The organism is Microcoleus sp. Pol8_D6, from assembly GCF_036700965.1.
Classification (GTDB): domain Bacteria; phylum Cyanobacteriota; class Cyanobacteriia; order Cyanobacteriales; family Microcoleaceae; genus Microcoleus.
In genome coordinates, this window is sequence record NZ_JAUBPW010000062.1 from 1 (window position 1) to 43,527 (window position 43,527).

41 protein-coding genes and 4 tRNA genes are annotated in these 43,527 nt (G+C 46.2%); 16 read left to right on the plus strand and 29 right to left on the minus strand.

Annotated elements, in window-relative coordinates:
- Positions 1-126: 126 nt before the first annotated feature.
- The 14 genes from QUA10_RS21860 to QUA10_RS21925 all read right to left on the minus strand — a co-directional run bounded on the left by QUA10_RS21860 (position 127) and on the right by QUA10_RS21925 (position 10,971).
- Positions 127-203 (minus strand) — tRNA-Met (locus QUA10_RS21860).
- Positions 204-323: 120 nt separating this feature from the next.
- Complete coding sequence (locus tag QUA10_RS21865; RefSeq protein WP_333084640.1) at positions 324-1,277, minus strand: asparaginase; 954 nt, start codon at positions 1,275-1,277, stop codon at positions 324-326.
- Between the two features lie 181 nt (positions 1,278-1,458).
- A complete protein-coding gene (locus QUA10_RS21870) occupies positions 1,459-1,968 on the minus strand; it encodes a CGLD27 family protein (protein WP_333084641.1) in 510 nt (169 codons plus the stop codon).
- 2 nt (positions 1,969-1,970) lie between these two features.
- Entirely contained in the window at positions 1,971-2,390 is a 420-nt protein-coding gene (gene rsfS, locus QUA10_RS21875) for a ribosome silencing factor (protein WP_333084643.1), read from the minus strand.
- Between the two features lie 138 nt (positions 2,391-2,528).
- Positions 2,529-3,164, minus strand: coding sequence for a bis(5'-nucleosyl)-tetraphosphatase (symmetrical) YqeK (yqeK, locus tag QUA10_RS21880; protein WP_333084645.1), 636 nt, complete (start codon positions 3,162-3,164; stop codon positions 2,529-2,531).
- A 32-nt stretch (positions 3,165-3,196) separates the two neighbouring features.
- On the minus strand, positions 3,197-3,433 hold the full coding sequence (locus tag QUA10_RS21885; RefSeq protein WP_333084647.1) for a hypothetical protein: 237 nt from the start codon (positions 3,431-3,433) through the stop codon (positions 3,197-3,199).
- A 337-nt stretch (positions 3,434-3,770) separates the two neighbouring features.
- Positions 3,771-5,039 (minus strand): WcaI family glycosyltransferase, encoded by a 1,269-nt coding sequence (locus QUA10_RS21890; RefSeq protein WP_333084649.1) that lies wholly within the window; start codon positions 5,037-5,039, stop codon positions 3,771-3,773.
- 162 nt (positions 5,040-5,201) lie between these two features.
- Positions 5,202-5,639 carry an ATP-binding protein gene (locus QUA10_RS21895; RefSeq protein ID WP_015178537.1) on the minus strand — a complete coding sequence of 146 codons (438 nt, stop codon included), beginning with the start codon at positions 5,637-5,639 and terminating at the stop codon, positions 5,202-5,204.
- A gap of 548 nt (positions 5,640-6,187) precedes the next feature.
- Positions 6,188-7,189, minus strand: a complete 1,002-nt coding sequence (locus tag QUA10_RS21900; protein ID WP_333084651.1) for a sugar transferase — start codon at positions 7,187-7,189, stop codon at positions 6,188-6,190.
- Between the two features lie 396 nt (positions 7,190-7,585).
- Complete coding sequence (locus tag QUA10_RS21905) at positions 7,586-8,254, minus strand: DUF3318 domain-containing protein (RefSeq protein WP_015178535.1); 669 nt, start codon at positions 8,252-8,254, stop codon at positions 7,586-7,588.
- 173 nt (positions 8,255-8,427) lie between these two features.
- Positions 8,428-8,637, minus strand: coding sequence for a hypothetical protein (locus QUA10_RS21910; RefSeq protein ID WP_333084652.1), 210 nt, complete (start codon positions 8,635-8,637; stop codon positions 8,428-8,430).
- A gap of 372 nt (positions 8,638-9,009) precedes the next feature.
- On the minus strand, positions 9,010-10,065 hold the full coding sequence (locus QUA10_RS21915; RefSeq protein WP_333084654.1) for a hypothetical protein: 1,056 nt from the start codon (positions 10,063-10,065) through the stop codon (positions 9,010-9,012).
- Positions 10,066-10,364: 299 nt separating this feature from the next.
- Positions 10,365-10,730 carry a type II toxin-antitoxin system HicB family antitoxin gene (locus QUA10_RS21920; protein ID WP_333086369.1) on the minus strand — a complete coding sequence of 122 codons (366 nt, stop codon included), beginning with the start codon at positions 10,728-10,730 and terminating at the stop codon, positions 10,365-10,367.
- Positions 10,702-10,971: a type II toxin-antitoxin system HicA family toxin gene (locus QUA10_RS21925; protein WP_333084657.1), complete on the minus strand. Its 270-nt coding sequence runs from the start codon at positions 10,969-10,971 to the stop codon at positions 10,702-10,704. Before QUA10_RS21925 ends, QUA10_RS21920 begins: the two co-directional genes overlap by 29 nt.
- Here QUA10_RS21925 and QUA10_RS21930 point away from each other — a divergent pair.
- Both QUA10_RS21930 and QUA10_RS29175 read left to right on the plus strand, forming a co-directional pair.
- On the plus strand, positions 10,970-11,254 hold the full coding sequence (locus tag QUA10_RS21930) for a hypothetical protein (protein WP_333084658.1): 285 nt from the start codon (positions 10,970-10,972) through the stop codon (positions 11,252-11,254). The genes QUA10_RS21925 and QUA10_RS21930 overlap by 2 nt on opposite strands.
- Positions 11,166-11,453 (plus strand): transposase, encoded by a 288-nt coding sequence (locus QUA10_RS29175; protein WP_445243601.1) that lies wholly within the window; start codon positions 11,166-11,168, stop codon positions 11,451-11,453. The genes QUA10_RS21930 and QUA10_RS29175 overlap by 89 nt, the downstream gene beginning before the upstream one ends.
- Positions 11,454-11,649: 196 nt before the next feature.
- Here the strand turns inward: QUA10_RS29175 and QUA10_RS21935 are convergent, their stop codons facing one another.
- Both QUA10_RS21935 and QUA10_RS21940 read right to left on the minus strand, forming a co-directional pair.
- Positions 11,650-13,086 carry a GUN4 domain-containing protein gene (locus QUA10_RS21935; protein WP_333084659.1) on the minus strand — a complete coding sequence of 479 codons (1,437 nt, stop codon included), beginning with the start codon at positions 13,084-13,086 and terminating at the stop codon, positions 11,650-11,652.
- 360 nt (positions 13,087-13,446) lie between these two features.
- Positions 13,447-14,856, minus strand: coding sequence for a ferredoxin:protochlorophyllide reductase (ATP-dependent) subunit N (locus tag QUA10_RS21940; protein ID WP_199297522.1), 1,410 nt, complete (start codon positions 14,854-14,856; stop codon positions 13,447-13,449).
- A gap of 239 nt (positions 14,857-15,095) precedes the next feature.
- Between QUA10_RS21940 and QUA10_RS21945 the strand changes: the two genes are divergently transcribed.
- Positions 15,096-15,248 (plus strand): hypothetical protein, encoded by a 153-nt coding sequence (locus tag QUA10_RS21945; RefSeq protein ID WP_333084660.1) that lies wholly within the window; start codon positions 15,096-15,098, stop codon positions 15,246-15,248.
- An 86-nt stretch (positions 15,249-15,334) separates the two neighbouring features.
- Here QUA10_RS21945 and QUA10_RS21950 read toward each other — a convergent pair whose 3' ends face one another.
- From QUA10_RS21950 to QUA10_RS21960, 3 genes are all read right to left on the minus strand, one after another.
- Entirely contained in the window at positions 15,335-16,669 is a 1,335-nt protein-coding gene (locus QUA10_RS21950) for a DUF5331 domain-containing protein (protein WP_333084662.1), read from the minus strand.
- 34 nt (positions 16,670-16,703) lie between these two features.
- Positions 16,704-17,570, minus strand: a complete 867-nt coding sequence (bchL, locus tag QUA10_RS21955; RefSeq protein WP_006634709.1) for a ferredoxin:protochlorophyllide reductase (ATP-dependent) iron-sulfur ATP-binding protein — start codon at positions 17,568-17,570, stop codon at positions 16,704-16,706.
- Between the two features lie 1,101 nt (positions 17,571-18,671).
- The gene (locus tag QUA10_RS21960; RefSeq protein WP_333084663.1) at positions 18,672-20,834 is read right to left on the minus strand and encodes a CBS domain-containing protein; all 2,163 of its coding nucleotides are present in this window, start codon (positions 20,832-20,834) and stop codon (positions 18,672-18,674) included.
- A 145-nt stretch (positions 20,835-20,979) separates the two neighbouring features.
- Here QUA10_RS21960 and QUA10_RS21965 point away from each other — a divergent pair, with 145 nt between their 5' ends.
- Positions 20,980-23,538, plus strand: coding sequence for a PhoD-like phosphatase (locus tag QUA10_RS21965; protein ID WP_333084664.1), 2,559 nt, complete (start codon positions 20,980-20,982; stop codon positions 23,536-23,538).
- 290 nt (positions 23,539-23,828) lie between these two features.
- Here the strand turns inward: QUA10_RS21965 and QUA10_RS21970 are convergent.
- From QUA10_RS21970 to QUA10_RS21980, 3 genes are all read right to left on the minus strand, one after another.
- Positions 23,829-23,900 (minus strand) — tRNA-Thr (locus tag QUA10_RS21970).
- Between the two features lie 73 nt (positions 23,901-23,973).
- Positions 23,974-24,055 (minus strand) — tRNA-Tyr (locus QUA10_RS21975).
- Between the two features lie 197 nt (positions 24,056-24,252).
- The gene (locus QUA10_RS21980; protein WP_333084665.1) at positions 24,253-26,070 is read right to left on the minus strand and encodes an ABC transporter ATP-binding protein; all 1,818 of its coding nucleotides are present in this window, start codon (positions 26,068-26,070) and stop codon (positions 24,253-24,255) included.
- A 23-nt stretch (positions 26,071-26,093) separates the two neighbouring features.
- Between QUA10_RS21980 and QUA10_RS21985 the strand changes: the two genes are divergently transcribed.
- Positions 26,094-26,324, plus strand: a complete 231-nt coding sequence (locus QUA10_RS21985; RefSeq protein ID WP_333086370.1) for a hypothetical protein — start codon at positions 26,094-26,096, stop codon at positions 26,322-26,324.
- A gap of 35 nt (positions 26,325-26,359) precedes the next feature.
- Here QUA10_RS21985 and QUA10_RS21990 read toward each other — a convergent pair whose 3' ends face one another.
- The gene (locus tag QUA10_RS21990) at positions 26,360-26,500 is read right to left on the minus strand and encodes a hypothetical protein (protein WP_172188980.1); all 141 of its coding nucleotides are present in this window, start codon (positions 26,498-26,500) and stop codon (positions 26,360-26,362) included.
- A gap of 219 nt (positions 26,501-26,719) precedes the next feature.
- Between QUA10_RS21990 and QUA10_RS21995 the strand changes: the two genes are divergently transcribed.
- From QUA10_RS21995 to QUA10_RS22010, 4 genes are all read left to right on the plus strand, one after another.
- A tRNA-Gly gene (locus QUA10_RS21995) sits at positions 26,720-26,791 on the plus strand.
- 248 nt (positions 26,792-27,039) lie between these two features.
- Entirely contained in the window at positions 27,040-27,444 is a 405-nt protein-coding gene (locus tag QUA10_RS22000) for a hypothetical protein (protein ID WP_333084666.1), read from the plus strand.
- Positions 27,445-27,448: 4 nt separating this feature from the next.
- Entirely contained in the window at positions 27,449-28,714 is a 1,266-nt protein-coding gene (locus QUA10_RS22005; RefSeq protein WP_333084667.1) for a glutamate-5-semialdehyde dehydrogenase, read from the plus strand.
- Between the two features lie 319 nt (positions 28,715-29,033).
- Positions 29,034-30,173, plus strand: coding sequence for a fatty acid desaturase (locus tag QUA10_RS22010; RefSeq protein WP_333084668.1), 1,140 nt, complete (start codon positions 29,034-29,036; stop codon positions 30,171-30,173).
- Between the two features lie 135 nt (positions 30,174-30,308).
- Here the strand turns inward: QUA10_RS22010 and QUA10_RS22015 are convergent, their stop codons facing one another.
- Both QUA10_RS22015 and QUA10_RS22020 read right to left on the minus strand, forming a co-directional pair.
- Positions 30,309-32,012: a lipoxygenase family protein gene (locus QUA10_RS22015; RefSeq protein ID WP_333084669.1), complete on the minus strand. Its 1,704-nt coding sequence runs from the start codon at positions 32,010-32,012 to the stop codon at positions 30,309-30,311.
- A gap of 321 nt (positions 32,013-32,333) precedes the next feature.
- On the minus strand, positions 32,334-33,467 hold the full coding sequence (locus QUA10_RS22020; protein ID WP_333084670.1) for a class I SAM-dependent methyltransferase: 1,134 nt from the start codon (positions 33,465-33,467) through the stop codon (positions 32,334-32,336).
- Positions 33,468-34,020: 553 nt separating this feature from the next.
- Here QUA10_RS22020 and QUA10_RS22025 point away from each other — a divergent pair.
- The 3 genes from QUA10_RS22025 to QUA10_RS22035 are packed head-to-tail and all read left to right on the plus strand — an operon-like array spanning position 34,021 to position 36,059.
- The gene (locus QUA10_RS22025) at positions 34,021-35,076 is read left to right on the plus strand and encodes an adenylate/guanylate cyclase domain-containing protein (protein WP_333084671.1); all 1,056 of its coding nucleotides are present in this window, start codon (positions 34,021-34,023) and stop codon (positions 35,074-35,076) included.
- Positions 35,077-35,112: 36 nt separating this feature from the next.
- On the plus strand, positions 35,113-35,586 hold the full coding sequence (locus QUA10_RS22030) for an NUDIX domain-containing protein (protein ID WP_333084672.1): 474 nt from the start codon (positions 35,113-35,115) through the stop codon (positions 35,584-35,586).
- A gap of 17 nt (positions 35,587-35,603) precedes the next feature.
- Positions 35,604-36,059 carry an HD domain-containing protein gene (locus QUA10_RS22035; protein WP_333084674.1) on the plus strand — a complete coding sequence of 152 codons (456 nt, stop codon included), beginning with the start codon at positions 35,604-35,606 and terminating at the stop codon, positions 36,057-36,059.
- Between the two features lie 62 nt (positions 36,060-36,121).
- Here QUA10_RS22035 and fabG read toward each other — a convergent pair whose 3' ends face one another.
- The gene (gene fabG / locus QUA10_RS22040) at positions 36,122-36,886 is read right to left on the minus strand and encodes a 3-oxoacyl-[acyl-carrier-protein] reductase (RefSeq protein ID WP_333084676.1); all 765 of its coding nucleotides are present in this window, start codon (positions 36,884-36,886) and stop codon (positions 36,122-36,124) included.
- Between the two features lie 73 nt (positions 36,887-36,959).
- Here fabG and trxA point away from each other — a divergent pair, with 73 nt between their 5' ends.
- Both trxA and QUA10_RS22050 read left to right on the plus strand, forming a co-directional pair.
- Positions 36,960-37,277, plus strand: coding sequence for a thioredoxin (trxA, locus tag QUA10_RS22045; RefSeq protein ID WP_333084678.1), 318 nt, complete (start codon positions 36,960-36,962; stop codon positions 37,275-37,277).
- An 87-nt stretch (positions 37,278-37,364) separates the two neighbouring features.
- Entirely contained in the window at positions 37,365-37,958 is a 594-nt protein-coding gene (locus QUA10_RS22050; RefSeq protein ID WP_333084680.1) for a hypothetical protein, read from the plus strand.
- A gap of 47 nt (positions 37,959-38,005) precedes the next feature.
- Here QUA10_RS22050 and prmA read toward each other — a convergent pair whose 3' ends face one another.
- Both prmA and serA read right to left on the minus strand, forming a co-directional pair.
- Positions 38,006-38,896, minus strand: a complete 891-nt coding sequence (gene prmA, locus QUA10_RS22055) for a 50S ribosomal protein L11 methyltransferase (RefSeq protein ID WP_333084681.1) — start codon at positions 38,894-38,896, stop codon at positions 38,006-38,008.
- A 183-nt stretch (positions 38,897-39,079) separates the two neighbouring features.
- Entirely contained in the window at positions 39,080-40,663 is a 1,584-nt protein-coding gene (gene serA, locus QUA10_RS22060; RefSeq protein WP_333084682.1) for a phosphoglycerate dehydrogenase, read from the minus strand.
- A 288-nt stretch (positions 40,664-40,951) separates the two neighbouring features.
- Here serA and QUA10_RS22065 point away from each other — a divergent pair, with 288 nt between their 5' ends.
- The gene (locus QUA10_RS22065; protein WP_333084683.1) at positions 40,952-41,458 is read left to right on the plus strand and encodes a hypothetical protein; all 507 of its coding nucleotides are present in this window, start codon (positions 40,952-40,954) and stop codon (positions 41,456-41,458) included.
- Between the two features lie 74 nt (positions 41,459-41,532).
- Positions 41,533-42,123, plus strand: coding sequence for a Uma2 family endonuclease (locus QUA10_RS22070; RefSeq protein WP_333084684.1), 591 nt, complete (start codon positions 41,533-41,535; stop codon positions 42,121-42,123).
- Between the two features lie 42 nt (positions 42,124-42,165).
- Here the strand turns inward: QUA10_RS22070 and QUA10_RS22075 are convergent, their stop codons facing one another.
- Entirely contained in the window at positions 42,166-43,359 is a 1,194-nt protein-coding gene (locus QUA10_RS22075; RefSeq protein ID WP_333084685.1) for a transposase, read from the minus strand.
- Between the last annotated feature and the right edge of the window lie 168 nt (positions 43,360-43,527).

A 43,527-nucleotide genomic window follows, 5' to 3' on the forward strand; every position in this document is an offset into this window, starting at 1 on the left:
TTCTGCCACATCTCTTGATGAGATTATTCGCGCTTATTGTGCAACTTAGTGTCTCATTTTTATTTGAAATAACTATAAAACAAACCCCAGCAACTTTTAGGCTGCCGGGGCTTGTCTTGTTTAATTTGGTGGCGGGAAGTGGATTTGAACCACTGACCTTCGGGTTATGAGCCCGACGAGCTACCAGGCTGCTCTATCCCGCGTCGTTTTTTGTCTCTTTACTAATATAAACATATCTTTCTGAAAATTGCAACCCCTAAATCAAAAAAACTTTTTAGATTATGGGAGGGGTTGCTGAAATCGGCGAGCGAGTCTCGATCGCCCTAAAGCATCGAAACTTCCCCAATTACCTCCAAGCGCTTGAACTCGCTGAGAGTTAGGTAAGTCTCCGCCAGAGTTTCGGCGATCGTCGGAGTAATCCACCCCAACTGCTTGAGCAAGTGAATCGCCACAGCAAATTGAGCGCGCTTTCCTCCATCCGTCACCTTAATTGCCAAGCCCATGCCTTCGCCAACGCGGCCAATGCACTGCACCCCTTCGGCGCCGGACTTGCTCACCAATTCCCCTTGAGTCAAGCGCATCAGTTCCGTGTCAAATTTGCCCTCACCGGCAACCATCATCGGGTGATGAGTCATAGCGCGGACAATCCGCTCCATCTCCACATTGTCGCCGGAAGCCAACTTAGCGTACAAAGAGGCCATTTGCCCCAACTGCAACAAATAGGTAGGAGCGCCGCAGTCGTCACGAGCGCTGATAAACTCTTCGGCAGGCATTGCCAGCAACTCAGCCACTTTGCCCAAAATAAGCTGCTGGACAGGATGTTTGCGGCGTAAATAAGTGTCCAAGGGCCAGTGCAGTTGCTGGCAGACAGCCAGCATTCCGGCGTGTTTCCCGGAGCAGTTGTATTGCAGGGCGCTCTTTTTGCCTTCGGGAATGGGGCATTGAAGTTTAGAGGGGTCAATGTCGCAGCGCCACAGGACGTTAAATACCTGGCGCGATTGCTCGATCGTACCTTGATGGGAACTGCAAATAATCGCTAAATCTCGATCGGTCAATTCGTAGCGTTCTAAAGTGCCAGTCGCCGTCACCGCCAAAGCTTGAAAAGGCTTGAGTGAAGAACGGACAAATGTAGCCGTTTCCGAGTTACCGGCAACAGACAGAACGCGCCCGCGCTTGTCGCAGACAGCGGCCTGGGCGCGGTGCCTCGATTCCACAATACCTTCGCGCAGCAGTGTGACTTCCAGTTCGGGAGCTTGGGTTCGTTTTCCCCTTGTCATATCAATTTTAGATTTTAGATTTTAGATTTTAGATTGGGGCCGATGGAAGTTATGAGTTGCGAGCTGCCAGTTAAGAGTTATAAAGTTAATCTTTCTGCGATCGTTTCTCACTCATGCACTCCGTGTGCGTTGTTGGCTGTGGGCGGCAATCTCAAAACTCAAAACTCCCTTCCATTCCCGATTACAAACAACTCCAAGTTAGTCCCCCGGCAACCAGCAACACTGTCAAACCATAAAATGTTTGCCGCAGACGCCTGAGAATTGGTTCTAGTTGGTAGTTGACAATCAACTGATCTTGAAGCAAAACTTCGGGAGTTTTAGGCCAAGATTGACAATCGTACCAGCCAGACTCTTCGTAGACGACCGTGGGATTTGAAAGGCGCGATCGCACGTAGAACCAACCCAAGTAGAGTCGCAGCAAAGCTAATCCTAGAATAAAACCGGCACCTGCGGCACCGCACAGGACAAACTGAGCTGGATACTTGACAGGAGCAAAGCTAGAAGCAGCTATCGGCCCCGATACCAAGCAACTCCAAGCCCACACCCAAGCTAGTTTGGCCAGGTATCCGGGCCAATTGAGTGTTACCCAGCTAAAAAACCAGGATTCTTTAAGTTCTTGGTATTCATTGATCGGTCGCTGTTCTTGCGGAACGGGACAAATAGAAGCAGAAACGTTTTTCACATTAGCCATCCTCACGGCGTGGGGGAAAAGTCAATGCGTTCGGCGTGTCCCCAGAACGCTTCTAAATTGTAGAACTCCCGCTCTTGAGGCTTCAAAATGTGAATGATTGCGTCGCCGTAGTCCATGACGACCCAACTAGCGTCTGATAGGCCTTGTGTACGTAGTGGCAAGCGTTGCCACTCTTCTTCAACTTGGTCTGCTATCGCTTGGGAGATGGCTCGTACCTGCACGTTGGAAAATCCGGTGATGATCGCAAAGTAGTCTGCCAAATAGCATACTTCTGCCACCCGGAGCAATACAATATCTACTGCTTTGCGGTCATCGGCTGCTTGAGCAACGGTCATGATCATGCCACGGGCTTCGTCGGGGGAGGTGCCTTCCGTTGCTGTAGACTGGGCCCTGGAGTATTCGAGTTGAGTTAGATCTGACATTAAGTGTTTAATTTCCTAATTGATAGGGTAAGGGGGAATCGGTGAGCTATTCGCTTTCGATTGTTGGCAGTTTGAGACGGGAAATAGGAGTTAGGTTGAAGCCAAAAGTAAGGACAGAATTTCTGGTAAATTTTACTTTTAACTTGTGATTTGTTCGATCGACTTTTCTGTCGAATTTCCTGTTTCCGGCGATTCGCGGGCCATAAGCAGCGCCCAATTCCGCGTAAGTACGGTGCGGGGGTGGATGTAGCAGCGAGTTTCTAGCAAATATTTAAGAGAATAATCGCTAGTTTGCCACACGGCTGCATAAAGATTTTGCAAGCTTGCCTCGCGCAGTGCTTTTAGTTCGGCTGTGTTGCCGCGGCTTGGCTCTATGGTATCTGCTACAAATACGGTACAACTAAGCTGACTCATGTTTGGTCTGCCGAGGGTGTGATTGGCGATTGCGTCCAAAATTTCTCGATCGACTACCCCGAATTCGTCTCTGGCGACGATCGCGCTCGCGTCTGCGTGCAGCAAATGCGGGTGTGCTTCCAACACTGAGTCTAACTCTAAACCTTCCTTCTGGGCCATTTGCAGCAGCAGTTGAGGTTTGAAGTATTTTGCCAAATCGTGCAACAAACCGGCCGATCGGGCTTTTGCTTCGTCGAGGCCGTAATGGCGAGCCAAGTCACCTGCTGTCTGTTCGACTCCGAGGATGTGTTTGATACGGGCAGCAGGAACTCTGTCTGACAGCCAAGCTAGGACGTTTTCGCGCGCGGGTAAAAGTGTCAAATATTAACTCCTCCATTGTAGGATCTACTATTTTAGCGTTTTGTTTTGATCGGCTGCTGTGTCGGGCACACAGCGGTGTGGTGATATCTGGGATGGGGAGGGGTGAAGGGGGCGAAGGGGGTGAAGGGGGCGATCGGCTGTTTGGCAGATACGTTATCTTTTCTGGTAACTCCTGGAATCTTCAAAACAGTCCCTACCTGAACAATTAGTCTAATGGGCTTGCTATTTTTGGTAATTATCTCATTTTTTCTATTTTTAGTCCGTGCCATCCAAGGTTATTTTGTCGTTTAGCCGCTGCTTGCTTCTCTGGGAATTTTTATGATTATTTTGTTAATTCAACATAAAAAATTCCCTAAAAACTTTAATCAACATGGTTGTAACGGGAAGTCAAAAGTCTTTTTCAGTAATCTGTATTTTACTTTTAATCGGGGTAGTCAGGGCTTTCTGGATGGCGAAGGAGACAGTTCCCCTTCTCGTAGATAGGGGACTTAAATCGCTCAAATATCAGTCTTTAATTTTTTTGGTATTTACGTTAACGAACGTTATTTTTGTACTGCTAGGAACATCTTGTGACACTCTAACTAGGCACGGTTTCAATCGCTTATATTATTTGGGCAAAGGCGCCAATATTTTCTCAGCATGACTCGCTGCCACCGCCGCAAATAAAGCTTCATAATGATTCAAAGCTTCCTCAAATCCATAATTCTCCACAGCATAATTTCTGCCTTGCACGCCCAACGCATCCACCTTAGCAGGGTGCAGGTACAAATCCTCAACCGCCTCAGCCAAAGCCTGCGGATCTTCCGGCGCTACCACCACCCCGCCACCGCTCTGCTGCACTGCTTTCTGGGCCGTACCAGTTTCAGGAACCGAAGCCAAAATTGCCCGACCGCTGGCGAGAATTACTTGAATTTTTGAAGGCATATTGAAGTTAGTAACGCGGCGCTTTTGTACGACTAAACTAACATCAGCAGCAGCTAACAATTCGGGCAATTTTTCTCGCGGTTCAAATGGTAGCAGCATTACATTATTAGCTTTGTAAGTTTCGCAATCTTGTTGCAAGCGCGCCAAGGCTGTTGATTCCCCCACAATGACAAAAGCGATTTCGGTTAGGTGTTTCAAACGAGCGGCTGCTTGGACAACTGTTTGCAAGCCTTGAGTGAGGGCAATATTGCCCGCGTAGAGAACGACAAATTTGCCATTGAGTTTGTGAGTTTCTCGAAATGAGTTACTTTCCTTGGGTAAGGGCCGAATGAAATTGACATCAACCCAATTGGGAACGCAAACTATTTTTTCGGGGGGTACTCCCTGAGAGTGCAATTTTTTGACAAAACCGCTATCGATGACGCTGACTTGGCTGGCTGTGCTGTAGGCCAATTTTTCCAAAGCGTCAGCAATGCGAACTAGCAGTCCGTTTTTTTTGACCAAGCCGACGCGCACGGCTGCTTCTGAGACGATATCCTGAACGTTGAGGACGATCGGGCAAGCGCGAATCCAGCCGTAAAAGGCGACTGGGACGCAAATCGGTAAAGGGGGCATTGTCGAGAAAATCACGTCGGGACGCCAGCCTCTGAAAGCTTGGACGGCGCTGGAGACAACAAAACTGCCGTCTAGCACAAGTCGGTCTAGAAGGCTGGGGTGGGGGCCGTTGACGCGCAGATAGCTGCGCTGAATTGTGACACCGTTGTGTTCTTCTGTAAGGTAAAATTTGCCCTCATATTGCGGATAAATCCGGCGCTGCGGATAGTTGGGCATTCCTGTGACGACTCGGACTTGGTGGCCGCGCTTGACTAAGCCTTGCGCTAGTTCTGTCATCAGGGGGGCAATGCCGATCGGCTCTGGATAGTAGTTATATGAATAAATTAGAATACGCATAATATTTATTTTGAAGCAAATTGTCCTCCAGCCGCGTGCATCGAGCCTGTACCCGCAGAATTGCCGAGGATGTGGTTGGGTTCCGGGTAGGACAATAGGGGAGCGAGGGGATCTTCCACTCTTTGCGAAAGAAGCCGCCCTGACCGGGCGGGTATCACGCCCTCAGGTAATGTTTTTTCGCATTACCAGGCAGTTTCGGCGATCGTCGGTACGGATATACCGAAGGTCGTCTGTGAGCTTGTACATGAACACCAGTCCCCTTTCTCCCTCTCTGTCCAAAGGATCGCGCTGCTCTTGCATGATTGAGTGCAGCTTTGCTTCTAAGTTGAAGGGTTGACCCCTGTCCCAAATCCTAATTTCTAAGTAATCGGCAAACACTTTTACCTCAATGTCGATGGGTGTCGTGGGGGGCAAGTTCTGGTGAGCGTGGCGGACAGCGTTTGTAAAGCCTTCGTTGATTATCAGCCGGCACTGCCACCAGAAATCCGCTGGTATCATGGGCAAAACGATATTCTCCAACCATTCCAAAACGGATGTTAAAGCATTCAGGTCTGTTTCAACCTGCAGGTGCCACTCGGCCTTTGGTTGCTTGTCTTTCATCTTTCTTCCCCCTGGTCGGCCCCCACCACCGCTGTACTCAGCGCCGGAGGGAGAGAAAAAGGAGGGCAAGGTCTTGGCAACATATTAGTTAAGTCAAGCTTGAGTTGAAGAAGCCCGTTTTGCCTCAAGGTGAGCATTCCTTTCGCACCATTTACTCGCACAGCAAATGAGAGACTTCCGATACTGTAATCCGCCTCGGTAGGGCGTTTAAATAGGAAAAATTCCCGAGTCAGCTTGCGAGGAAGTGATTTCAGCTTCGACCGTGTTAGCAGTCGCTACTTTTCTAAACACAGGTGAGTTCTTCTCCTCCTCGAAAATCATGCTGGGATCATTTGAGTATGACCTCGAACTCGCCAATTGCTAATTATTAATGCTCTGATTGCAGAGCTGGCAACTAGCTGTGCATTTTCTGGGCGTGTGAATTTTAACACTTAATGCTAACGTAGGTATCGCTAGCGATCGTCTGCTTGACTAAGTATCAAGTTCGAGTTCCCGCCCCCCCGTTGGCAACCGCACCTCAAAGTTAAGTGGTGGGTTGTTGAGGGTTCCTAAACAGCGCCACTATTTTTGTTAAAAAGGACTGTTACAGTTTTGACAATTAGTTTGAGGTCATACACCAGGCTCCAGTTTTGTTGGTATTTTAAATCTAAACGGATGACATCTTCAAAATCGCGGACTTGAGAGCGACCGTTGACTTGCCATTCCCCTGTCATCCCGGGTTTGACATCCAAACGCTGCCACTGAGGGACTTCGTAGCGCTCAACTTCGTCTGGGGTAGGCGGTCTAGTGCCGACTAGACTCATTTCGCCTTTGAGCACGTTCCAAAACTGCGGCAGTTCATCGAGGCTGGTTTTGCGTAAGATGCGCCCGACCTTGGTAATCCGCGGGTCGTTGTCATTTTTGAAAAATGCGCCAGAAGCCTGATTTTTGATTTGGGCTTTCATGGCTTCGGCGTTGGTACACATCGATCGAAATTTCCAAATCCGAAATTGTCTGCCCATCCAGCCACAGCGGGTTTGACCGAAAAATATCGGGCCTGGATCGTTGATAGTGATGGCTGCAGCTATGGGTACGAGCAAAATTCCTGTAATTATCAAACCGACTATTGCCCCAACAATGTCTATCAGCCGCTTCACCCACGATTGCACTGAGGGGTGGGTCATCGGTAGCTGATTGTCCGAGGGCTTGGTCTCTGTGGGAGTTGAGGTTGCAGAGGGCTGCTCGATCGTCAGCACTTGATCTAGGCTGGTGAGAGCAAATACTGCCATCACCTGCGGCTTGAGGCTTCGGAGCACCAAGTCGCTACCACGCTGTTTGGCAAATTTCAGATTGCTGACTAAAGCACCGATCCCGCTACTGTCGATGAATGTCGTCTGACTGAAGTCTAGGACAATCTTGCTGGGAACGGTGGTGCTTTCCGAAAAAAGTTGCTGGCAGGTTGTCTTGAAGTTTACAGCTTCAAGTACGCTCAAGCGCACGGGTATGTGAACTGAGGGAATCTCGTCCGAGTACGTTACCCGAAAATCTGCCTCTGGGGTTTGACTGACCATGAAGTCCTGGTTTCAAATTTCAAGCTTATGTCTTTAGCCTATTCTGTCCTAGCAGCTCCACCTTTACCAAATATTATGGTTAACAAAAGGCTAGCTTTATACAAACTTTACAAAAACACCTGCAAACTCGCCCGCCGAGAATGATATCAAAGGCAAAAATAGACTTAAGTCTACCAGTGCCAGTTTTGGCCCAAAGATTTTTGAACGCAGTCGCGGCCAAACTTTAACATCGGAATCAAGATTTTTGTGGATTCAGGCCGATTAATGTTGTCGTTAATAATTTTCGTGCCTGTCTTGCACCGGATAGCCATCGCAGTTAACAGTTAACAGCTAACACAGAAGTCAACAGTTAACGGTTAACTGGAAAACCCCCGTAACCAGCGTCGGGGGATGAGGTTAAGAATTGTAGACGTTTTCTGACTGGGAGGTTTCGCGGGTGATGGGTTTGACTTTGGCTTTGGCTTTGGCTGCGTTGCGTTTGAGGGCCTGGAGACGAGCTTCGTATTTAGCCCGCTGCTGTTTTTTGGAGGTTTGCTCGATTAAGGTTTTTAAGGCGCTGCCGAGGCTTTTGTAGGCGTTTGGGAGAGTGTAGCCGAAGCGGGTTGCCAGGGCGAGGGCTTTTTCGTCGGCGTCTACTGCTTCTTTTAAACTTTTCTCTCCGTTGTTTTTTTGGTAAAGTCTCCAGCCGGAGACACCGCATAAGGATAGGGCTAGTAACAGCAGCAAGCCGTCTTGCACCCAAAGTTCGCCGACAGCGCCGCCTAAACCAATGGCGAGGGCTGCCATTTCCCAACCGTCTCTGGGGATGGTGTCGTTTTGGATTCTGGCGACTTCGTGCCAAAATAGGAGGTTCCGCTGATCCATTGCTAGCTGTTCCCAGCGGATCAGGTCTATTTGGATTTCTACCTGGTCTTTGCCTATTTCTTCGCTGCGGATCAGGGTAGGATTAACTTCTATTGTTTTTTCTACTGTTACCCAACTTTGGAGTTCTGGGGGCAGTATGTTTTTCAAGCGCCGGATCTCACTCATCTCGGCTCTTGCTGTAGAGGTTGCATAGGATGTCATAGCTCCGGCCTATTAATTTTCCAAAGGTTAATATGTGTCTATTTCTGGAGTATAGCAAACCTTTAATGCAAATATAGTCTAGCAACGGGGGTCGATCGACCAATACTTGGAAATTTACTTGATGTGAGTCTCAGGGGGCGATCGCAACTGCCGACTCGATCCTTGACTTTCGACTATTTCATCAACGGTTCGATTTCTTTCCACAATTTCGACCAAGCCGACAACACTTCCGCCTTAGAAGTTATGCCTTTTTGAACTAAAACAACTCCGTCAAATACTTCAGGAATTCCGTACAAACCTCGCCCTAGAGCTTCATCTGTAAAACGCACTACCGCCAGAAATCTAACTCGGTCAACGGGAACTTTTAAATTGTTTGGCTGCAACTGCCACAAGTCCCGAAACTCATAATCGATAGCTAATTTTTTTAAATTGGCAAAAACTAAATCCGTGTAATATGAGTCTAACAGCTTGTTTTGTCTTCGATTACGGGATATCTTTGTTTATGGCAAATAAAGTCATGTAACTCTTCTTTTTGTCCCCACATCCTCTCTTTTTTTGCCTCGTTTAACATTCATTTTTTTCTCTTTTTTTGCTACATGAGCGCGATCGCCCACAGTCGGGTGTTCGATCGCGCACAGTAGCGAGTCGGATAGCGCGCTGCTGGCACTAACTGCTGGTCTCCCCCCTTTCCTTCTTGCAGTGGACTTACCACTTTCCGGGAATTTACACACATCATTCAGACGCGATTTAAATGATTAAAGTGACTTCAAAATACCGCTTTCCAACTGATAAATTGCTGCCATAATCCCGCTTTCAGGATTGGTAAGCAGGGACTTTTTGACATCTTTCAAGTATTCTAAAATGTGTTCCCGCAAAATCGGCCTTTCTACTTTTACTGTATGATTATAATCCCACAAATCCCAAATGATAATTCCGATGCCGACAATCGGATCGATTAAACTTACTCCCAACTGACTAGCCACTGTACCGCCTGTTTTTGTGGCTACCTTGGCGGCGGCTTTGCTGGCCACTTTTGCCGTAACTTTACTACCAACTTTAGCTGCTACTCCCAAAATCAAGGGTTTAGCAACCAAGTACCCACTGCCGCCAACTAATACTTTTAATGATAAATTCGAGACGTTTCCTTTGTCGCTAATTGTGGTAGCAATATCGTTCAGATATTTGTCCCACTGTACTTGCGGTATATTATAATTGTTTTGAACTACTTTCACATTCTTGCTAACTTCTGATATGTACAAATTAGCAGTATCTTGAGTGATTAATTGAAATCGCAGTTGAGCGTTTTTAGGTACCAGCACGCGGTTAGCAAATTCTCTTTGAAAGTCTTCGGTTAATTTTTCGGAAACAGCTTGAGACGCTGCTGTCATATCAAATCTGTTGAGTACGGCAGATTTCACAAAATTAAAAGGTACGGTAAACTCCATCTTTTTTTGAGTGAAGTAATCGAAGTACCAATCGAGAAAGCTATTGTCAACTCTGGCAATTACTTCGGTTTCCCATTTGTCCAATTCTTTAGAGGCGAAAGTTTCGGCTGTTGTATGGGATTGTTGGATAGCGTTTTTAATGTCTTGGTTGACTTTGCTAAAATCGTGCGGCGGGGAGACGACAACTGCTGTGGTTCCGGTATTGGTTAGGGACTGGGAAATTAAAAAGTTACCTAATAGGGGAATGATGACTACTAAAATTACGATCGTCCAAATCATCGGCGTCACAGTTTTGATAAACTGACCGATAACTCTGAGACGTTCTGTTTTCTCTGAATAGCTAATTTTTTCGTTGTCTTGACTCATGGCGGTTTCTCAAATGATGAGAGTTGGGCTAGTTTCGATTATAGGCGGCGCTTCCTGAATTGTGTTACGGGCGCGTGGCCTGAAATTCTGGAAAAGTTGGGTAAAAGTCCGCGCGAGTGAAGCTACCCCAAAGCGAATTGATTCAAAAGTACGATCGCACTCTTCATCCGCGTTAATCTGCGTTAATCTGCCTGCATCAGCGGTTCATAAAAAAATAAAAGAGCGTGAAGCGAAGCTATCCCGCAGGGAATCGCCCTTTAACCCTCCCTCAAACTCGATCGTCCTTATCTGATTATCTTTTAACCTGCTTTACTTAACACAACCAGAATGTACTGGTCAAGACTAACTCCTTCCCTTTCCGCTTTTTCTGCTAAACTCAAATGTAGAGATTTAGGAATCTGTAAAGATAGACTTCCGCTATACTCAACCTCCGTTGCAGGTAAAGGAATCTCATCGCCGCAGTCATAAGCAGTCTCTATCCACAATTCCCTCGCTTCCTGAATATTCTCCATCGCTTCGGACAAAGTTTCACCCTGAGACATACAGCCAGGAAGGTCTTTAATTATAGCTGTATAACCTTCAGGTTCTGGATAAAAATTGATAGGATATTTCAGGCTCAAGTAATAATCTAGGGATTTAAGCTTGACTTTCATCTTCTGATTCATCGCTCCATTCCTCTAACTTCAATAATGCCACAATTTGCCTGACGTAGACTCCTTTTACCTTCTGACCGCCCTTTTTAGGGACTGTAATCTTTAATCCATCGGCATTTCGGAAAGAATGGTGACTTCCTTTCGATCGCTTTTCTTCAAACCCAAAAGCAGTTAGGATATAGCACACATCGTCAAACCGCACTTCTGGTGGATTTGCTAAAAATTGTTCTACCAGTTTTCCTAACTTGCCCATGAATTTTTATAGAACCCATTTGAGATCTTTTGACGATCAACAGACAACGGGCGATCGACAGATCACGGGCGATCGACAGATCACGGGCGATCGAGTAGAATCGACAAAGTTGAGGGAATGCCAGTATCCCAGGGATATTAATGAGATATTCAAGCGATTTGACAGACAAAGAGTGGGAAATTATCGAGCCGTTACTGTCGCAGAAGAAGAAAACTCGACCGCCAGTGTGGACAAAGCGACAACTCCTCAATGGCATATTTTATCAGCTCAAAAATGGTTGTAATTGGGCGGACTTACCCAAAGATCTACCGCCATATTCAACGGTCTTCTGGCATTACCAAAACTGGTGTGAGGATGGCTCAATCGAGCGGATTGAGACAGCCTTGCATGGCAAGGTAAGGTGCGCGAACAAGTCAAAAAAAACCGCAGTGGACGACCTTGATCATGTTTGCTTGATAACGGCTATCACCCTGAGAAACTGACTAAAGCCTTGGAGGAGATTTACCCCGAAGCGATTGCCTAAAAGATCTCAAATGGGTTCTATAAACGGATAGGCGGGGAAACACTTACGTTAAGTCATTGCTTGAATAATGACGAGTGGGGAAATAAACACAGACAAGAAAGCTGCATATTGGTAGAAACTTATTCCGTGAAATATGCAGCTTTCTTTATCAATCTTTACCAATCGTTTCTCTCTAAAATCGATTGGGCAAAATCTCTAGTTGTTTCACCTTTGTGATACCACCAAGGCATATCTAAAGGGAAAGCTGGTAAATGTCCTTTAGGAGCATTATTTAGGTTAAATGTTAACGCTCCATAAGACTTCCAAGCAAAAATTCCACCAAATATACCTGGGTCTCTTCTCCAGCCAATCTTTTCTCCAAAATCCCCTACTTTTTTTGACACATCCGAATAAATTTGTTTTTGCGCCTTAAAACCAAAATGTCCATTACTATTCTGTGACCAAAGTTGATTAATAGTGTGTAAATCATCACGGGGCAATATTCTCAGATTTCCCTCAAAATCACGGTTAGCTATCTTTACTATGATGTCACAGGTTTCTTGGTCTGCTTTTTTCCATTCTCCCGCTTTTAGTAAACTACTGAGTCTAGTATAGTCTATAGTCAAAACCGTATTGATTTCGCGAGAAATCAGAGCAAGGATTTCTTCTTCGGAAGTAGCGTTATCTAAATAATGTTGACTTTGTTCCCTAATTTTATTTATAACTGTTGGCGAAGTTAATGGATTAATATGTTGATTAAGTTTAGCTTCGTAGAACATACAAGCAGCATGGCCTACTGCATAAATCATGAGGGCTTTAGCAGCAGCACTTATTATTTTACTGGGAATCATTCCATACTCTAGCCAGTCTATACCTGCCTCAATAGCTCTTTCTCCCAAAAAAGCTGCACCAAAGGCTGTTAAAGCTTCAATTTTTCGTTCGGGTTCTTGTAAGTTAAATCCATAAATATTGGCAATCTGATAAACCATTTCTGCCGAGAGTTTGGAGATTTCTGGTAAATCGTACTTAGCTATCCCCCTGATGACAGCTTCTGCTCGCGGAATTCCTCTAACTAAATCCACTCCCGCCGCTTGTAAGGATTTTTGAACGATAAGAACATGAGCAATTTCATAGGGAGATTTGTCTCGGTAGCTGTGCTTTAGCCTTTTAACAGACGCTTCAGATGCAGCAAAATTAATTTCACAAACAGATTCACCAATCCAATTAACTAGACTATTCCAAGCATTTGAATTAGATTCTTGCTTCAGTTGTCGTAGTTGAGGATTAGCATTGACTTCAGTATTTATCTGAAGAATTTGTTCGCTGGGTTGTGGCGATGATGTTGTATTTGTCGGCGATGGTGCGGGTGCGGGTGTGGGTGTTGGTGCGGGTGTTGGTGCGGGTGTTGGTGCGGGTGTTGGTGCGGGTGTTGGTGCTATTTCTTCTCCTACGAATACTGATTCTGGAATCCATGTTCCTCGGTTTTCCCCTTCAAATTGAAAACATATTCGGCGACAATGTACATAGGTGGCTACAGCTAAAACTTCTCCGTTTTTTGGGTGACCATTAATGTAGCAAGTTGTTTGGGAAAATAGGTCTTGAGTTGAAACCATTTTTAATTAAGTAAATAATGATTTTAGAAGGATTAGGTGGATTGAACAGCCATGAGAACAAAAAAAGAGATAAAGTTTGTAACCCTTGCCGCTCCATCAGGATAGTTTAATATCCTTATAGAACCCATTTGATATCTTTCCTGAAAAAATCAGGCAGACAAACAAGTCGTCTCACATAACTCAATAGCTACAAGACGAGAAATCATGGGGCAATGGTAGCAAAAGAGTCCAAATCCATATCGCACAGGGCTTACGCTTACAGCAATAGATCTCAAATGGGTTCTATAGATGCTTGTACTATTCTAATAAAAAAGGGCGGGCATTGCCCACCCTCGCTAGGAGTCAGGTGAAATTCACAAATTAAACCTGAGCCTCATTCTTCACCAAATTACCCCAACCCAAATCCTTCAGCGAATTATTCCGGCGCAGCGGACGAGTCACCAACTCCAAAATATCCCGCGCATTACCAAAGCCGTGAATCTGAGCAAAAGTAAACTCAACAGACCACTTAGTATTAATCCCCCGCGCTTCCAAAGGATTAGCGTGAGCCATACCCGTAATCACCAAATCAATATTCTGCTCGTAAATCCGCTGCAACTGATTGTAATTGTCTGGTTTCTCCACAATCCGAGGAGTAGGAACTCCCATCTCGTGACAAGTCTTTTCTAACAAAGCCAATTCTGCCGCCTGATAGCGCTTGTCCATGTAAGGAATTCCAATTTCCGGGCAAGTCATGCCACAGCGAATCAAGAAACGTGCTAAAGAAATCTCTAGCAAATTGTCTCCCATAAAGAAGACAGATTTGCCGCGAATTATTTGCAGGTAATCTTCTAAACCCGCCCAGATTTGCGCTTCTCTTTCGTCCAAACCTTTTGGTTCAATTCCCAACACTGAGCAAATCTTTTCAATCCAAGCGCGAGTTCCGTCAGGGCCGATCGGGAATGGCGCACCAATTAGCTTACACTTGCGGCGGCGCATCAACGTAGAAGCAGTACGCGACAAGAACGGATTCATACCCGATACATAATAACCTTCTTCCAAGACTGGCAATTCAGTGTAGCGCTTGGAAGGAAGCCAACCGGAAACTTTGATTCCTTGCTTCTTCAATTCTAAGGTTAGCTGAGTAACAACCGGATCGGGCAAAGAACCAAAAAGTACCAGCGGTGTGTGCTTGACATATTCCGATTCATCTGCTGCAACTTCCTCTTTTTTCTTGCCGAAATTCAGCAGTTGAGAGATAGCATTGCGTTCTTGTTTCTGAGATTCCATCACGGGCGCTTTCTCAGGACATTTAGCAGCCATCGCTGCTAAAACGGTATCTTCCCCTTGAGTAAAAGCGTAATCCAAGCCGTTAGCGCGCGCTGTCACGATGGGAATGCCAATTTCTGCTTCGAGTTTCGGTGCTAACCCTTCCAAATCCATTTTGATGATTTCGGTGGTGCAAGTGCCGATCCAAACAATTACACTGGGGTTACGATCGCGCTTAATTTGCAAGCACAGCCGCTTCAACTCATCATAATCGTTTAACTGAGCGGAAATATCGCCCTCTTCCAACTCAGCCATCGCATAGCGAGGCTCAGCAAAGATCATCACGCCCATTGCGTTTTGCAAGAAATAGCCGCAAGTCTTGGTACCGATGACCAAGAAAAAGCTATCTTCAATTTTTTGATAAAGCCAAGCTACGCAGCTAATCGGACAAAATGTGTGATAATTGCCTGTTTCACATTCAAAGTTTAAAGCTTCCGGTTCATTAGTAGTAATAGCAGTCATATCTCAAATCTTCTCCCTTTAAATTGTTTTTCGTCTCGAACAGGACTTGCGGCGGAGCGAGGAAACACCTGGATTTTGCGAGCATCTTGGTGCGATCGCCCAGGATAGGAATAGGTTGTTTTTCCTCTCGAACACGAACAGGCGCAGTGGCGAGAAAATACCTGTGAAAGCGCGATTGCGACGCACAGCGAACAATAAATAGAAATACCTATTTTTGGGCTAATTCCTGTGAAAAATAGATGCAACCACTCAATATTTCCGCAGTAGCCGCAGCATCCCAAATTCTGGCTAAAAAATTCTGCGCGAGGGCATACAATCCCTCACAGCAGGGATTTAGTTTACTTCACATCGCTAAGGCAAAAAGCCTTTTGGCAGTTGTGAGTTTGAGCTAATTAAAAATTAACAACTCGCAACTCACAACTCACAAATAGAGCGGGAAACTTCAAGACTAGAAGAGATTTGGGCGATCGCAACAACCTCACTTAAAATCAGATAAAAAGCCGGAAATTTCTTCATCCTCATCGTCGGAATCCAAATCGCCGAGACCTAGAGCATCTAAATCATCTTCGTCAGGATCTCCGGTAGTTGCTTCCCCCAGATCGTCAAGTCCGAGATCGTCGAGGTCATCGTCATCAGATACAGAGAAATCGTCAATACCGTCATCGTCCAAGTCGCCCAGATCCATATCTAGGTCATCTGAGGTCGCTGTCCCAAAAGGATCGGGTATTTCTTCGGCGACAAACTCTGCATCTTCTTCCCCAAACGGATCGGAAATCCCCGCTTCGAGATCTCCAGAGGTCAAAGTCCCAAATTGTGAGGCTTCATCTTCCTCGTCATCGCCGAGGTCGAGACCGCCCAAAGCCGAGGCTTCATCTTCCTCGTCATCGCCGAGGTCGAGACCGCCCAAAGCCAAAGCTTCTTCTTCCTCATCGTCGCCGAGGTCGAGACCGCCCAAAGCCAAAGCTTCTTCTTCCTCATCGTCGCCCATATCAAAGTCAGATACGGCGTCTTCCTCATCGTCGCCCATATCAAAGTCAGATACGGCGTCTTCCTCATCGTCTTCGAGACCGAGACCGTCCAAAGCCGAGGCTTCTTCCTCGTCATCGCCCATGTCGAAGTCGGAGACCGCTTCTTCCTCCTCATCGTCCATGTCGAAGTCGGAGACCGCTTCTTCCTCGTCATCGCCCATGTCGAAGTCGGAGACCGCTTCTTCCTCGTCATCGCCCATGTCGAAGTCGGAGACCGCTTCTTCCTCAAACTCATCGAAGGATTCCTCCTCTGAGCTCAGTGCTGACGCTGCTGCTGCCAGACCTGCTGCTCCGGCGACTCCGGCGACTACTCCGGCTGTTGCCAAGGCAGCACCCCCCAATTTATTAGATTTGGCTGCGGCGGGTGCTGCAGTTGCAGTTTGAGCTTGAGCTGCGGCGGGTGCTGCAGTTGCAGTTCGAGCTGCGGCGGGTGCTGCAGTTGCAGTTTGATCTGCTGTGGGTGTTGGAGATTTACCGGCCGTCTGCGGCGCGATATTTGAGGGCATACCCAGCGCGATGTCCGGGTCAAAATTGAGTCCCAACACTTCGATCAGGCTGTCTGCATCCGGCTTGAGTTTTGAGAAGGGCAGCATTAATTGCTGGAGTTCCGGCTCCAGGGCAGCCGCAATTCCCAGGATGAGGTAAGAAACAGGCCTTTTCCCGCCGTCGGGTGTGGCGACCGTGTTCTCAGCCGTCATGTGCAGGAGCAGCCAAGCCCGATTTACCTGGTAGTAGTCCAACCACTTCTGTTTGAGAGCAACTGAAAAAGTATCAAAAAAAGCCATAACCTCTTTATCCTCATCCTGATCGCTAGACCTATTAAACCATCATCAGGTCTAGCTCATCTTCCTCCTTCTTGACCACCGGTTGCACTGGATTTAGATAAAAATCTGAAAGTAAGGCAAATAATTCGCGATCTGGCGTGTCGTTGGGCACTACTCCTTCGGGCATTGCCAAAATCTGGTCAGCGATGTTGAGGTAGTAATCGCAGACGTAGTTGAGGGAAGGATCGCTTTCGGCCATCTCAAACAATGTTTTGCCTTTGACGCGAGAAACGCGAATGTCTTCAATCAGGGGCAGCACTTCCAGCACCGGCATCGGTACAGAGTCAATGTACTTGTCGATCAAGTCGCGCTTTGAGGTGCGGTTGCCAATTAAACCGGCGAGCCGCAACGGGTGAGTGCGGGCTTTTTCGCGGACTGAGGCGGCGATGCGGTTGGCTGCAAATAAAGCGTCGAACCCGTTGTCAGTAACAATCATGCAGTAGTCGGCGTAGTTCAAGGGGGCTGCAAAACCGCCGCACACTACGTCACCGAGCACGTCGAACAGGATGATGTCGTATTCGTCGAAGGCATTGAGTTCTTTGAGGAGTTTGACGGTTTCACCGACTACATAGCCGCCGCAGCCAGCTCCTGCGGGAGGGCCGCCTGCTTCTACGCAGTCAACGCCGCCGTAGCCTTTGTAGATGACATCTTCGGGCCAAACGTCTTCGTAGTGATAGTCCTTTTGCTGAAGGGTGTCAATAATTGTGGGGATCAAGAAGCCAGTGAGGGTAAATGTGCTGTCGTGCTTTGGATCGCAACCGATTTGCAAAACTTTCTTGCCGCGCTTGGCTAGGGCAACGGAGATGTTGCAGCTTGTTGTCGATTTGCCAATTCCACCTTTTCCGTAAACTGCGAGTTTCACTCTTTGTTCTCCTATAGGTTTCTATCAAAACGATGAGGGCTGGGTTTTCATGCTTTTTTTCGATCGCCCAATTGCCATAGCCCAATTGCAATAGCCCAATTGCAATTCCCTTACTGTCAGTCGATTTGAGATTTCAAATTTGAGATTAAAGAATGGACTCCACAGATGAATCTGGGGCTTCTCTCTAACTAAAATTTTCTCTCTCGACCACTTTTGTTTGGGGCTTGTATCCGTCTTTGGGTTAGACCAATTTTGGACTCAGCCCTTAGTCACCTCGTTGAAAGCATTATTAGCTAACTTGCGATGAAAAGAAAGGGGGCCTCTAAATGAAAATGCTAGTAAATTTGTTTATTTTGCATCTTTAGTAATCTTAACTGTTTTTTTGATATAAAAATCTATTTTTAGATTATTTTTAGATTTTAAATGGATTTTATAATACTTTCTTAATATAAAGAGGTACAAAAACAAAACAAAAATTAACTTCTCAAACAATCTGGGCTTTTGGCTTTGGGGCTAGGATGCAGGCAGTTGATGGCTTGTGTGGGTAAGTGGAACGGTCATAAAGGCGCTAGTGGATGAGGCAAACTCGAAGTGAGTTCAGATCAGTTGGGCCAGGGGAGAGCAAAGTGATGGGATTTTAGATTTTAGATTTTAGATTTTAGATTGGGAAACATTCACTTTGCTGGGGTTTCGGGTGTTTTGTAAAAAATTGTAAATTTTTAGGAAATGGTGGGGAGTCGGAGAGTGGGGAAGTGAGTCGGGAAGAGGGAGAAAGTTATGGGATTTTAGATTCTAGATTGGGAAACATTCACTTTGCTGGGGTTTCGGGTGTTTTGTAAAAAATTGTGAATTTTTAGGAAATGCTGGGGAGTTGGAGAGTGGGGGAGTGAGTCGGGAAGAAGGAGAGTGGATGGGGAGAGTGGGGGATTGGGAGAATATCATGTCTTCCCCATGACTACTGATACCAGTTGAAAAAAAGAATGCAACTGTAGGCCCGTGCTCCAAACCACGAGCTTAATGAGTCATTTCCAATTCTTCAATTCTTCAATTCTTCAATTCTTCAATTTTTAAATCTAAAATCTAAAATCCTATGACTGCTGACTAATGACCACTGACGATCGGAATCTCGATCGCAAATTCAGTGCCCCGTCCAGCTTCCGAAACGCAATCGAGTCGCCCCCCGTGCTGTTCGACAACTAAATGGTAAGAAATCGACAGTCCCAACCCAGTGCCCTTTCCGACTGGTTTGGTAGTAAAAAACGGGTCAAATAATTGGTGGCGAATCTCATCCGGTATGCCCCGCCCGTTGTCGGAAATGCGGATCGCGACAAAATCGCCGCCAACAACTTCAGTACGAATTTTTATTGTGGGAACAGTCAATGGAGAACTAGGATTTGACGGGGGTGAATTTTTCGCATTTCTCGCCGCCCATTCCCCTTTCTGGATTTCTTCATCCAAAGCATCAATAGCATTGCCGATAATATTCATGAACACCTGATTGATCTGACCGGCACAGCACTCGATGTTGGGCAAATTACCGTATTCTTTAATAATGTGAATAGTTGGATGTGCGCCGTGGGCTTTGAGCCGGTGCTGCAAAATCAACAAAGTGGTTTCAAGTCCCTCGTGAATGTCAACGAGCTTGATGTTAGATTGATCGGATCGCGAAAAATTACGCATCGACACAACTATTTGGCGGATGCGCTCGGTTCCTACTTGCATAGAAGACAGGATCTTAGATAAGTCTTCTACCAAAAAATCGACTTCCATATCTGCTGCTGCTTTCCGAATTTCCGAGACTGGTTCGGGATAGTGCTGCTGGTAAAGTTGCAACAGTTGGAGCAATTCTTTGATGTAGTGGCTGGCGTGGGAAAGGTTGCCGTAGATAAAATTAACAGGGTTGTTAATTTCGTGAGCGATACCGGCAATCATTTGTCCCAAAGAAGACATTTTTTCGGTTTGCACCAATTGAGTTTGAGTTTGCTGCAACTTTCGCACAGTTTCCTCTAATTGCTGCGCTTGATTTTTCAAGCAAGTTTGCTTTCGCCGCAGGACTTCTTCAACTCGCTGGCGCTTGATAATATCCCGTCTCAACAATTCATTTGATTCTAAAAGTTGAGCGGTGCGTTCTTCAACTTGTTGTTTTAAGTCGTCGTGAGCTTGGCGCAGGGCTTCTTGGGCCCGCTGCCGCTCTAAAATTTCTTGCTGCAAAAGTTCGTTGGCTTTCTGCAATTGGGTGGCTCGATCGTCAACTGCTTGTTGCAACAGCTCGATCGTCCCATACATTTCAGATTGGTTAAAAACTTGCGGCAAACTTGTCTGAGAGACAACACCCAAAAGTTCTCCCTGGCTGCCAACTACTACCAAACGACGGACGCAGTGCCGCTGCATGGACTGGTGGACACTCCAGAGGGAATCGGCGGGAGATATGCAAAATAAAGGCGCACTCATTGCCGTTGCTGCTGGGATTTCCGAGAGGTTGAGTTCGAGGGCGTGAAACTGCACGATGTCGCGCTCGGTGACAATGCCGATCGGAATTTGATAATTTTGTGTTGGTGCGATCGCCCGATCAGGATGCTGAGTTTGCTCTTGGACAATGACGACGGAACTAACTCGATGCTTGACCATGAGCTGGGCTAAATCGAGGGCTGAGGCAGTTTTTGGAGCAGAAATGACTTCTTTAGTCATGATATCTGCTGCACAGCGCAAATTGGTTAGCAAGTTAATCGGTTGCAGGGCTTCGTGAATGGCTTCGCGGGTGATGATGCCGATAAGTCGCGAGTCCTCGTCCACTACGGGCAAATGCCGGATGGAGTGCTGGCGCAACGTGAACATAGCTGTGAAAATATCTTGAGACTCGGATTTTTTGAGGGTAATGGGCGATCGAGTCATTACGTCAGCAATTGTCAGTCCGACTGTACAAGCTGCGACGGTAGTTAGCTTGACGATATCCCGTTCTGTAAAAATGCCGATGGGCCGATTATCTTCGACGACTAACACGCAACTACGCTTGGCTGCGCTAGCAACAGCGTTTTGTTTTTCGCCACAAAGGTGACAGGAGACGCGCATCGGGTTCATGAGAGCCAACACCTGGGCGATCGGGGTTTCTGGAGCCACGGTGAGGGGGTGGCGGTCGATCGCCCGATCTAAAGGCGAGGAGTAGATTGGCCGGCTGTTGGGCCGTCCAGCGGGTTCTGATGATTTAATTACGGGCAACTGCGGGGCTGAATCTCGGAAATGTTGTAATTTTTCTTCTTGTAGCATGATTATTAATTTTACTTAATGAGTTGTTACAATTTTGGAGACTTGGGTTGGCAGACTTAGCATTAATTAAGCGGGTGACAGATGCTCGATCGCCTAAAATCTGATTGCTAGAACACTCTTATTTAATTTTTATTTTTTAAATCCTATGTCGTGGACACCATTAAGTCATCGAATTCATCATTTGCCGCTGATCCTTGCGGGCCCGATTTTGCGCCGGACTGAAAGTCGGGCCGTGACAGTTTGGCTGGCTCTGAAAGCACCCCGCCAAGTCGAACTCAAGGTTTATTCGACAGAGGGCGGAACCGGCGAAATTGTCGATCGGCCATTGCTGCAAGGTGCGAACTCTACCGTACAGCTCGGCAAATACCTGCACGTAGTCGCGGTGACTGCTAAACCAATTAATAGCAATGTCTTGACATCTGGGGAAATTTATGCTTATGACATCAAGTTTGCGGGGAGTAGCGAGTCGAACGTCGGGGGTGCAGTCCCAGAAAATGAGAAAGAAAATCTCATTTCTTGCCTGTGGCCTGCCACCCCTGATTTATCGGCTTTGGGGCCGGAGACGATTAGTTATTTCGCTCACCAGTTGCCCACTTTTGCCCTGCCGCCACAGGATTTAAACTATTTGCGTATCGTTCACGGTTCTTGTCGCAAGCCCCACGGAGACGGCAGAGATGCGCTGCCAATCTTGGATAATTCGATCGAACAGTTTGCAGGTACGGCAAATAGCAGGCCCCACCAACTGTTTTTAACCGGCGACCAAATTTACGGCGACGACGTGGCCGATGCGATGCTGTGGGCTTTGACGGATGCTGGCGATACCCTGTTGGGCTGGGAAGAGAGTCTACCCCTGATGGATGATGCCCAAATTAAAAAGAATTTGTGTATCAGTATACCTAAAAATTCGGCAAACGAAAATGCAGGTGGCCAAGAGAGGGAAATTTTTAGAGAGTCCCCTATTCAGAAACCGTCTGATGCTGAATATGAGTCCAAAAAACCAATTGAGTTAAAACCGGGGACTCGCAGCGATATTGCCAGAGATTTTGGCGGCTTTACGGCGATGTTGGTAAATAAACCCGCCAATGCTAAAAGTCACTTATTTAGCTTGGGGGAATATTGTGCGATGTATTTGTTCGTTTGGTCGCCGGTATTTTGGTGCACGGGTTTTCCGAAGGGTAAGGATATTTGTCCAAATTCTAAGCAGGCAAAAGTCTGGGATAGAGAAGTTGTTGAACTTAACGGTTTTGCTCGCAATTTGTGGAGGGTGAGGAGGGCGCTAGCGAATATTTCTACTTATATGATTTGCGATGATCATGATGTTAGCGACGATTTGTATTTGAATCGAGAGTGGTGTTACCGGGTGCTGGGGAAGCCGCTGGGACGACGGGTGGTGCAGAATGCTTTGCTGGCTTACGCTGTGTTTCAGGCTTGGGGAAATACGCCTGCACAGTTTGAGCGCGAAAAACCGGGAGATAAATTATTAAAGGCTGCTGAAAAATGGTCGGATTCGGCGGGGACTGATGTTTCTGTTTGGGAGGAAGTGGCTTCGTATTTGGGAATTCCAGGACTCGATCCGAAAACTCATTTGCCTAAGTTGAAATTAGATGAAGATGTTTTTATTTTGGATCGGGATGGCGAGGGTGTAAGTGAGGTTTTGAATTGGCATTTTACTGTGAGAAGTTTTAAGCATGAGGTGATTGTGCTGGATACGCGGAGTTGGCGGGGGTATCCGGTGAAAAGCGCGATCGATCCGCCGATGCTTTTGACTCACAAAGGTTTTGAGGAGCAAATTCAGCAGCCTTTGCATGAAACTAATTTGCTGAATAAAACTGGGGAGTTTGAGATTGAGGCGACGCTAGTAGTTGTGCCGACAAATTTAGTGGGTTTGTGGATTATTGATGCGGTGCAAAAGCGGGATGTGGAACAGGGGAAGGTTTTTAATAGCGATGCGGGGGATGCTTGGAATTTTCACGAGTTGGCTTTTGTGAAGCTGTTGTCGGAGTTTTTTAAGCAGCGCGATCGGGTGATTGTGTTGAGCGGGGATATTCACTATGCTGCTGCTGTGCGGCTGAGTTATTGGTCTGATTGTCATTTTGGCGATTCTCGATCGAATATTGAGCCTTTGAATATGGCGAATTATCAATCAAATTGTCACTATTCTGTGTTGGCGCAGTTGACTGCTAGTGCTTTTATCAATGAGGAGTGGAAAACGCATTTAATTCATACTAAGATTAAGTCGCTGCTTCCTGAGCGATCGCACGAATGTTTAGGATGGAATGAGCCGCTGGAATTAATGAAAATTCCCAGGAGTAGCAGAAAGAAAGCTATGGCTGCTGCTTTCAGGAATAGACAATCTCTGCCTGATTGGGGTTATCGGATTGACTGGATTAAACGGCAAAGAGCTCGGGTGTTTTTGCTGCTAGAAAAGGGAACTCCGTCAGATAGAACACATAAAAATAAACAATTGTCATTCCTGCGTAGGTTGTGGAATTTTATATCGCTGTTGTGGCGCAATCGCTGGCTGCAAGAGGGTGATGAGATTGTGGGATATAGCAATATTGCGATCGTCAGTTTTCAGTGGCCTGCGGATAGTGATGGGGAGAAAGCGGTGATCCAAAATGTTTATTGGCGGCCGCTTTGGGAGCCGAATAGTGTCGTTTACAGTCAATATTTTGTGCCGCTAGGATTGGATGAGGATGATTAGATTCCCGATTTCTTGAACAAGTCGGGGATTTCGATACGGGTACAATATTCTGGTGAGTTTGTGGCACTGTCCGCCGGGAGCATCTCAAGGAAAGCAGCAAAGCTAGAAACTGGAGTTGGGAGCCAGCAGCCAGGAGCCAGGAGGACAGAGGAAGAAGGAAGGAGTGTTCTTACAAATATGATATGCTCCCGTGTCCGCCGGGGGTTGAAATCCTGACTATGCAGGACTACCGGGATTTTCTTCTGATTTATTAAAGCTGAAACCCTTGGTGGATATACTATAAATTACGAAGCCCGTGACGAGATTTGAACTCGTGACTTCCTCCTTACCAAGGAGGTACTCTACCACTGAGTTACACGGGCATAAAAAATTAAGAACCTCCAATTAAAAAATTAATTTTTAATTCTTAAATTTTAACTTTTTATTAAATTGAGGTGGGCCGAGCTAGATTTGAACTAGCGTAGGCGTAGCCAGCGGATTTACAGTCCGCCCCCATTAACCGCTCGGGCATCGACCCATTTCCATCACAGTTATATATCCTAGCACCACAATCTTTATTTGCAACAATATATTTGAAACTCTAATCATTCAGTTGAGAACACATAAGTGAGTTAGCGGTAGATGGGAAAATGGAACACTGTTTAAGGTGTGCATTGCTACGTCTAGGCTGGGTGCCCACCCGGAGCACCCTAAGTCTAGACTAAGAGGAAATTCCTAATTCACTAATTCCCCGGTTTCTTGCAGGGAGTGCAGGCGGCGGTAAATACCTTGTTGGCTTAAGAGTTCTTCGTGGCTGCCAACTTCGACGATTCTACCGCCGTCGAGTACGACGATCGTATCGGCTTCGCGAATTGTACTCAGTCTGTGGGCAATAATTATGGTGGTGCGCGTACCGAGGATATTCTGCATGGCTATCTGGATCGATCGCTCGCTTTCATAGTCCAAACTAGAAGTAGCCTCATCAAAAATTAAGACATCCGGCTCCACCAACAGCGCCCTCGCAATCCCCAACCGCTGCCGCTGACCGCCGGACAAGCGCATTCCTCTCTCCCCGACCACGGTATAGTAACCTTGGGGCAACAGCCGCACAAAATCGTCTACCTTGGCAATGCGACAAGCATCCTCAACTTGATCGAAAGTGGCGCTTCTGTTTCCGTAAGTCAAATTTTCCAGCAAAGTACCGTTAAAAACGTCTACTTCTTGGTGAACAATGGCTAAACGCTGGCGGTAGCGAGTCACGTCTAAGCTGCGAATGTCTTCGCCGTCGATCAGAATGCGGCCGGAGTTGGGTTCAAAGTAGCGAAACAGAAGTTTAACTAAAGTCGATTTCCCGGAACCCGATCGCCCGACTAATGCTACAGTTTGACGGGGATGAATCAATAAATTCACATCCTGCAAAACGGGTTTTTGACTGTCGTATCCGAAGGTCAAACCGCTGAACTCAACTTTGCCGGTAAATTTATAAGGCGACGCCGATCGAGCATTTTCTGCTAAATTAACCGCATCAACACCGTCTGGTAACTGCATAAACTCGTGGAACCGGATCATTGAAGAATAACGCCGTGCCAATAATTCGGCGATAACGCTAATCGGACGCAGTTGGGAATATGCCATGCTTGCCAGGGTGTAGACGGTAACAAAATATCCGAGGGAAATTTTGCCTGCAACCGTGGCTGCTAGGCTAAAACCGAGGACTGAAAACAAACACAACTGGACGATCGTCTGCTGGTATGTCCCCAGGATGACGTATCCTTTGTGAATGCGGTTGATCACGACTTTTGATTCGCGATCGAGTCTGGTTGTTTGCCTTTTGAGTTCATGGCTTTCTGTCGCAAAAGCTTTGACTGTTTTGATGTTGGTGATAATTTCCGAGTTGCGGCTTTCGGTATCTTCGATGTATTCATCCAGACTTTCTTCCTGCGCCGTCACCTGTTGCAGGCCTTTTAAGGTGAAACTGAGGATAAATAGAAATGAAACCAAAATTAATAAGCCAATCCGCCACTCAATTAAGCAGATAACGGCAAAAATGCCGATTAAGCGAACGACTTCGGGGATGAATTCGCCGGCAATTTCTGGGTAAGTCCAAGTATGGTTGGCGATGCCTTTGGCGATGCGGCTGGCAATCCGTCCGGCGTTGTTTTCGTCGTAGAATTCTAGGGGTAAGGTGAGGATTTTGCCGATCGCACTTCTCATTTGATCGCGCCTTGCCCTCAATGGTATCGCCCAGTGGAACCAATTTCCCACCCAAGGCTGTACCGGTGCTTTGGCGACTGTTACCAGAAAAATTATGCCCAGCAAGACGGATAGCGATAATATTTTGTTGGGTGAGTGCTGGGTAACAGAGGCGATGGCTGTTATCAGTTTTTGGGTTACTGTATCTGTAGGTTGACCCGACAATACGTTTAATATTTGACCGATCGCGTAAGGAACAAGCAAATCGGCTAGTGCCAAAACGCTGGAGCTAGCTATGCTGTAAAGTGATATTTTCCAGTAGCGACTGTAGTATTTGAAGATGTCCTGAAAGCTTGCCATAAATTTGTGTTGAGATACAACCCTTGCAAACACTTGCATTTAGAACTGCGCTCTCGGCGCGCCGTGTTTACAAGTGTACTACAAAAGTATTCGATCGGGGAGTCATCTCGGCTCATGCTAGCGACTCGCCCGATCGGGTGATTTATGGCAATCATTTGATCGTCCGCAATCGATCCGCATTCCAGGGCCATCAATTTCAGGCTAAGGGCAAAAAAATGCAAAAGACAGAATTTTTCTTAAATTCTGCCTTCTGAGCAAGGCCTGATAAGTTTTACGTTTGAGTAGTCTGTTAGCTGAAGGTGTAGGCTGATTGCAGCGCCCACCAGATCAAGAAGCCGATTCCGCCGGCAATGACAATCGCCGAAATGGCGATCGCTATAGGACTGTCAGCTCCCTTGAACTTCATGATTCCGCGATTTAAATCTGACATGACAGTGTTCTCCCACAATTCCAGCTTGATTGTAGCTTTGCCGTCGGCGGATGGCGGTCAATTTTCACGGCAATTACTGATTTGGTTAATGATCTGGCTGCTGAAATTTCCGGTGGGGATAGGCTTTGGGGGTTTTTACAGGGTGTCTGAAAAAAAACTTACTAAAAAGACTTGACAAATTTCGAGAATTGAGACAATATTGTTAATACCGCAGGAAATGCGGGTGTAGCTCAGTGGTAGAGCGTCACCTTGCCAAGGTGAATGTCGCGCGTTCGAATCGCGTCACCCGCTTTAGAAGATAAAAAAATCAAGGAAACCGGAAAGTAGATGAAGAAAGTTTTGGGTATACTCCTAATGATGGTTGATAATACCTAAGTTAGTGGTAAGATTGAATGCAGAACTTGCAACTCAAAATTGTCGATCGGGTCATATCTCGGAACAGGCAGTTGAAAGCCTAGGTATGGCGGAATTGACAAGTTTGATTAAGTGGATATGTTAACGATTATTTTTGCAAAAACGCTTTTTTTATCCGATCGCTAGTGCCCTCTCAAAAAGCTCCCAAGATTGACTTAAACGATGAGTACCCCTGTCCTTGCCGACGCCGGGGTCGTCTAGTTCCCATAACGTTGACAGAAGCCTTGGGCTGCAACCGCTGTCAACAAATATTTGTATTGGACGAAAGTGGATACGTGATCGAGCAACTATCAACGAACTATCCTTACAAGCAGGCTTGGCGGTGGACGGGCAACCAGTGGAACAGAGCGCATCCGGGTTTGAAGGCTTATTACTTGCCACTGGCTTTGGGTATGATATTGGTGCCGCTAGTGATTTGGTTGCCCTTGGCGCTACACTCGCCGGGCCCGAATATTATTCTGTGGGCAATGGTCGCGGTGCTGCTAGCAATGCTGCCGGCGCTGATGGTATGGCTGGCTTATAGGCGTTAGCTAGATGATAATAGAGGATTTTACCCATTCATCAGATGCCGCAAATGTCGCGCGTCGCGCTTATCAAGCTTCTTTGGAGTTGGCTGCGACAAAGAGTGCCGATCGCGCTGCAGGTTTGCAGGCGATGGCGGGCTCGCTGAAACGCCGGCAAAATGACATTTTAGAAGCAAATACTCTGGATCTAGAAGCGAGTCGGGACATGGCGATTCCCGAGTTGATTGTGGAGTGGCTGAAGCTGACGCCGGAACGGATCAAGACAACTGTGCAAATTCTGGAACGGTTGGGGGAAATGCCAGATCCGATCGGCAGGGTGATCAATGCTTCTTATCAGGTCGATCGCTGTCAGGTTTACTGTCAGTCGCTACCACTGGGGGCGATCGCTCTAATTTACGAGGCATTTCCAGAGTTGGGGGCGATCGCAGCCGGTCTGTCTCTCAAAAGCGCTAACAGTTTGATTCTTAAAGGCGGCAGCGAAAGCTGGCACACTAATACAGTAATTGGAGAAGCTTTGGTTTCGGTGATCGATGAGGTCGGTTTGCCATCGGGATGTTTGCAGATACTGCCGCCGGATCGGGGCGCTTCGATCAGAGAATTGGTCACTCAAGACCAATATCTCAATTTAATTATTCCCTACGGCAGGCCAAGTTTGGTGCAGCAGGTGGTTAGGCTGTGTACAGCACCAGTTTTGAGGTCGGCAATGGGAAATTGTTACCTTTATTGGTCGCCGACTGGTAGTTTGGAGATGGCAAGGTGGATGATTTTGGACAGCCATCAAAGCGTTCCCGATCCTGTTAATGCGATCGAGAAAGTGCTGATTGATCGCAACCAAAAGCCTTCTTCCTTAGTTAGGCTGTGGAACAGTTTAAAAGAAAAAGGCTTTCAAATTAGCGGCGATGCAGATCTTGTTGCAGATTTCCCAGACTTGAAGCTGGCGGAACCATACGAGTGGACTCAACCGTATTTAAACAAAACCATCGCGTTTAAAGTTGTCGATAGTTTAGAGATTGGGATCGGCTGGATCAACCGCTACAGCAGCGGTCACGCTGACTGCATTGCCACTGAATCTTACTTAGAAAGTCGCCAATTTGCTCTGGATGTTAACAGCGCCTCAACTTTTATAAATGCCTCACCTCGGTTTTGGCGTTATCAAAATCGGGGAGATGCGATATTTTTGGGAATGTCCAACCAAAAAGGTTATCGCCGGGGATTGATCGGGTTAGATACGCTGACGACAATTAAAGAAATTGTTCAGGGAAACGGACTTTTTTAATTTTATAGGTTATTTAGGATTGGTTATTGAGATTAAACCAAACTGAAAAGTGGGAGACTATTATCGATGCGTAAGCCTCTAATAGTTTTTTCTAAAATTTTCTTTATGGGATATAATATCTTCGTAGAACAATCAGGCAGCCTTGATCTAAAGCAATTTGATCGCCAGTTCTCGGATAGCCACAGTGGAGAGAGATAAAATCTCCGCATCCTAACAATAAGCCGCCGGATTTATGTGTGGGTTCAATCTAAAATCGGGTACGGGATCTAATTAAATGTAGAAACTTATTAACTCACATGAAAATACTCTTAGCGATCACATGAAATCAGAAAAATCACTCAATACTCTAGACAAGGCAGCAACGCCGACTTTAGGCGAAGAAACGCTAATTCACCACTCGGTATATGTAAAAAAATTGCGTCCGTTGCTGCAGTCAAATGCCTTTGAACCAGATCCTAGCAAGTTAGCAATACTACTCATCAACGCTGCTATTTTATTGCTGGGCTGGGGAATTGCTGCTAATCTCGATCGCTGGCCTGTCTATCTTTTAGGGCTTTACTTACCTTTAGCCGTCATCATGGGCAATAGTATCATAGTTTTGCTATTTAGCTCCCACGATTTGATGCACGGTAGCGTTCAGAAAAAGTCTCGCCTGACTTATCCGATCGCCTTTTTGGGACTAAGTATGCTGTTTATGCCGCCTACTCAGTGGAAAAATCTGCACAACCTCGTACATCACAATAACACGAATTCTTTGGCAGACCCCGATCGCAACTATCTGTACCAGCAACCAGATACTTGGGGAAAATGGATTCAAAATCTGTTTGTACCGTCGGTGGAAGTCAGCCCGGTGTGGTTAATTGTAGGGATGGCCGGTTCGTGGTTAGTGCATAATTTCCGCAATCTCACCTCGGTACTGTTATTTAACGATAAATCTGTCGATTACGTACCGGCTGCCTTTACAGTTAGTCCTAAAGATAGATTGACAATCGCATTTGAATGTCTGGGAATTTTAGGAATTCATGCCAGCATTTTGTTCTACCTAAATTTTCATCCGCTTAAAATCGCTCTTGCCTACTTTTTGCCGATCGCAATTGGTCATGCAGGCGCCATGTTTTACATCTATACCAACCACATGGGTTGCCGGATGACCGTCATTAATGACCCGCTGATCAACAGTATGTCAGTGCGGGTTCCTAAAATATTTGACCTGCTGCACTTGAATTTTTCTTACCACACAGAGCATCATATTTTCCCCAGCATGAACTCAAACTATTATCCGATGGTGCAAGAGTTGTTGCAAACTCACTATCCCGGACGCATGAATTTAATAGATGCGGGAGAAGCTTGGCGGTTGCTGATGCAAACACCGCGGCATTATCAAGATGAAGTCACCTTCACTGATTCCTCTGGTACAACGTCCGTGAATTGCTCGATTGTTGAAGAATACAAAAGCTGAGAAAGCCCATTGGATCTCACATCTTGCACCATCCTTAAGAACAGGGTTGCCGGCCTGTTCCACAAACAATGAATTTTATTTTGGGGAGTAGGGGTTGGGTGTCTCGCCCAACCCCTACTCCCCAAAAATACACTCCTACATACTGATGCTATTGAGCACCAACGAAGGCTTGAGAGCAATGTAAGGAATTACTCGTTTTTGATTGTTGGCATCAATCTTCTGTTCAGCCATATTCAAATTTTGCTGGAACTGTCTGGCTAAAAATGCGATCGGCGTTCCCTCAAAAACTTCATCAAAGCTCATCCGGTAGAGTTCTTGGAAAGATTTATCGTAATAACCTAAACGGTCATATCGATAAGCTGACAAAATAAACAGAATTTTCAGTTGTTCAGCCGCTCGCTTGTACGGAGGAAGCAACCGTAAAATGTCCTTTTCCGTAATGACTTCTAGAGTCCCAGAAGCATTAATTTTGGGAATGTCCCGGTATGCTGCCAAGGGCATATTGGCAGCAAAACTCATGTATTCATACTGGGGAAAATTGACTGCTGAATGCTGCGGGCCGCAGGTAAAAATTATGGTTGTGACAATTTTAATTAATTGTTCAACTGTGTCGATTTTGCTGGGCATTCCTTTGACTTTACCGCCTTCATTCGAGGCTAATTCTTGGGCCCAAGTTTGCAGTTCCACATCTTGGACGAGTGCTTCATTTGTCGGGTAAAAGAATTTGAGATAGCCACATACAAAGGTTTCGATCGCATTCCACAGCAGCAATCCATCATCTCGGTAAGGATAGTGAGGCAGTTGATTTGGATCGTCCATGCCCCGATTTTGCAGTTCGGTTGGGAATGCAAATTGATCCAGACTCCAGTTACTACAAGCCTCTCTAGCTATTTCCATTGTCTCTGGCAAGCTACCGCTTAGCAAGTCATCGACTGGCCCGCCCGGAGCGATCAAATAAGAACGCGCCAGCTCGTTGTTAGTCAACATAAACCGAAAGTGCGGTTTCAGCAGCAGGCTAAGGGGGTGATTTTTAGCCAACTGTCGGGCGGTGACGATCGCGATTGGTTCCATCACCAAATGAGTTCGACCTAAATGCGAACTCATTTCGTGGTGATTGGCATCTGCTACTTGCACGCAGAGTTTCGCAAACAGCCAATCCACAGGACGATCGAACGAGGTGTAAAGATGGCTATTTGGGGTCGGATCTAGTTGAATGGCGATCGGCACCAGTTCACCGCGATCGCGGATTCCCGTCCACCGCCAAGCGAAAAAAGCTCGCGGTTTTGGCAAAAATTTTCTGCCTTTTTCATAGCTGCCGCCTCCTATTTTTGAAGGCGCGCGATAGTGTTGGTCGCTACCCGTATAATCGGCAATGTAAATGTTTTTTTGTTGCAACTCTTGGCCCAGATCGAATAATGGGTGAAAGCTGGAAATTTGTGCCAGTGTTTGCGCCCGAGGATCGCCGGCATCTAACAAACGAAGCATCATCGGATTTGCTCCAGACAGGCGCTGTTCTGCAAAAGAGCGATCGGTTTGGTAGATTTTGGCAACAGCAGGTAGCGGCAGCAGAGTAAAGAAATCTTCATAGTCTTGGAGCTCGTCGAGAGGATCGAGAAAACTTCTCGAATCGGCCGCCAACATATTTCCGGGAAGTTCCGATGTTGCTAGTATCCGCTCTCCAATATACTTGCTCGAAAAGTTCTCGGCTGCGGGCACATCTTTCAATAATGCCAAAGGTGATAAACTCTCATAGTCAAACTGATAAGCTTGTTGCTGACGATTCAAGGAATCTTGGCGCTGTTCTTGGTTCGGGTCGTCTTGAGGAAGAGAAGGTTTCATATTGTCTACCATTGTATAAATCAACTCTCTTTTTGTAGTAAAATATCGGACATCATCACTACTGATCGAGGATGGAATTTAAAAAGTATTGTGCGGGTTCATGCTTGATATAGGTCTTATTCACCGATCGATCATCTGATTCCGGACTTTTTTAAACTCAGACAAATTTCTCAAAATAATGCAACACTTCTAGATCGCCCTCAATCCACATAGGGGGGTTTCATTATCCAGATAAGCAGCTCGCATTTGAGAACCCCGACTTCTTTGAGAAGTCGGGGTTCGTGGTGTTAGGTTTTTTGAGCTTGGTCTACTGATTAGCGGTTAGGCACGAACCATTAAATATTGGCCGTTGCCGTTATATTCGCCGTCGCAACTCGCGAAGTTAGACACAAACCAAATCAAGTAAAACCGCCAGATTCGCCGAAATTTAGCATAGTCGATGCCGTAGTCCAAATCTTTGACTATTGCCTGAGAATCGTCAAAGTTTTTCAGCCAGTTAGCAAAGGTTGTGGAGTAATTGTATCCGTTGAGATACCATCTTTGAATGGTTTTGAGGTCTTTATTGTGGCTGGGAACGGCATCGTATTTCCAGTAACGGCCGTGGGGAAAAATGTATTTGTGGGTGAAAACGCTGGATATATTGTTGGGAGTGCGAACTGTGATGATGTGAATAAACACTTTGCCGTTATCCTTCAGGAAAGATGCCAGCTTTTGGAAAGCCTTCGTTAAATTACCTACATGACAAAAAACTCCAATGGAGAGAATTTTATCAAATTTTGTCTCGAAGTTGGCGTCGTTCAAATCGCCTTCATATAGGGTGAATCGACCGGAACTAAGGTAGCTTTCGGGGTCTTGCATCTTCTGACGCATATACTCGCATTGGTGGTGGCTGAGGTTAATCCCCGTAAAGGTCACATTGGGGAATTTGGAAAGAATGTAATTGGGAACACAACCCCAACCGCAGCCAAAGTCTAAAATATTGTCGCCATCTTGAATCTCTAGCTTCTCAATCACATCATCAATCATCTGCATTTGCGCTTGTTCAAGGTTGGTGGCTCCTTTTTCCCACAATCCCATGCTGTATTTAGGATAAATGAGTTTTCCATCGCCTAACATCGGATTCAGCATTGCTTGAGGTAAGTCGTACTGAATCTTCATTAAATCCCGCGGCCCTTCGGCTGTGTGGTCTGTTTCTGTTAGTACCCATTCGTAGGGTGCAAGCAGGGACGGGAAATGCTTAAAAAAGACGGGCATACAGGTATCAAAAAGCGATCGCAATACTGAATCTGGGACTTCTAATCCGTTGATGTAAGACTCTGCTACTGCCATTTGCACCGTGTTAACTGCACTGACTGCGAGGCGGGTTGCTCCGTAGGCGATCGGACTTTTGGTATGGATATTTCCCACGATGGGAATGTGGTTTTCGATGTTTTGTAGGGCTGTTGATGAAGTCATGGTTATACAGGTTTAAAAGATGCTGCTATTCTATCTCACCAAAATTGGCTGGTTGTTAGAGAGTAAAAAAGCTGAAACAATTGCCAAGTAAGGTTTGCACAGCCCACCTCCCCAAAATCCTAAAAATATATGGCGGTTTAAGGGGATTTGATAACGGATTTATAGGGCTTTGGGCGATCTGAATTTTATTAAGAATTATGTCAGTCCATTTTAGATTTTAGATTTTAGATTTTAGATGAACTCCACAGCTTGAATTGGGGTATTTTCACGGTGCGAGGAAAATTTTAGTGCTCAATTATACCATTTGAGATTTTAGAATTGAGAATGAATGATGAGCTAAGAGTTGGACTATTGCCTAGAGTTGCATTCTTTTTTTAAACTGGTGTCAGTTGGGCGGTTGAGCTGACGAAACGAGAAGCAAATGCCGATCGCGACTTATAGTTAAGGAATCAGGGGATACAGAAAAAATGCCGAGAAACCGGGTTTGCATACAGATTCGCTGCAATAACAGATGTCCGCGAGATTCCTCGCTAATTAGCTAGACGCGCCACATATGCCACAGATTCACTATCTGCCGGACGATCGCACGATCGAGGTAGACGATGACGATATAATTCTCGAAGCTTCCCTGCGTGCCGAAATTCCCCACACCCACATCTGCGGCGGTAGCGCCCGGTGTTCGACTTGCCGGGTATTGATTGTCGAAGGTTTGGAATTTTGCTCTCCGCGCACTTCGCCGGAAGAAGAACTCGCTAAAAAATTGCGTTTAGAACCCGAAATTAGGCTGGCTTGTCAGACGCAGGTTGCAGGCGGCAAGGTAATTTTGCGCCGATTGGCGATCGATTCTGAAGACTTGGAATCATTTACCGACCAAATCGCCGGAAAGTCAATTTCTACTCCTGTGGGTCAAGAGAAAAAAATTGCAATTTTGTTTGCCGATATTCGAGGGTTTACTGCGTTTGCAGAATCGTTGTTGCCCTACGATGTAATTTATATTTTAAATCGCTATTTCCAAAAAATGGGTTATGTTATCAACCGCAACGGCGGGATGATTAATAATTATATGGGAGATGGTTTTATGGCGCTGTTTGGGTTGGAAAATCCCGACAAGGCGGCGGAACAAGCGGTAAGGGCTGGGGTGGAGATGCTGGAGGAACTAGAGAAACTCAATCCCTATTTTGAGACTTTATACCGTCACCAGTTGCGGATTGGGATTGGCATTCACTGCGGTTTGGTGGTTGTTGGGAATTTGGGCGCGTCGAAGAGTCAGACAGTTACGGCGATCGGAGATGCGGTGAATTTGGCCAGCCGGATCGAGGCTGCTAACAAGCAAGTGGGAACGAGTTTATTGATTTCTGAGGAGACTTATCAGGAAGTCAAGGAATTGGCGATCGTCGATAGGTGCATATTAGTTAAAATTCCGGGAAAAAGCGGCGAATATCCGCTCTATGAAGTAGTCGGGATGCCGCCGCTGCCCCTGGACATCGAGGAGATTTCAGAGGTCAAAGAAAAATCTATTTGGAAAAGTTATGTCAAAATTTTGCATGATTTGTATGCTGCGGTGTACAATTGGATTAGAAAAGTTTGGAGTCAAATCAGACAACTATAGAGCAGCTTTTGTTAGTTTGGTTATTTACTCAATAATATGAATATTCCCAAGTCAATAGTTCGCATTTTTGTAATGCTCCCCAACGGTCAAATAGGGGCACAACTGCGAGATAATATTCCAGGTATTGCCAGTCAAGGAATGCTTTCTACTTTTGGTGGTGGCGTGGACATTGGAGAAATTCCACGGCAGGCAGCAGTGCGAGAAATGGAGGAAGAAACTTGCCTCACGAGCGATGATTACACAATGGAATTTATCGCAACTTTTACTCACCAAAAAACCCAAAATGATAGAAAAATCTTACAAAGCAACCACCTTTTTTTGGCGATAGTTAGCGATGGTGATAAAATAGCAATCAAAGAAGGTGTCGGTTTGGTAGTTTTGAGAAAAGATGTAGACTTTGAAAAAGTCAACGCAGGTGAGGGTACTCAAATGGCTTGGAAATTGTTGCAGGAATATTTAAAATCACAAAGCACACACGAGCTTTTTGCCGCCAGGGGACTGAAACTTTAATAGAGAACTTCTGTACTATGTTGTCCAATACGAATTCAGAGTACGAATTATTACTACAACGGGCGATCGCGATCGCCGCTAAAGCTCATGAGGGGCAGGTTGATAAGGCAGGCAATCCCTATCTCGATCATCCGCTATTTGTGATGGAAAATGTAAATTCTCTAGAGCAAAAAATCGTAGCGGTTCTACACGATGCGGTCGAAGATTCTGAACTTACACTTGAGCAACTTAAAAGCGAAGGTTTTCCTGAAGTTATCGTATCGGCGATCGAGGCGATTACCAAAATAGAAGGAGAAGCTTATGCAGCTTATTTAGAACGTGTGATTGCCAACCCGATCGCACTGCGAGTCAAAATCGCTGATGTTACTCATAACCTCGATATTCGTCGCATCGCCAATCCCACAGAAGCAGATTTTCAACGCATTGCAAAATACAAAAAAGTCCTCAGTCAGTTGCGTGCCGCCCTAAAATAATTATTAACCGCAAATATCCGCGTTAATCAGCGTGCATCTGCGGTTAAAAAAATCCCGAAATCCTAAGCCATTACCATCCCCCCATCCACATTAAAAACCTGCCCCGTTATATAAGCCGCCGCCGCATCCGCCGCCAAAAACTTCACCATCCCGGCAACTTCCTGAACTTCCCCATATCTCCCCAGCGGAATATACTTCAAAATCTCATCAGACTTGACATCCTTAGTCATATCTGTAGTGATAAAACCCGGTGCAACTGCATTCACAGTAATCCCGCGACTCGCCAACTCCTTCGCCACAGTTTTAGTAAACCCAATTACCCCAGCTTTCGCCGCACTGTAATTAGCTTGTCCGGGATTGCCCATTTGCCCAGCAACTGAAGCAATATTAATAATTCGGCCGCTTCGCTGCTTCAGCATGATTTTACTGGCAGCTTTCGCACACAAAAATACGCCCGTTAAATTCAAATCAATCACAGCTTGCCAATCTTCCAACTTCATCCGCAGCAGCAAAGTATCGCGAGTAATACCGGCATTGTTCACCAAAATGTCAATCCGTCCCCATTTTTCCATGACATTACTGGTGAGTAAATCTACTTGGTCAGTTTTCGAGACATCTGCTGCAAGTGCCACAGCTTCTCCTCCTGCTGCGACTATTTCTGCTACGACCTCATCAGCAGCAGCACTCGAACTCGCATAGTTGACGGCGACTTTAGCGCCCTCTGCTGCTAGTGTTAAAGCAACGGCGCGGCCGATTCCCCGCGACGCACCGGTCACGACAGCAACTTGACCCCGCAATCTCTGAAAAGTCTCTGGCAATAGTTCCATAATTGTATCCTCGCAATCTACCAGAGAATTTTGCACTAAAATCGAGCCAGAACCAAAAAAATTATTTTGTCTTATGGCAGTTCAAAAACAGTTCAGCAGTTTTGATGAGTTAGTATCGGGCTCTGACTTGCCGGTGTTGGTAGATTTTTATGCTACTTGGTGCGGGCCTTGTCAGATGATGGCAGGGATTTTGGAGCAAGTCAGCGGTCAGATGAAAGACAAGCTCATGGTTGTCAAAATTGACACCGATAAGTACGAACAGTTGGCGTCGCAGTATCACATTTATGCTTTGCCGACTTTGGTGTTGTTTAAAAATGGCGCTGAGGTCGATCGCATTGAGGGAGTGCTGCAAGCGGCGCAGTTGATCGATCGAGTGCAACCTTTCTTGTAGCACGAGCCAATTATCTCACACCTCGGGTGCGTCAGCCAATATCTGATTAATTATGAATAAGATAATCTTAGTTGACGCACCCTACTTATGAAAACTCCCAGCCACGCTATTATCAATCTGGCAATTCTCGGAAAACCGCAACTGCCGCAAGCTAATCTCATTATTGTAATCGGCGGATTTTTGCCGGATATTCCGATATTTTTATTTTACTTTTGGGCGAAATACATTGCTCGCTTGCCCGCAGCTACAATTTGGTCACAAGCATATTATGAGCCTTTTGTACAAAATATTGTAGCTCTGTTTCATTCAATTCCCTTTGCGGTTATTGGTTGGCTAATTGCTTATTACTTTGGCTGGCAAAGTGTGCAAATTCTGTTTATCAGCATGATACTACACTCTCTGGGAGATTTGCCAGTCCACAATGACGACGCTCATCGGCACTTTTTTCCGTTCAGCAATTACCGTTTTATCAGTCCGTTTTCTTATTGGGATAGGAAGCACTATGGGTCAATTGTTTCTCTAGTGGAAATGTTGTTAGTGCTGAGCTCAACTTACCGCGTTTTTGGTTTTGTTAATTCTTATACTGGAAAAACTTTGTTGATTTTGGTGAATGGTTTTTACTGGGCTGGCGCGGTTTATTTTCAGGTGCGAGATTTATTTAAATTCACTTCCCCAAGATGAAACATGAACTCAAAATTAGCAATTAGGAATTAGCAATTACCATATTGTTAACTCCGCCGAATATTAAAACAACACCAATCTTGGCGCTTCCACAGAGTAGCCACAATCCAGCCGTGCTGTTCGAGAGTGTCGGCAATTGGCTTAGCTTGTTCGAGCAAAATGCCGCTGAGCACGGCCCAAGTAGTCGGTTTGCTAATTGCAGTGAACTGTGGGATTAAATCAATGATTACTTCTGCTAAAATGTTGCAGATCAAACCGTCGATCGGCTCATCGACCATTTCCTTCAAGCGATCGATACTTCCGAGCTCTGCAACCAACTGCTGAGAATTAACGCGGTTGAGTAGTCTGTTGCTAATGGTCGATCGCACTGCCAAAGGATCTGTATCCAAAGCATAAACTTTTGTAGCGCCCAACAACACTGCGCCGATCGACAAAATACCTGATCCGCAGCCGATATCAGCAACGATGCACTCTTTGTCATCAAAACCGAGACGCATTTCCAGCGACTCCAGACAAAGTTGAGTCGTAGCGTGAGCACCGGTACCGAAGGCCACACCGGGATCTAAACGCAAAATAATGCGATCGGTATCAGTCGGTAAGGGCAGCCAAGCCGGATTAATTAAAAAGCGATCGCCCACTTCTTGAGGCTGCCAGTGCTCCTTCCAAGTGCTGCCCCAGTCTTCGTCTTCAATCAAATCCCACTGCATCGCAGGTAGGGGCAAACCTGCACACAGAGCATCTTGACGCAGCCACAGAGACAGAGCGGCCAAATCCAGCAATCCTGCCTGTTCTTCGGGCAAATAAGCCGACATCAGGCAGGAATTGCTTTTGATCTCAGTAGCAGTTCCCTGACAGTTAAATCGTTCCAGACGCCAAAAGATGATATCTTCCAGCGCCGGATCGCAAAGAATTCTAATTTCCCACCAGCTATGTGCCATACAATTTTAGATTTTAGATTTTAGATTTTAGATTGGCCCAGGGGAACTGGAGACTGGGAACTGGAGAGTGAGGAAGGAGGATTGGCTAATAGAAAAATTCCCGCTTTCAGGCCAATGACCAATGACCAATTACCCATTACCAATTATCAGCCCTGGCATCCAAAATCTAAACTCCTAAATCCGTCAAAGATTTACCGTGTAAGCATCCCGAATTCCCGGAACTTTTAGGATCTCCGCCAGTATCCCTTCTGGTAGAGGGTCATCGAGGCTCAAAACCATCACCGCATCGCCTCGCACGATTTTACGGCCTACCTGCATACTGGCAATATTGACATTAAAACTGCCCAATTGGGAACCAATTTTGCCAATAATCCCCGGCATATCGCGGTGCAGGGTAAACAGCATGTGGTGAGTGGGGGAAACGTTGACGGGGAAATCGTCAACGCTGGTAATCCGAATTTCGCTTTCGCCGAGGACCGCACCTGTCACGGTGTGTTCGCCGAGAGTTCCCTTAGCCGAGAGGTGCAAGGAGCCTGTGTAGTCGCGAATCGAGGCGTCTCTGGTTTCGACGACGCGAATTCCGCGTTCTTTGGCTTCAATGCTGGCGTTGACGTAGTTAACGCGCTCTCGCAGGGCTTGGGAGAGCAGGCCTTTGAGGGCGGCGACGACTACGGGCTGGCTTTGGTTGCTGGCCAATTCGCCTTGCAGTTGGACGTTGAGGTAATCGACTCGGCCTCCGGCTAGCTGGCTGACGAGGTTGCCGAGGGTTTCGGCGAGTTGCAGGTAGGGTTTGAGTTTTTCGATCGAGTCTGGGTAAATTCCCGGTATGTTGACAGCCGATCGCGCGGGCAGCCCCAACAGTACATCGCGAATTTGTTCAGCCACGTCGATCGCCACATTCACCTGAGCTTCCGCTGTGGATGCTCCCAAGTGGGGCGTCAGCACGATGTTCTGGCCGACAGTCCGCAACGGTGAATCAGCTTCGAGGGGTTCATGTTCGTAAACGTCCAAAGCTGCGCCGGCGATCTGACCTGATTTGATGGCTTCTGCGAGGGCTGCTTCGTCGATGATGCCACCTCTGGCGCAGTTTATGATGCGGGCCGTGGGCTTCATTTTCGACAGCACTTCAGCGTTAATTAAGTGCAGGGTTTCCGGCGTTTTGGGGATGTGCAGGGTGATGTAGTCGGATTCGCGCATCAGCAGTTCTAGTTCTACCAAGCGGCAGCCCAACTGATCGGCTCTTTCGGTCGAAATGAAGGGATCGTAGGCCAGCAGTTTCATGCCCATTGCTTTGGCTGCGGCGGCGAGGTGGGAGCCGATTTTGCCCAAACCGACGATGCCGAGGGTTTTTTTGTAAACTTCTACGCCCAGAAAGCGGTTGCGTTCCCATTTACCCGCTTTGACGGATTCGTTAGCTTCCGGGATGTGGCGGGACATCGAGAGCATCATGGCGAGCGCGTGTTCGGCGGCGGCGATCGTGTTGCCTTCGGGGGAATTGACGACTACAATTCCTTTGCGGGTAGCGGCGGGTACATCGACATTATCTACGCCGACGCCGGCTCTGCCGATGATTTTAAGTGAATTCCCCGCTTCAATGATTTCTTTGGTAACTTGGGTGCCAGAACGGATCATCAAAGCGTCGTAATCTGGAATAATTTTTACCAGTTGTTCGGCTGAGAGTCCTGTGTTTACGTCAACTTGCGCGACTTGGGAGAGGATGTCAATTCCGGCTTGGTCGATCGGATCGGATACTAGAACTTTAGGCATAGCAAGCAATTGAGTGCAATAGTAAAAATAGACCGAGCGTTGGCGAGCTCAAAGTGAGACTTATGACTTAGAGCAGTATCTAACAGCTCAGCTCAAGCTTGCCTTTGTGCAGTTTGAATTGTATCTGTATTCGGTCAAGGTCGGCCGTTTTTTGCATGAAATATTTTAGCTTTGCGGGCGATCGGACTCTCTGACCGTCTCAAAATCCCGCAAGTGCTTAGCTAGTATGTCTTTTCAATCTATAATAGACTTTGGCTATTCCAGCCTAACTATCAGGAATTATTGTCAATGAACTATCTTATCGCCGTACTGCCCGATCGAATTCAAGCCGAAGCTGCCTACTGTGCTCTGGAAAAAGAAGGCTTGCCTATGAAGCAAGTGAGTATTTTGGGCCGGGGCTACAAAACTGCTGATGAATTTGGCTTGATCGACCCGAACCAGCAAGCGAAGAAACAAGCTAAACTCATGGCTATTTGGCTGATTCCCTTTGGCTTTATTGCTGGGGTTACTTTCAGCTTGATTACTGAGTTGAAGACTTTTGCCTGGGCGGGGGAAATTGGCGATCACGCGATCGGTGGTGTACTCGGTGCGATCGCCGCTGCAATGGGCAGTGTGTTTGTTGGAGGCGCGGGCGGTATGGCTTTTGGTAGCGGCGATGCTTTGCCCTACCGCAACCGTTTAAATGCCGGTAAATTTTTGATTGCGGTTAAGGGTACTGATGATTTGACTGGGAAAGCTGCGAAGATTTTGCAGCAGTTTAAACCAGAAAATATCCAAGGTTATACAGAGACTTAGTTATTTGTTTGTTAACAGTTGACGGTTAACTGTTAACTGTTGACATTCAACTAGTGTAATATTTGGAGGCAGTTATGGAATTACAAACTATCCCCCTACATTCTCCCCTAGAATTAACGATCGAATTAACTGATGAGCAGTTTTTTCAGTTGTGTATAGACAACCGGGATTTAAGATTTGAGCGCACTGCTAGTGGAGGATTGATTATTATGCCACCTACAGGTAGCGAGACGGGTAATTTCAACATTGACTTATCGTATCAACTTCAATCTTGGAGCAGACAAAATAAGCATTTGGGAATTGCTTTTGACTCTTCAACTGGATTTAAACTGCCCGACGGTACTGATATTTCTCCGGATGCTGCTTGGATTCGGCGCGACAGGTGGGATGCTTTAACTGCGGAAGAAAAAAAGAAATTTGCGCCGATTTGTCCCGATTTTGTGGTGGAATTGCGATCGACCACCGACTCCCTAGAAAAATTGCGGGCTAAAATGAAAGTGTATGTGAAAAATGGAGCAAGGTTGGGATGGTTGATCGATCGCAAAAATAGAAAAGTAGAAATCTCCCGTCAAGGTAGAGAAGTAGAAATTTTAGATGAACCTGCAACTCTGTCAGGTGAAGATGTACTACCCGGTTTTGTTTTGGATTTAACTGATATTTTCTAAATTTTTGACACTCCTCGGCTTGAAAGCGCGAGGATTCTTGGATCAATCAGTCGATTTGCTCGTTGATGCTGCCACCAGCGAGTAGAGATCAGTCTGTCCCCAAGCGTTAATTTCGGCGTGCCCCGCCGTATTTAAATTAATTCCTGCTTGCTTCAACCCGTTAGCCAAAATGTTGCGACCGGCATTATGATCTCGATCCAATGTCGTACCGCAACCGCAAATATGGGTGCGAGTTGAAAGTGTTTTCTTAACGAGATTGCCACAGTTTGAACAGTGTTGAGATGTGTATTGAGGTGCAACAGCAATCACTGTTTTATCATACACTTTTCCCAAATACTCCAACCATTGAGCAAACAGTGACCATGCTGCATCGTTAATTGATTTAGCAAGCTTATGGTTTTTCACCATGTTCCGCACCTGAAGATCTTCGTGGGCTAGAAAATCGCTAGATTTTACTACGCACAACGCCGTCTTGATGGCGAAGTCTTTACGCTGCCGACTGACCTTCAGGTGTTTTCTTCCTAACTTATTAATCGCTTTTTTACGATTACTAGAGCCTTTTTTCTTTCGAGAAACTCGTTTCTGCAATCTCTTCAAAGCTTTTTCACTCTTGCGGAGATATCGAGGGTTGGCAACCGTCTCACCATCACTATCAGTATAGAAATGGTTCAATCCCACATCTATCCCAATAGCTTTACCAGTGAAAATATGCTCCTCTTTCCGATCCACGTTGATGCAGAATTGGGCGTAGTACCCGTCGGCACGGCGCACGACTCTAATTCGTTTTATCTCGTCAGGCGCATAGAAATGCAAATCCCGATTGCCAATCAACTTAAACTTCCCAGCAGCAAAGCCGTCTTTAAATGTTAGACACTTTTTGTCGGCAGACAGCGACCAACCTGAAGTTTTATATTCTACCGACCGAGTATGCTTCTTGAACTGCGGGTAGCCTTTTTTGCCTGGAACCTTCGCTTTGCAATTAGCAAAGAAACGCTGGATAGCAAAAATGGCGCGTTCCGCCGAAGCCTGACGCGCCATCGAATTAAGCTTACCTGCCCATTCAAACTCTTTTGCCATAACGGCGCATTGTTTGTAGAGGTCAACTAGCTTAACTCCTTGATTTTCTGTCCAATATTTAAGAGTTTTATTTCGGACAAATTGAGCTGTTCTGATCGTCTCGTCGATGATCCGATATTGCTGCGCTTTGCCTTTCAATTTAAACTCTAGTGTTATCATTCAAATATCTTACCGTATTACGAAACACTATGTTTACAAAATACGTATATTTAATCATTTTTTACATTTATAGAAACTAAATCCGTCCTATAAGGACGGGGCTTTGTGCGATTCGTTGTGTGGTGAATCACGGTATCCAGTCCGTAAATAACCACACCAACCAAATCC

Bases quoted from the DNA above. Each gene is read 5' to 3' on its own strand.
- QUA10_RS21980 (WP_333084665.1), bottom strand. From the start codon at position 26,070: ATGGCAAGCTTTCAGGACATCTTCAAATACTACAGTCGCTACTGGAAA.
- QUA10_RS21935 (WP_333084659.1), bottom strand. From the start codon at position 13,086: ATGGTTTCAACTCAAGACCTATTTTCCCAAACAACTTGCTACATTAAT.
- QUA10_RS21965 (WP_333084664.1), top strand. From the start codon at position 20,980: ATGTCGTGGACACCATTAAGTCATCGAATTCATCATTTGCCGCTGATC.
- QUA10_RS21925 (WP_333084657.1), bottom strand. From the start codon at position 10,971: ATGGGCAAGTTAGGAAAACTGGTAGAACAATTTTTAGCAAATCCACCA.
- QUA10_RS21920 (WP_333086369.1), bottom strand. From the start codon at position 10,730: ATGAATCAGAAGATGAAAGTCAAGCTTAAATCCCTAGATTATTACTTG.
- QUA10_RS22065 (WP_333084683.1), top strand. From the start codon at position 40,952: ATGAACTATCTTATCGCCGTACTGCCCGATCGAATTCAAGCCGAAGCT.
- fabG (WP_333084676.1), bottom strand. From the start codon at position 36,886: ATGGAACTATTGCCAGAGACTTTTCAGAGATTGCGGGGTCAAGTTGCT.
- QUA10_RS22015 (WP_333084669.1), bottom strand. From the start codon at position 32,012: ATGAAACCTTCTCTTCCTCAAGACGACCCGAACCAAGAACAGCGCCAA.
- QUA10_RS21885 (WP_333084647.1), bottom strand. From the start codon at position 3,433: ATGGCACGGACTAAAAATAGAAAAAATGAGATAATTACCAAAAATAGC.
- QUA10_RS22070 (WP_333084684.1), top strand. From the start codon at position 41,533: ATGGAATTACAAACTATCCCCCTACATTCTCCCCTAGAATTAACGATC.
- QUA10_RS21900 (WP_333084651.1), bottom strand. From the start codon at position 7,189: ATGGTCAGTCAAACCCCAGAGGCAGATTTTCGGGTAACGTACTCGGAC.
- QUA10_RS21960 (WP_333084663.1), bottom strand. From the start codon at position 20,834: ATGCTACAAGAAGAAAAATTACAACATTTCCGAGATTCAGCCCCGCAG.
- serA (WP_333084682.1), bottom strand. From the start codon at position 40,663: ATGCCTAAAGTTCTAGTATCCGATCCGATCGACCAAGCCGGAATTGAC.
- QUA10_RS21940 (WP_199297522.1), bottom strand. From the start codon at position 14,856: ATGACTGCTATTACTACTAATGAACCGGAAGCTTTAAACTTTGAATGT.
- QUA10_RS21950 (WP_333084662.1), bottom strand. From the start codon at position 16,669: ATGGCTTTTTTTGATACTTTTTCAGTTGCTCTCAAACAGAAGTGGTTG.
- QUA10_RS21890 (WP_333084649.1), bottom strand. From the start codon at position 5,039: ATGCGTATTCTAATTTATTCATATAACTACTATCCAGAGCCGATCGGC.
- rsfS (WP_333084643.1), bottom strand. From the start codon at position 2,390: ATGTCAGATCTAACTCAACTCGAATACTCCAGGGCCCAGTCTACAGCA.
- QUA10_RS22025 (WP_333084671.1), top strand. From the start codon at position 34,021: ATGCCACAGATTCACTATCTGCCGGACGATCGCACGATCGAGGTAGAC.
- QUA10_RS21915 (WP_333084654.1), bottom strand. From the start codon at position 10,065: ATGAGTCAAGACAACGAAAAAATTAGCTATTCAGAGAAAACAGAACGT.
- QUA10_RS21895 (WP_015178537.1), bottom strand. From the start codon at position 5,639: ATGAAAGACAAGCAACCAAAGGCCGAGTGGCACCTGCAGGTTGAAACA.
- QUA10_RS21990 (WP_172188980.1), bottom strand. From the start codon at position 26,500: ATGTCAGATTTAAATCGCGGAATCATGAAGTTCAAGGGAGCTGACAGT.
- QUA10_RS22035 (WP_333084674.1), top strand. From the start codon at position 35,604: ATGTTGTCCAATACGAATTCAGAGTACGAATTATTACTACAACGGGCG.
- QUA10_RS21945 (WP_333084660.1), top strand. From the start codon at position 15,096: ATGCAACCACTCAATATTTCCGCAGTAGCCGCAGCATCCCAAATTCTG.
- QUA10_RS21905 (WP_015178535.1), bottom strand. From the start codon at position 8,254: ATGACATCCTATGCAACCTCTACAGCAAGAGCCGAGATGAGTGAGATC.
- QUA10_RS22030 (WP_333084672.1), top strand. From the start codon at position 35,113: ATGAATATTCCCAAGTCAATAGTTCGCATTTTTGTAATGCTCCCCAAC.
- trxA (WP_333084678.1), top strand. From the start codon at position 36,960: ATGGCAGTTCAAAAACAGTTCAGCAGTTTTGATGAGTTAGTATCGGGC.
- QUA10_RS21930 (WP_333084658.1), top strand. From the start codon at position 10,970: ATGAATTTTTATAGAACCCATTTGAGATCTTTTGACGATCAACAGACA.
- QUA10_RS21870 (WP_333084641.1), bottom strand. From the start codon at position 1,968: ATGGCTAATGTGAAAAACGTTTCTGCTTCTATTTGTCCCGTTCCGCAA.
- QUA10_RS21865 (WP_333084640.1), bottom strand. From the start codon at position 1,277: ATGACAAGGGGAAAACGAACCCAAGCTCCCGAACTGGAAGTCACACTG.
- QUA10_RS22005 (WP_333084667.1), top strand. From the start codon at position 27,449: ATGATAATAGAGGATTTTACCCATTCATCAGATGCCGCAAATGTCGCG.
- prmA (WP_333084681.1), bottom strand. From the start codon at position 38,896: ATGGCACATAGCTGGTGGGAAATTAGAATTCTTTGCGATCCGGCGCTG.
- QUA10_RS22010 (WP_333084668.1), top strand. From the start codon at position 29,034: ATGAAATCAGAAAAATCACTCAATACTCTAGACAAGGCAGCAACGCCG.
- QUA10_RS22050 (WP_333084680.1), top strand. From the start codon at position 37,365: ATGAAAACTCCCAGCCACGCTATTATCAATCTGGCAATTCTCGGAAAA.
- QUA10_RS22075 (WP_333084685.1), bottom strand. From the start codon at position 43,359: ATGATAACACTAGAGTTTAAATTGAAAGGCAAAGCGCAGCAATATCGG.
- QUA10_RS22020 (WP_333084670.1), bottom strand. From the start codon at position 33,467: ATGACTTCATCAACAGCCCTACAAAACATCGAAAACCACATTCCCATC.